52 protein-coding genes, 2 pseudogenes and 3 riboswitches (1 of these 57 running past the window's edge) are annotated in these 53,785 nt (G+C 63.4%); of the genes and pseudogenes, 19 read left to right on the forward strand and 35 right to left on the reverse strand.

The window, feature by feature from the left end:
* Window positions 1–689, forward strand: partial view of a sensor domain-containing diguanylate cyclase gene (locus BLO50_RS08390; protein ID WP_090250940.1) — the 3' end only. It extends 850 nt beyond the left edge of the window; only the last 689 of its 1,539 coding nucleotides appear in the window; its start codon lies beyond the left edge, outside the window; it ends in the stop codon at window positions 687–689.
* A 48-nt stretch (window positions 690–737) separates the two neighbouring features.
* Entirely contained in the window at window positions 738–1,139 is a 402-nt protein-coding gene (locus BLO50_RS08395; RefSeq protein ID WP_090250942.1) for a DUF3301 domain-containing protein, read from the forward strand.
* A gap of 6 nt (window positions 1,140–1,145) precedes the next feature.
* Here the strand turns inward: BLO50_RS08395 and BLO50_RS08400 are convergent, their stop codons facing one another.
* Both BLO50_RS08400 and BLO50_RS08405 read right to left on the reverse strand, forming a co-directional pair.
* Entirely contained in the window at window positions 1,146–1,505 is a 360-nt protein-coding gene (locus BLO50_RS08400) for a DUF7079 family protein (protein WP_090250945.1), read from the reverse strand.
* Between the two features lie 5 nt (window positions 1,506–1,510).
* Window positions 1,511–2,389: an alpha/beta fold hydrolase gene (locus BLO50_RS08405; protein ID WP_090250948.1), complete on the reverse strand. Its 879-nt coding sequence runs from the start codon at window positions 2,387–2,389 to the stop codon at window positions 1,511–1,513.
* 114 nt (window positions 2,390–2,503) lie between these two features.
* Here BLO50_RS08405 and BLO50_RS08410 point away from each other — a divergent pair, with 114 nt between their 5' ends.
* Window positions 2,504–2,863 carry a hypothetical protein gene (locus BLO50_RS08410; protein ID WP_090250950.1) on the forward strand — a complete coding sequence of 120 codons (360 nt, stop codon included), beginning with the start codon at window positions 2,504–2,506 and terminating at the stop codon, window positions 2,861–2,863.
* On the opposite strand, the gene BLO50_RS08415 is transcribed toward BLO50_RS08410, so the two are convergent.
* Window positions 2,783–3,820 (reverse strand): CobW family GTP-binding protein, encoded by a 1,038-nt coding sequence (locus BLO50_RS08415; protein WP_090250953.1) that lies wholly within the window; start codon window positions 3,818–3,820, stop codon window positions 2,783–2,785. The two genes, BLO50_RS08410 and BLO50_RS08415, sit on opposite strands and share 81 nt — an antisense overlap.
* Before the next feature lie 107 nt (window positions 3,821–3,927).
* Between BLO50_RS08415 and BLO50_RS08420 the strand changes: the two genes are divergently transcribed.
* The gene (locus BLO50_RS08420; RefSeq protein WP_090250956.1) at window positions 3,928–4,281 is read left to right on the forward strand and encodes an NADH:ubiquinone oxidoreductase; all 354 of its coding nucleotides are present in this window, start codon (window positions 3,928–3,930) and stop codon (window positions 4,279–4,281) included.
* Between the two features lie 133 nt (window positions 4,282–4,414).
* Here the strand turns inward: BLO50_RS08420 and BLO50_RS08425 are convergent, their stop codons facing one another.
* From BLO50_RS08425 to dksA, 3 genes and pseudogenes are all read right to left on the reverse strand, one after another.
* A complete protein-coding gene (locus tag BLO50_RS08425) occupies window positions 4,415–4,975 on the reverse strand; it encodes a DUF1826 domain-containing protein (protein WP_090250958.1) in 561 nt (186 codons plus the stop codon).
* Entirely contained in the window at window positions 4,975–6,180 is a 1,206-nt protein-coding gene (gene zigA / locus BLO50_RS08430; protein WP_090250961.1) for a zinc metallochaperone GTPase ZigA, read from the reverse strand. The genes BLO50_RS08425 and zigA overlap by 1 nt, the downstream gene beginning before the upstream one ends.
* Before the next feature lie 14 nt (window positions 6,181–6,194).
* A pseudogene (dksA, locus tag BLO50_RS08435) lies at window positions 6,195–6,619 on the reverse strand (RNA polymerase-binding protein DksA).
* A gap of 75 nt (window positions 6,620–6,694) precedes the next feature.
* On the opposite strand from dksA, the gene folE2 reads away from it, so the two are divergent.
* The 3 genes from folE2 to BLO50_RS08450 all read left to right on the forward strand — a co-directional run bounded on the left by folE2 (window position 6,695) and on the right by BLO50_RS08450 (window position 8,375).
* Window positions 6,695–7,585 (forward strand): GTP cyclohydrolase FolE2, encoded by an 891-nt coding sequence (folE2, locus tag BLO50_RS08440; RefSeq protein ID WP_090250963.1) that lies wholly within the window; start codon window positions 6,695–6,697, stop codon window positions 7,583–7,585.
* A gap of 62 nt (window positions 7,586–7,647) precedes the next feature.
* Entirely contained in the window at window positions 7,648–8,142 is a 495-nt protein-coding gene (locus BLO50_RS08445) for a GNAT family N-acetyltransferase (protein ID WP_090250966.1), read from the forward strand.
* On the forward strand, window positions 8,139–8,375 hold the full coding sequence (locus tag BLO50_RS08450) for a hypothetical protein (protein ID WP_090250968.1): 237 nt from the start codon (window positions 8,139–8,141) through the stop codon (window positions 8,373–8,375). The genes BLO50_RS08445 and BLO50_RS08450 overlap by 4 nt, the downstream gene beginning before the upstream one ends.
* 129 nt (window positions 8,376–8,504) lie before the next feature.
* Here the strand turns inward: BLO50_RS08450 and BLO50_RS08455 are convergent, their stop codons facing one another.
* Both BLO50_RS08455 and BLO50_RS08460 read right to left on the reverse strand, forming a co-directional pair.
* The gene (locus tag BLO50_RS08455; RefSeq protein ID WP_090250970.1) at window positions 8,505–10,433 is read right to left on the reverse strand and encodes a DUF2207 domain-containing protein; all 1,929 of its coding nucleotides are present in this window, start codon (window positions 10,431–10,433) and stop codon (window positions 8,505–8,507) included.
* Window position 10,434: 1 nt separating this feature from the next.
* A complete protein-coding gene (locus BLO50_RS08460) occupies window positions 10,435–11,001 on the reverse strand; it encodes a LemA family protein (RefSeq protein ID WP_090250973.1) in 567 nt (188 codons plus the stop codon).
* A gap of 164 nt (window positions 11,002–11,165) precedes the next feature.
* Here BLO50_RS08460 and BLO50_RS08465 point away from each other — a divergent pair, with 164 nt between their 5' ends.
* From BLO50_RS08465 to BLO50_RS22030, 3 genes and pseudogenes are all read left to right on the forward strand, one after another.
* A complete protein-coding gene (locus tag BLO50_RS08465; RefSeq protein ID WP_090250976.1) occupies window positions 11,166–13,040 on the forward strand; it encodes a DUF294 nucleotidyltransferase-like domain-containing protein in 1,875 nt (624 codons plus the stop codon).
* The gene (locus tag BLO50_RS08470) at window positions 13,037–13,747 is read left to right on the forward strand and encodes a 3'-5' exonuclease (protein ID WP_090250979.1); all 711 of its coding nucleotides are present in this window, start codon (window positions 13,037–13,039) and stop codon (window positions 13,745–13,747) included. The genes BLO50_RS08465 and BLO50_RS08470 overlap by 4 nt, the downstream gene beginning before the upstream one ends.
* A gap of 109 nt (window positions 13,748–13,856) precedes the next feature.
* Window positions 13,857–13,997: pseudogene (locus BLO50_RS22030) on the forward strand (DUF6434 domain-containing protein); the annotation flags it as partial.
* Between the two features lie 174 nt (window positions 13,998–14,171).
* Here the strand turns inward: BLO50_RS22030 and BLO50_RS08480 are convergent.
* On the reverse strand, window positions 14,172–15,839 hold the full coding sequence (locus BLO50_RS08480) for a BCCT family transporter (RefSeq protein WP_090250981.1): 1,668 nt from the start codon (window positions 15,837–15,839) through the stop codon (window positions 14,172–14,174).
* Window positions 15,840–16,114: 275 nt separating this feature from the next.
* Between BLO50_RS08480 and BLO50_RS08485 the strand changes: the two genes are divergently transcribed.
* The gene (locus BLO50_RS08485; RefSeq protein ID WP_090250984.1) at window positions 16,115–16,861 is read left to right on the forward strand and encodes a substrate-binding periplasmic protein; all 747 of its coding nucleotides are present in this window, start codon (window positions 16,115–16,117) and stop codon (window positions 16,859–16,861) included.
* Between the two features lie 14 nt (window positions 16,862–16,875).
* On the opposite strand, the gene BLO50_RS08490 is transcribed toward BLO50_RS08485, so the two are convergent.
* The 7 genes from BLO50_RS08490 to BLO50_RS08520 form a co-directional block, all read right to left on the reverse strand.
* Window positions 16,876–17,391, reverse strand: a complete 516-nt coding sequence (locus tag BLO50_RS08490) for a DUF3617 domain-containing protein (RefSeq protein ID WP_090250986.1) — start codon at window positions 17,389–17,391, stop codon at window positions 16,876–16,878.
* 46 nt (window positions 17,392–17,437) lie between these two features.
* Window positions 17,438–17,938 carry a GNAT family N-acetyltransferase gene (locus tag BLO50_RS08495; protein WP_090250989.1) on the reverse strand — a complete coding sequence of 167 codons (501 nt, stop codon included), beginning with the start codon at window positions 17,936–17,938 and terminating at the stop codon, window positions 17,438–17,440.
* Between the two features lie 131 nt (window positions 17,939–18,069).
* Window positions 18,070–18,492, reverse strand: coding sequence for a DUF1850 domain-containing protein (locus BLO50_RS08500; RefSeq protein WP_090250993.1), 423 nt, complete (start codon window positions 18,490–18,492; stop codon window positions 18,070–18,072).
* Window positions 18,489–20,516 (reverse strand): TRAP transporter permease, encoded by a 2,028-nt coding sequence (locus BLO50_RS08505; RefSeq protein WP_090250996.1) that lies wholly within the window; start codon window positions 20,514–20,516, stop codon window positions 18,489–18,491. The genes BLO50_RS08500 and BLO50_RS08505 overlap by 4 nt, the downstream gene beginning before the upstream one ends.
* A 156-nt stretch (window positions 20,517–20,672) precedes the next feature.
* On the reverse strand, window positions 20,673–21,626 hold the full coding sequence (locus BLO50_RS08510; RefSeq protein WP_090250998.1) for a TAXI family TRAP transporter solute-binding subunit: 954 nt from the start codon (window positions 21,624–21,626) through the stop codon (window positions 20,673–20,675).
* A gap of 401 nt (window positions 21,627–22,027) precedes the next feature.
* Window positions 22,028–23,380, reverse strand: a complete 1,353-nt coding sequence (locus tag BLO50_RS08515; protein ID WP_090251000.1) for a sigma-54-dependent transcriptional regulator — start codon at window positions 23,378–23,380, stop codon at window positions 22,028–22,030.
* 60 nt (window positions 23,381–23,440) lie between these two features.
* The gene (locus BLO50_RS08520) at window positions 23,441–25,195 is read right to left on the reverse strand and encodes a sensor histidine kinase (protein WP_090251004.1); all 1,755 of its coding nucleotides are present in this window, start codon (window positions 25,193–25,195) and stop codon (window positions 23,441–23,443) included.
* 142 nt (window positions 25,196–25,337) lie between these two features.
* Here BLO50_RS08520 and BLO50_RS08525 point away from each other — a divergent pair, with 142 nt between their 5' ends.
* Window positions 25,338–26,165: an AraC family transcriptional regulator gene (locus BLO50_RS08525; protein ID WP_244152852.1), complete on the forward strand. Its 828-nt coding sequence runs from the start codon at window positions 25,338–25,340 to the stop codon at window positions 26,163–26,165.
* Here BLO50_RS08525 and BLO50_RS08530 read toward each other — a convergent pair whose 3' ends face one another.
* The 11 genes from BLO50_RS08530 to cbiE form a co-directional block, all read right to left on the reverse strand.
* Window positions 26,166–26,753: a LysE family translocator gene (locus BLO50_RS08530; protein ID WP_090251009.1), complete on the reverse strand. Its 588-nt coding sequence runs from the start codon at window positions 26,751–26,753 to the stop codon at window positions 26,166–26,168. It lies immediately after the preceding gene.
* 106 nt (window positions 26,754–26,859) lie between these two features.
* The gene (locus BLO50_RS08535) at window positions 26,860–27,654 is read right to left on the reverse strand and encodes an HvfC/BufC N-terminal domain-containing protein (RefSeq protein WP_090251012.1); all 795 of its coding nucleotides are present in this window, start codon (window positions 27,652–27,654) and stop codon (window positions 26,860–26,862) included.
* The gene (gene bufB, locus BLO50_RS08540; protein WP_090251014.1) at window positions 27,654–28,490 is read right to left on the reverse strand and encodes an MNIO family bufferin maturase; all 837 of its coding nucleotides are present in this window, start codon (window positions 28,488–28,490) and stop codon (window positions 27,654–27,656) included. Before bufB ends, BLO50_RS08535 begins: the two co-directional genes overlap by 1 nt.
* A 56-nt stretch (window positions 28,491–28,546) precedes the next feature.
* Window positions 28,547–28,804 carry a BufA2 family periplasmic bufferin-type metallophore gene (gene bufA2, locus BLO50_RS08545; RefSeq protein ID WP_090251017.1) on the reverse strand — a complete coding sequence of 86 codons (258 nt, stop codon included), beginning with the start codon at window positions 28,802–28,804 and terminating at the stop codon, window positions 28,547–28,549.
* Window positions 28,805–28,921: 117 nt separating this feature from the next.
* Window positions 28,922–29,941 (reverse strand): FecCD family ABC transporter permease, encoded by a 1,020-nt coding sequence (locus tag BLO50_RS08550; RefSeq protein WP_090251020.1) that lies wholly within the window; start codon window positions 29,939–29,941, stop codon window positions 28,922–28,924.
* Window positions 29,938–30,891, reverse strand: a complete 954-nt coding sequence (locus BLO50_RS08555) for an ABC transporter substrate-binding protein (RefSeq protein ID WP_090251022.1) — start codon at window positions 30,889–30,891, stop codon at window positions 29,938–29,940. The genes BLO50_RS08550 and BLO50_RS08555 overlap by 4 nt, the downstream gene beginning before the upstream one ends.
* Window positions 30,888–31,658, reverse strand: a complete 771-nt coding sequence (locus BLO50_RS08560) for an ABC transporter ATP-binding protein (RefSeq protein WP_090251025.1) — start codon at window positions 31,656–31,658, stop codon at window positions 30,888–30,890. Before BLO50_RS08560 ends, BLO50_RS08555 begins: the two co-directional genes overlap by 4 nt.
* Window positions 31,658–33,766, reverse strand: a complete 2,109-nt coding sequence (locus tag BLO50_RS08565; RefSeq protein WP_090251028.1) for a TonB-dependent receptor — start codon at window positions 33,764–33,766, stop codon at window positions 31,658–31,660. The genes BLO50_RS08560 and BLO50_RS08565 overlap by 1 nt, the downstream gene beginning before the upstream one ends.
* 174 nt (window positions 33,767–33,940) lie before the next feature.
* Window positions 33,941–34,145, reverse strand: a riboswitch (cobalamin riboswitch).
* Between the two features lie 62 nt (window positions 34,146–34,207).
* Complete coding sequence (locus tag BLO50_RS08570; protein WP_090251030.1) at window positions 34,208–34,924, reverse strand: (2Fe-2S) ferredoxin domain-containing protein; 717 nt, start codon at window positions 34,922–34,924, stop codon at window positions 34,208–34,210.
* 78 nt (window positions 34,925–35,002) lie between these two features.
* On the reverse strand, window positions 35,003–35,722 hold the full coding sequence (locus tag BLO50_RS08575) for a cobalt-precorrin-6A reductase (RefSeq protein WP_090251033.1): 720 nt from the start codon (window positions 35,720–35,722) through the stop codon (window positions 35,003–35,005).
* Entirely contained in the window at window positions 35,719–36,921 is a 1,203-nt protein-coding gene (gene cbiE, locus BLO50_RS08580; protein WP_090251035.1) for a precorrin-6y C5,15-methyltransferase (decarboxylating) subunit CbiE, read from the reverse strand. Before cbiE ends, BLO50_RS08575 begins: the two co-directional genes overlap by 4 nt.
* Window positions 36,922–36,979: 58 nt before the next feature.
* A riboswitch (cobalamin riboswitch) is annotated at window positions 36,980–37,180 on the forward strand.
* Between the two features lie 238 nt (window positions 37,181–37,418).
* Here cbiE and cobG point away from each other — a divergent pair.
* From cobG to BLO50_RS08605, 5 genes are all read left to right on the forward strand, one after another.
* Window positions 37,419–38,774: a precorrin-3B synthase gene (cobG, locus tag BLO50_RS08585; RefSeq protein WP_090251363.1), complete on the forward strand. Its 1,356-nt coding sequence runs from the start codon at window positions 37,419–37,421 to the stop codon at window positions 38,772–38,774.
* Window positions 38,767–39,393 (forward strand): precorrin-8X methylmutase, encoded by a 627-nt coding sequence (locus BLO50_RS08590; RefSeq protein ID WP_090251038.1) that lies wholly within the window; start codon window positions 38,767–38,769, stop codon window positions 39,391–39,393. The genes cobG and BLO50_RS08590 overlap by 8 nt, the downstream gene beginning before the upstream one ends.
* A complete protein-coding gene (locus BLO50_RS08595) occupies window positions 39,390–40,142 on the forward strand; it encodes a precorrin-2 C(20)-methyltransferase (protein WP_090251041.1) in 753 nt (250 codons plus the stop codon). Before BLO50_RS08590 ends, BLO50_RS08595 begins: the two co-directional genes overlap by 4 nt.
* A gap of 36 nt (window positions 40,143–40,178) precedes the next feature.
* A complete protein-coding gene (gene cobJ, locus BLO50_RS08600) occupies window positions 40,179–41,840 on the forward strand; it encodes a precorrin-3B C(17)-methyltransferase (protein ID WP_090251044.1) in 1,662 nt (553 codons plus the stop codon).
* Window positions 41,841–41,992: 152 nt separating this feature from the next.
* A complete protein-coding gene (locus tag BLO50_RS08605) occupies window positions 41,993–42,436 on the forward strand; it encodes a DUF2846 domain-containing protein (protein ID WP_090251047.1) in 444 nt (147 codons plus the stop codon).
* A 126-nt stretch (window positions 42,437–42,562) separates the two neighbouring features.
* Here the strand turns inward: BLO50_RS08605 and cobF are convergent, their stop codons facing one another.
* The 5 genes from cobF to cobW all read right to left on the reverse strand — a co-directional run bounded on the left by cobF (window position 42,563) and on the right by cobW (window position 49,967).
* The gene (cobF, locus tag BLO50_RS08610) at window positions 42,563–43,327 is read right to left on the reverse strand and encodes a precorrin-6A synthase (deacetylating) (RefSeq protein ID WP_090251048.1); all 765 of its coding nucleotides are present in this window, start codon (window positions 43,325–43,327) and stop codon (window positions 42,563–42,565) included.
* Complete coding sequence (locus tag BLO50_RS08615) at window positions 43,324–44,010, reverse strand: vWA domain-containing protein (protein ID WP_090251051.1); 687 nt, start codon at window positions 44,008–44,010, stop codon at window positions 43,324–43,326. The genes cobF and BLO50_RS08615 overlap by 4 nt, the downstream gene beginning before the upstream one ends.
* 2 nt (window positions 44,011–44,012) lie before the next feature.
* Window positions 44,013–45,026: a magnesium chelatase ATPase subunit I gene (locus tag BLO50_RS08620; RefSeq protein WP_090251053.1), complete on the reverse strand. Its 1,014-nt coding sequence runs from the start codon at window positions 45,024–45,026 to the stop codon at window positions 44,013–44,015.
* Window positions 45,027–45,170: 144 nt separating this feature from the next.
* Window positions 45,171–48,905: a cobaltochelatase subunit CobN gene (gene cobN, locus BLO50_RS08625; protein WP_090251055.1), complete on the reverse strand. Its 3,735-nt coding sequence runs from the start codon at window positions 48,903–48,905 to the stop codon at window positions 45,171–45,173.
* A gap of 6 nt (window positions 48,906–48,911) precedes the next feature.
* A complete protein-coding gene (gene cobW, locus BLO50_RS08630) occupies window positions 48,912–49,967 on the reverse strand; it encodes a cobalamin biosynthesis protein CobW (protein WP_090251059.1) in 1,056 nt (351 codons plus the stop codon).
* A gap of 99 nt (window positions 49,968–50,066) precedes the next feature.
* Window positions 50,067–50,263: riboswitch (cobalamin riboswitch) on the reverse strand.
* Here cobW and BLO50_RS08635 point away from each other — a divergent pair.
* Together BLO50_RS08635 and cobM are read left to right on the forward strand one after the other, a co-directional pair.
* The gene (locus BLO50_RS08635; RefSeq protein ID WP_244152853.1) at window positions 50,230–50,793 is read left to right on the forward strand and encodes a cobalamin biosynthesis protein; all 564 of its coding nucleotides are present in this window, start codon (window positions 50,230–50,232) and stop codon (window positions 50,791–50,793) included. Its footprint overlaps the riboswitch before it by 34 nt.
* A complete protein-coding gene (cobM, locus tag BLO50_RS08640) occupies window positions 50,790–51,545 on the forward strand; it encodes a precorrin-4 C(11)-methyltransferase (protein ID WP_090251061.1) in 756 nt (251 codons plus the stop codon). Before BLO50_RS08635 ends, cobM begins: the two co-directional genes overlap by 4 nt.
* Window positions 51,546–51,566: 21 nt before the next feature.
* On the opposite strand, the gene BLO50_RS08645 is transcribed toward cobM, so the two are convergent.
* The 3 genes from BLO50_RS08645 to BLO50_RS08660 all read right to left on the reverse strand — a co-directional run.
* A complete protein-coding gene (locus BLO50_RS08645; RefSeq protein WP_090251064.1) occupies window positions 51,567–52,328 on the reverse strand; it encodes a YoaK family protein in 762 nt (253 codons plus the stop codon).
* 25 nt (window positions 52,329–52,353) lie between these two features.
* Window positions 52,354–52,602 carry a hypothetical protein gene (locus BLO50_RS08650; RefSeq protein ID WP_090251066.1) on the reverse strand — a complete coding sequence of 83 codons (249 nt, stop codon included), beginning with the start codon at window positions 52,600–52,602 and terminating at the stop codon, window positions 52,354–52,356.
* Between the two features lie 715 nt (window positions 52,603–53,317).
* A partial coding sequence (locus BLO50_RS08660) for an IS3 family transposase (RefSeq protein ID WP_143003811.1) occupies window positions 53,318–53,785 on the reverse strand: 468 nt, incomplete at its 5' end.

The raw sequence follows: 53,785 nt of genomic DNA on the forward strand, positions 1-53,785 counted from the left end.
ACAGCAGCAGCCAACAGCCGCTCAGCGAACTGCTGCAACAGGCCGATGGCCGCCCCCACGACCTGCTTGCTCAACGTGCGGACGGCCAGCCATTCGCCGCCGAGCTGAGCATCGCGCGCCTGGCCGAAGCGCAGCAGCAGGTCGCCGAGATCCGCGATGTCAGCCAGCGCAAGGCCCTGGAAGAACAGCTGCGCCAACTCGCCACCACCGACCCGCTGACCAGCGCCCTGAACCGCCGCGCCTTCCAGCAACGTGCCGAACACGAGCTGAGCCGTAATCAACGCCAAGGCACCCCGTTGTGCTTGGCGATGCTCGACCTCGATCACTTCAAACGGGTCAACGACCAATACGGCCACGCCGTCGGCGATCAGGTGCTGGTGGCGTTCAGCGAACTGTGCCGGCAGCAGGCGCGCAGCACCGACCTGTTCGCCCGCTTCGGCGGTGAGGAATTCGTCATCCTCCTGCCCGACAGCGACCTCAACGCTGCGCAACAGCGCCTGGAACGTCTACGCAATGCCCTGCACACACAGCCCCTCGCCACTGTCCAGGGCCCGCTGCACGCCACCGTCAGCATCGGCCTGACCTGCGCTCGTCCCGGCGACAGCCTGCAACAGCTGCTGCAACGCTCGGACACCCAGCTTTACAACGCCAAAGCGCAGGGGCGAAACCGTATCTGCGTGGATGCGTAAGCGAAAGACAGGCTCTGTTAAGCTCAGCCTCCTGCCGCCGGAGCCGCCATGATCGACCTCTTCGATGTATTTCTGCTGATGCTGTTCGCCACTGCGTGCGCCTGGCTGTGGCATGCCCATGGTCTGCGTGAGTACGCACTGGGGTTGGTGAAACAACACTGCGCCAAATCCGACATCGAGTTGCTGGATGAGAATGTCGCCCTGCGACGGCTCACCCTGTTACCCGATGCACGCGGGCGCAAGCGCCTGGCGCGGGTGTATGGCTTCGAGTTCACCGTCACCGGCGAGCAGCGGCATGTCGGCAGCATCACCCTGTTTGGCAAACAGCTGGGGCGTATCGAACTGGCGCCGCACCCTTTCCGTGAACCGCCGGCACCCAGCGCTCAGGTGATTGAGATGCAGCAGTGGCGCAGTCAGCGTCAGGATTCGGACAACAACACGCCGCATTAAGGCCGACTAGTTAAAATCCCGATCAGCCAGAAAGGCCAAGATCTGCTGCCATTCAGCGCGACAGCCGTAGGTCATCGGCCGGCGTAGCACGCGGCATTTCAACCGATGCCAACGCCCGCCCGACTGATTTCGCCGGCAACCCGCCAACAGCCATTGCGCCTCGAACCCCTCCCACACCCCGGCGACGGCCCAGTGGTTAAGCCAGACCTGCGGTGCAACCTCATACGCGTAGATCTGCTGCAATTCATCCAGGCTCAAACCACTGGCGCGCAGCCGGGTGGCGATAGATCGGAGCGCCGACTCATCCAGCTCAGTGTCCAGCCACAGCTCGGAGAGCGCCAGCCAGGCATCCTCACGGCAGCTCATCGGGCTTAATCGCGCTGCAACAAGAAATGCGTAACCCGCGCGGCGCTGTCGGTCGGGTGCTCCTGCATAAAGCAGTGTCCGCCGGGTACCACATGGGCGCTGACATGGGCGTTACTGGCGCACCAACGTGCCACCGATTTAGCGACAAAGGGGTAGCTGCGCTCGCCATAAAGAACCTGCGTCGGCGTCGTCACCTTGGCCAGTGACGGCCACAGGCGCTTGGGAAAGGAGCTGAAAATATCGGCTTCGCGACTTGGCCGGCAACGCAGCTCGGCGCCCTTGTCGCTGTCTTTCAAGGCATGCTGGATATACGCGGCAAACGCTTCTTCGGTCCAGCCACGGAACATCCCACGGCCATGCAACGCGTCATACGCAGCGGCGCGGTCTGGCCAGCTGCTGCGGCGCTTGAGCGCCTTGCTGGCCAAAGTGGTGCGCCGGCTCAGGCCCACAACATCGGACAGCGCCATAACGCCGATCATCGCTGGGCTGAACAGCACCGGATCAAGCAACACCGCACGCTGAAACAGTTGCGGTTGCTGGGCCAGGATCAGGCTGGTCAACACCCCGCCAAAGCTGTGGCCCAAGGCATAAGCCGGCGCATCGGCAAACCGCTCACGCCCGGCGTTAAAAGCTTCTACCGCCAGTTCGGCGCTGCGGTTCCAACCGTGGAAGCGGCCACCGTGATCACTCTCACCATGCCCCTGTACATCGCATAACCACAGGTCGAAATCCTCGGCCAACAGCGCCAGCAGTGGTGTGTAGACCCGCCCGCAGTAGCCGTTGCCATGCAAAAAATGCAGCACGGGCTTGCCCGAAGGCGGTGAATGCCAACCGCGCAAGGTAAAGCCGGCGCTGCTGTCGTGTGACCAGGGGTGGAGATGCATGAGCGTGCCTTGCGTGATCGTATTCAGGTGGGGATTATCCGCATCGCCAGAGGACTCGTCAGTTCTATCTGACTCCGGCATCCTGGCCGCAGACCTATCAAGGAGGACGTCAGGGTGTTTGTTTTACTGGAATCCAGCCATGCAGGCTTTATCGAGCACCTGCAAGAACAACTCAGCAGCGCCGGCATCGACTGCCATGTACTGGACATGGGACGTGCCGCAGACGGCGAACTGCACTTTGCTATTCGCCTGCCGCTTTACAGTCAGATGAGCCACGCTCGACACCTGCTGTACCGCGACAGGCTATTTGCCCTGCGCATCGACCCTGCGTTCCGCCAAGAGTGGCATGCACTGCGTGAAGCACCCAAACAGCAGGCGTTGCAGTGGGTCACCTCACCCCTGGCTTTGCGTATCAGCGCCCTGGCTGTGCTGATTCTGCTGTTCGGCAGCCTGGCCGAAATGCTCTGGCGCTAATGCACAGGCCGCGAACCCGGCCTGCAACGCCGACACCTCCTGCGCTTCGCTGAAGATCAGCTCCAGCCGCGAGTCCTTGCGCCATTCGCTGTTTTGCCAATGCAGGGCATCACCGTTGAGGGCGTTGGCGGACAGCCAGCCGGCATTGGTGTGCAGCACCAGCTTGGCGCGGCGCCAGGGCAAGCTGCTCAGCCACTCTTGTACGCGCAGCAGCTCAAACTGCTGGCTAGGGTGCCAGCGCCAACCGATGCTCCAGCCTTCGGCCTGCTGTTGCACCTGGCAGATCGGCTCGCTTGAGCTGAGCCACAGTTGCGGCAATGGCGCCGCGGCCGTGGGCAGGTTATCCGGCGTAGTGTCGCTATCGGCCTGGGCACTAAAGCCGGGCAACGCTGCGAGCGGCAATGCACCCTGACTGGTCCAGTAAATCGGGCGCGCGGGCAGCTGCGCCTGGATGCGCGCCTTGGTGGCTTCATCTAGGTCTTCGGCCTTGTTCAACAGCAGCAGCCCGGCGTGGCCAAGCGTCGCCTGCTGGCTCTCCGGCAGCGCTTCACACGCAGCCAGTGCCTGAGCGTCCAGCACCAGCAGCGGTGCCTGCACCGCCAAAACCCCAGCCCAGGGCATTTCACGCAGTTGCTCAAGCAGTACCAGAGGATGGCCGAGGCCGGATGGTTCGATCAGCAGGCGATCGGGTTTAGCCTGGCGCAGCAGACGACTGAGGCCGACCTGGAACGGTACGCCGTTAACACAACACAGGCAGCCGCCCGCCACTTCACCCAGGGCAACACCGTCGTCATCAGTGGTGAGCAGCGCGGCATCCAAACCAACCAGACCGAATTCATTGATCAGCACCGCCCAGCGTTCATCAGCCGGGCGCTGCGCCAGCAGATTACGGATCAGGCTGGTCTTGCCAGCACCTAGGGGGCCGGCAATTACGTGGGTAGGGATATTTTTCAGCATGGGCCTATGGTGCGGGTTTGCCGGCCTGGGGAGAACCCCGGTACGGGGCGCAGACTGAATAAAAGCAGCATGCTAGAGTCGCCGGCATATTTTCAGAGGGTCAATGGATGCGCGTTTTTCTGCTGCTGAGCCTGTTCACACTGTCCGGCCTGGCCTGGGGTGAAGCCTGTGTGGTGCATAGCCAGGCCGAGCGCCTGGATGTGAAGGTCTGCCAGCAGAACCGTAGCATCCCGCCCAACCTGTTCCGCACCGGTTTCTGCCAGCCGCAGCTGCAGGGGCAGAAGGTCGAGGTGGAGTTTGTCGAGCAGTGCCCGATGGGCTCCTTCGGCGTATGCCGCAATTCAACGGTGGGCGGCACGCCCTATAAGCAGGATGTGCATTATTACGGCGTGGCCAGCGACGCCACCTACCTCAAGCCCTTCTGCGAGCAGCAGAGCAAGGGTGTATGGATGGCGCGCTAACCGTCATCAAAGCGTAATCCTGTCTATGTTTTAGTGGCCTTGGGTACCTCACCCCTGCATGCCGGGTCACGCGCCGGTGTGCCTTTCTGGTGCTTAAGGCTGCTTTCTCGCAGCCTATTTTTTTGCCTGAAATTTAAGCCAGCCAGTCCAGGGTCAAGAGCAATCGCCGCTCACCGGCCGGCGGTTGCGGCGAGCGGTGGATCAAGCCGCCGCCCTCGTTGCCAATCCACTTCTCGCCCTTGGCCAGCAGCACATGGCCCGCCTCGGCGCGCTCGATCAACGCGGCATCGCTGGGTTCGGCGGCCGGGTCGCCGAGGCGACGACGCGCCATTACGCCCTCCTGCAGCCACTCACTGCCAACCCCGGCGTAGCTGGTAATCAGCCGCACCGGCACGTGGTCAACGTGAAAGCGCGGGCACATGGCCTTGTCGAGAATACGCAGGCGCAGGCCGATGCGTTTGGCATCGAACAGGCAGGCAAAAGCACTGATCAGCCAACTAACGTCCTGCAAAAAGGCCGCCTGCCCCGGCAGATCGCCCTGAGCCAGCAAAGCGCTGGCGAAATCACTGATCTGTGCCGGCAACTGGCGTTGCCAGACGGCCAAGTTGACCTCGTCACGCAGTACCTCGCCAAGCACATCAATCTGTTCGCTGCTGACCTGCTGCAGCGGATGGCGCAGCACAGGCGCGAGCATCAGGCAGCTTCCTCATGCCAGGGGCCAAACGGGTCGGGCAGCGCCTGCCAGGCATCTACGCCCAGGGCCATTTCCGCATCGGTCAGCAGGCAGGCATCCAGTTCGGCGGTTAGTTGAGCGAAGTCGATGTTCTGGCCGATAAACACCAACTCCTGACGGCAGTCGCCGGTTTGCGCCTGCCAGTTTTTCATAATCGCCTGCAGCCCTTCTTCGTCGGTCGGCCATTGCGCCTTGGGTACGAAGCGCCACCAGCGCCCGGCAAAGCCGTGACGCATCAAACCGCCCGCCTGGGACCAGCTGCCGGCCTCCTGGTATTTGCTGGCCAGCCAGAAAAAGCCCTTGCTGCGCAGCAAGCGGCCATTGGTCCATTCGCGATTAATAAAGTTGAAGAAGCGCTCGGGATGCAGCGGCTTGCGTGCACGGTAAGCCGTTGAAGCAATACCGTATTCCTCGGTTTCAGGAATGTGTTCACCGCGCAACTCTTTAAGCCAGCCCGGTGCGTGGGCGGCGCGCTCGAAGTCGAAGCGGCCGGTGTTGAGGATTTTCTCCAGCGGCACCGCGCCCATGGCCATCGGCACAATTTCGGCGTGAGTGTTGAGGCCCTTGAGAATGGCCATTAGCTCTTCGCGCTCGTGGCTGCTGATCAGGTCGATCTTGCTGATCAGTAGCACATCGGCGAATTCCACCTGCTCGATCAGCAGGTCGGTGATCGAGCGCTCGTCCTCCTCACCGAGGGTTTCGCCACGGCTGGCCAGGCTTTCGGCCTCATGGAAATCACGGAGGAAGTTCACCCCGTCGACCACCGTTACCATGCAGTCCAGGCGCGCCACATCGGCCAGGCTCTGGCCGTCCTCACCACGGAAGGTAAAGGTTTCGGCCACCGGCAGCGGTTCGCTGATCCCAGTGGATTCGATCAGTAAGTAATCGAAACGCCCATCGCGGGCCAGGCGGCCGACTTCTTCCAGCAGGTCTTCGCGCAGGGTGCAGCAAATGCAGCCGTTGCTCATTTCCACGAGTTTTTCTTCGGCACGGTTCAGGCTGACATCGCGCTGAACTTCGCTGCCATCGATGTTGATCTCGCTCATATCGTTAACGATTACCGCCACTTTCAAACCCTGACGGTTTTTCAGAATGGCGTTAAGCAGGGTGCTTTTACCGGCGCCGAGAAAGCCGGATAACACGGTTACGGGAAGGCGATTGGTCATAGTTTCAGGCTCCATCAGAATTCTGCGTGGCGCAGGTGTTTTTCGCGTTGTTCCTGACGCTCTTTGGCTTCGATGCACAGGCTCGCGGTGGGCCGTAGCAACAGGCGCTTGAGGCCGATTGGCTCACCGGTCTCCACGCACCACCCGTATTCACCACGGGCCAGCCGCTCAAGGGCTTCGTCGATTTTGTCGAGCAGTTTTTTTCCCGCTCCAGCAAGCGCAGTTGCCACTGGCGTTGCTCTTCGGCGCTGCCAATGTCAGCGGGATCGCTGCTGGTTTCGCGCTCGCGCAGGCCTTCGAACTCTTCGGCAATGCGGGTTTGCAGCTCGCCGCGCTGGGTGAGCAGCAGCGCGCGGAAGAACTGCTGCTGCGCGGTATTCATGTAGTCATCTGCCGGCTGGGCGAGCAGTTCGGCGTGGGTAAGCGGCGTTTCGGTCATCGTCAGGATTCGCTGGCTTTGTAATTTACTTGTTATAACATAACATTTAAACCCACAGCCGAGGGCTGATTTCTGATGAACGCACTGACCTTGCCGGACATAGCCACGCAAGCGCCTGCCCACGCCCTGGCCCTAGACTGGGTCGGCATGCAGGGCATCGCGCTGCCGATCAAACTGGCTGAGCAACACATCCATGCCCGCGCCGATATCGGGGTTAGCCTGGACTATGGCAATGCGCGCGGCATCCATATGTCGCGCCTATACCTGGCGCTGCATGCGCTGGAACAGCGCGAACTGAACCCGACGACGCTGCGAGAGTTAATGGGCGAGTTTCTCGACAGCCATCAGGGTTTGTCGCAGCAGGCATCGATTACCTTGCGCGGCGAGGCCTTGCTCAACCGCCCAGCACTGGTCAGCCCCCTCTCAGGTTGGAAGGCCTACCCCTTCGAAGTGCGTGCACGCCAGGATTCATGGGGGTTTCACGTGGAACTACAGGTAGAAGTGACCTATTCCTCGACCTGCCCTTGCTCCGCCGCCCTGGCGCGCCAGCTGATTCAGCAGCGCTTTGTCGAGGACTTCGCCAACCAGCCGCTGGACCACGCACAATTGCTGGCCTGGCTCGGCTCAACCCAGGGCATCGTCGCTACACCACATAGCCAACGCAGTACCGCCACTTTGCAAGTGCGCCTGCACGGCGACAGCGCGAAGTTGCCGCTGGTTGCGCTGATCGACGCCGCCGAACAAGCCCTCGGCACCGCTGTGCAGACGGCGGTAAAGCGCGCCGATGAGCAGGCCTTCGCCCTGGCCAACGGGCAAAACCTGATGTTCTGCGAAGACGCTGCCCGCCGCCTGCACAGCGCCCTGCGCGAACAACCGGCCTTCAGCGCCTTTCACCTGCGCGTGGTGCACGCGGAAAGCCTGCACGCCCACGATGCGGTTGCCGCCAGCACGTGGAACTGGCGCTGAGGCGATTTACCTGGCCCATACGCGGCGCTAACCTGCCGGGCAAACCCTTGCAGACCACTCCGATGACAACCCAGCCGTCCGCCGCATTCAACTTACGGGCCTACCAACCTCAGGATTTACCCGCCCTGGTCGCACTGTTTCAGGCATCGGTCAGCCAGTTGACCACTCAGCATTACGACGCAGCGCAGCGACAGGCCTGGTCTCCCGAGGTTGCAGACCTATCGGTCTGGCAAACACGTTTGATGTCACTTAATTTACTTATCGCCGAAGATGGCAGCTCAATGGCCGGATTTATCGGATTTAGCCTGGATGGCCATATCGACCTGCTGTACTGCGCGCCCGCTTATGCCCGCCAGGGTGTGGCCAGCGCCTTGTATGCCGCTGCCGAGCAACGCTTGCGCGCGGCGGGGGTGCGCGAGCTGTTTACCGAAGCCAGCCTAGTGGCCCAGGCATTTTTTGCCGGTCAGGGATTTTCTGTGCAGCAGGCACAGACGGTGACGCGCGGCACTGTTAACTTGCCGCGCATGCTGATGCGCAAAACTCTGGAGCTGCGATGAACACCCTGACGATTATCGTGCTAACCGCCGTGGTGCTGGCCGCCTGCTCCCTGGCACTGTGGAGCTGGTACAACCAGCGCAAACTGGAAAAACTCGATGAGCGGATCAACCGGCAGAGCGAGCTGATCGCACAACTCGACAGCGTGCTGGAAAATCCGCAGCTCAGCGAAGCCGAGCAGTTGGCGAAAAGCGAAGCCTTACTGGCCAAGCTGCAGGAAACTCGAAAGCCTTAGTGCTGCTGAGGTCATGATGTGTGGGGGGCTTTCGGCTTGGGCATCCTGCTTCGCTCTACCTCCTGCATCCATGCAGTCGTAGCCGCGATCAACGTTAGTCGCAGCTCAAGCCCCTCCCACAGAAGCTTCCTACCAACCGCCGCCTCCCCCGCCACCGCCGCCACCGCCTGACGAACCACCGCCGGATGAACCGCCCCCACCTGACGAGCTGCTCGACGGGGGCGATGAAGCCAGTGCTGTGGCGCTGCTCAGGCCGGCAGCCAAAGCGGCGCTCATGGCCAGCGGTGTGCTGAATGAACTGCGGCTGTGGTACCAGTCCGGTTGATAGCCACGCTGCGCCGGGTCGATCAGGCCATTGGCCAACGCCGTGCTGAAGCGCGCGCTCCACTTGTCCTCCACACCCAGGGCCATGGCGTAGGGCAGGTGTTTCTCGTACAGCGCAATGCTCATCGCCGGGGCATTGCCGGCAAGGGCCAGTGCGTCGCTTTCCGCCAGTTGCAGGTAGTCACGGTAGCCTTCCAGCTGATCGAGCAAACGCCGCCCTTCAACCGATGGCGCTGGCAGCAGGTAATAGAACAGCACCACCACCAGCACATACACGCAGAGCAGCAGCAAGGCCGGCAACGACGCCGCATCACTGAGCATCCACAAGCCAATCGGCACTGGCCAGACAAACATCAACCCCGCCAGACCCAGACCGATCTGCTTGCCCAAACTGGGCTGATTCCAGGCCATGTACAGCACAAACAGCGACGGCACGCCAAAGCCCATGGTGAACACCACGCCGGCCAGGCCGACAGCCACATCGTCCGCGTTACGCGCGCCGGTCAGTACCATTACCAGGCAGCCAACCAGCGCCCAGATCAGGCCCCAGGTCCAGATGCCACGGTTATTGCTGAACCAAGCCTTGCCCTGGGTGTGCAGCTGGGTTTTCAGCCCAGCCACGGCATCGGCCAGGCGCGGCTCGTAGTCGCTGCCAATCTCCAGGGCGATACCTTCCTTATTGGTGGGAAACAGGCGCTTGCGCAGGTCGCGATCACCCTCACTGAAGTCATCCCGCTCACCCGTGCCACGGGCCAGGGTAAAACCGCCGCCGCGCGGCTTGTCTTCAAGATGCAGGTGCTTGCGTATGGCCATATCGGTGAGCCACACACTGAACGCCCGCGCATCCTGATAAGCCCCTTTGAAACCGCGATGCCAGAGGTAGCCGGCCTGCACCGCGCTCATGCCTTTCGGAGCTTCGAACAGTGGAATGATCAAACCTTTTTCGGGGTCACGGCCGACTCGATCCCAGGCACGCAGATAAAAAATCACCAGTCCGACCAGCAGCAGCGCGCCCAGGCACAGGCCAAGGTTATCCAGCAGCACCGAGCCCAGGCGCTGCGTTAGACCCGGCCGCGCCACCAGGCCGGCTGGCCAATCCACGGCGACCGTCAGGCCGTGGTAGGCCGGCAAGGCTTGGGTAGTGGTCAAGCGCAGATAATCGTCCCGCTGTTCGAGCACCTCATAGGCCTTGCCCTGATCACCGCTGGCCCCGGTATAGGCGGCCACATCCCCCATCCGCGCACCCGGCGGCAGTTTGACCTCGACCGAGGCCTGGAGAATCGGAAAGACCCACTGATTACCGGTGACGTTCCAGTACAGCTCATCGGTATTGAGGTGGTGCAACAGCTGGCGCTCAACCCGGTAACGCAGTTCGTACTGATAGCGCCCCGGCTGCAGCAGCTGGTTGGCCGAGCCTAGGTAATAGCGCACCCAGGTGCCGTTCTGCTCGACCCGCGCCCGCTCCGCCTGACCATCGCGGCTCACCGCAAGCAAGGTGATCGGGCTGCTCTGTAACAGGCCGAAGGGCAAGCTGTAGCTGACCGGCAGATCGCGGTAGATGCCGCGCTTGATCTGCTCACCCTCGGCCTGCACGGTGATCCGCTCGGTCACCAGCAGGTTGCCGTCCGCCTGCACCTGCAGGGTCACGGCAAAGTCTTCAATCACCTCGGCCGCGGCGGCCCACAGCGGCAGCAGGCACAGGCTCAACAGGGCAAAACGCAGCACTCGCAGCATGTCAAAACTCCATTTTTGGCGACTGGGCGTCACGCGGGTCATCCAGGCTGAAGTACTCCGCCTGGGTAAAGGCAAAAGGCCGCGCCACTAGGTTGCTCGGTACAGATTCCACCAGCACATTCAACTCGCGCACCGCGCCGTTGTAATAACGCCGGGCCATCTGGATATGGTTCTCGACCTCGGTGATGGTGCGTTGCAGGTCGAGAAATTGACCATCCGCCTTGAGCGCCGGGTAATCCTCGACCAGGGCAAACAGCTGACGCAGCTGAGTACCCAGATGCGCCTCCACCGTCGCCCGCTCGCCCAGCGGCGAATCGGCCAGCTGCACCGCACGCATACGTTCCTGCACCAGCGCCTGCAGGGTGCCCTGCTCGTAGCTCATGTACTGGCGCACGCACTCGACCAGTGCCGGAATCAGGCTGGCGCGGCGCTTGAGTTGCACATCAATGCCACTCCACGCTTCAGCCACCCGCGCGCGGTTGAACACCAGCCGGTTGTAGTAATAAATCGCCAAACTAGCGAGCGCCACCAGCAGCGCCAGCACCACCCAGAATCCTGCCCCTTGCATAACCACTCCTTGATAAAAGCCAGCTGAACGCCTGCGCTATCCGTTCGCCCCTCACACCCTAGCTGGCTTCGACTGCGCCTGCCGCCACACCCGGTAACGCCAGCAGGGCGGACAGCACCCAGCAATCGCCGTATCCTTGAGTGCCAGCCACTGCGAGGCACCCCATGCAGATCGAGTTACTGGAAATCCGCGATCACCTGCAGCGCTTCCCGCCCTTCGATGCGTTGCCCGATGACAGCCTCGACGCCATTGCCCGGCAGGTTGAGGTGGCGTACTTCAAGGCCGGCACAGACATCCTGCTGTATGGCGCTGCGATTCACGAACTGCACTATGTACGCAGCGGCGCGGTGGAAATCTACCGGCGTAATGGCGCGCTTTACAACCGCCTGAGCGAGGGCGATATCTTCGGCCAGGCCGGCCTGTTGCGCAGCAACAAAGTGCGCTTTCCGGCGCGGGCGATTGAAGACAGCCTGATCTACTTCATCCCCGCCACTGTGTTTGCCCAGCTCTGCGAAGAGCACGATGGCTTTGCCGAATTCGTCGAGGCCGAAGGCCAATCGCGACTCAAGTCGGCGGTGGAAAGCCAGGGCCAGGCCAGCGAGCTGATCCAGATAAAAGTGCGCAAGCTGATCTCGCGCCAACCAGTCACCGCCAGCCCGCACACCTCGGTGCAACAGGCCGCCCAGCTGATGACCGAGCAGAGCGTATCCTCACTGGTGATCGTCGACGACAGCGCGCCCGCTGCCGGCATGGTGGGCATCCTCACGGACCGCGACCTGCGCACCCGCGTGCTCGCCATGGGGTTGGACAGCACAACGCCGGTCAGTGAGGTGATGTCGCCTAATCCCATCACAATTCAAGCCGATGACAGCGTGTTCGATGCCATGTTGTCCATGCTGCGCCACAACATCCACTACCTGCCGGTGGTGCAGCGGCGCCGGCCCATCGGCATCATCAACCTCAGCGACATCATCCGCTACGAGTCGCAGAGCAGCCTGTATCTGGTCAACTCGATCTTCAACCAGCCCGATGTCGCCGGGCTGCAAAGCCTGCTGCCGGACCTGCGCGCTACCTTTATACGCATGGTCAACGACCACGCCACCGCGCACATGGTCGGCAGCGCCATGGCCGGCATTGGCCGCGCCTTTACCCAGCGCCTGCTGGAACTGGCCGAGCAGACACTCGGCCCGCCGCCGGTGCCCTACTGCTTTATGGTCGCCGGCTCCATGGCCCGCGACGAACAGTTGCTGGTGACGGATCAGGACAACGCCCTGGTGCTCGACGACCGCTTTGACCCGGCGCAGCACGACGCCTACTTCGCCGCCCTTGCCCAGTTTGTCAGCGACGGCCTGGCCGCCTGCGGTTACAGCTACTGCAAGGGCGGCATCATGGCCAGCAACGCCCAGTGGCGGCAGCCGTTGAGTGTTTGGCGCGATTACTTCCAGCAATGGATCGACAATCCCAAGCCGCAAACCCTGCTGCACAGCTGCATCTTCTTCGACCTCGACGGCGTGTATGGCGAGGTCGAACTGGTGGAAAACCTCAAAGACCTGCTCGCGCAAAAAGCCAGCAGCAACCCGGCCTTCCTCGCCGCCCTGGCGCGCAACGCCCTCAACCGCACGCCGCCGCTGGGCTTCTTCCGCACCTTTGTGATGGAAACCGACGGCCAGCAGAAACACATCATCAACCTCAAAGGCCGTGGCACCGCGCCGCTCACCGACCTGATCCGCGTGCACGCCCTGGCCTGCGGCAGCAAGGCGCAGAACTCCCTGGAACGCCTCGACGCCATCGGCAAAACCAAGCTGCTGCAGCCCGAAGCCCTCGGCCAATTGCGCTACGCCCTGGAATTTCTCAGCCTGGTGCGCGTGCGCCACCAGGCCATGGCGGCGGCCGAAGGCGCGCAGCCGAACAACTACATCGAGCCGGAAAAAGTCTCCGCCAGTGACCGCCACAACCTCAAGGAAGCCTTTCAGGTGCTCAGCAACGCGCAGAAATTCCTGCGCTTCCGCTACCCCGCGCAACCGAGCAACAAGCGGTGACGGCGCCTGCCACAGCGCTGGACTGGGCCGCGCAGTTTGCCGAACTCGCCGCCAGCGCCCGCGACCCGCGCCTGCAAGCCTTCTATCAGGCCGGCTGCGTAACCACCGACACCCCACTGGAGCAGGTGCCGCTGCTAGCCCTGGACGTGGAAACCACCGGCCTGGACGCCAACCAGCACGCCATCGTCAGCCTCGGCCTGCTGCCCTTTACCCTGCAACGCATCCGCTGCGGTGCGGCGCGCTACTGGGTGGTCAAACCGGCCAGCGAGTTGAGTGGCGAATCGGTGACCTTTCACCACATCACCCACTCCGACATCCGCCACGCGCCGCGCCTGGGGCAGATTCTCGACGAGCTGCTGACCGCCATGGCCGGCAAGGTGATGGTGGTGCACTACCGCAACATCGAGCGCAGCTTCCTCGACCAAGCGCTGCGCCAGCAGGTGGGTGAGGGTTTGCAGTTCCCGGTGATCGACACCATGCAGCTGGAGGCACGCCTGTACCCCAAACGCCAACCCGGCTGGCTGGACCGTTTGTTGGGCCGCCAGCCGGTGTCGATCCGTTTGGCCGATAGCCGCCTGCGTTACAACCTGCCGATGTACCAGGCGCACCATGCGCTGACCGATGCACTGGCGACGGCCGAGCTGCTGCAGGCGCAGGTGGCGACGCGCTATGCGTTGGATACGCCGGTGGGGGAATTGTGGAGTTGAGGCAGTGACTCAGAAACGACTTGGGCGGCGCACACCACCACGATTGATTTATAAGCCGTACACACCCTGCAAATAAACGCGCCCGCATTGACTAATTCGAGAAACCGGGATGAATAGTTTCGACTGGCACAGCGACACGATTACGGCAGAAACACCGGTCACTACGACCTATCGAAATACGCAAAATGTTCGCCGGTTTTTGACGCAAGCTTGCGGCCCTAGCTTCCAATTTAATCGCGCGTTTATGGCGTGAATAAAAGATGGGGCGCCCAAAACAATGGGCGACGTGGCGGCAGAATGGCTGCGGCGTCAGCAGCAGTAGCGAAGGGACAAACAGCACAGGTGTCCGACGCCACGCGCCCCAAACGCCGGGCATAAAAAAGCGCGCCCGAAGGCGCGCTCATGTACGGCTCAACAGCAAGGGTCAGCGCGGTTCGCTCATCAGGCCTTTGACGATGGAAATACAGCCCACCAGCAGCACGATGGTAAACGGCAATCCCGTCGACACCGCCATGGCCTGCAGGGCCACCAGGCCGCCGCCAAGCAGCAGGGCGATGGCGATAACGCCCTCGATGCTGGCCCAGAAAATCCGCTGCGGGGTCGGTGCATTGACCTTGCCGCCGGCGGTGATGGTGTCGATCACCAGCGAGCCGGAGTCCGACGAGGTGATAAAGAACACCACCACCAGGACGATGCCGATCAGCGAGGTGATGCTGGTCAGCGGCATCTCACCAAGCATGCTGAACAGCTTCAGCTCCAGGCCGGCCTCCTGCGCGCCGGTAAAACCATCAACCAGCAACTGATTGATCGCGGTGCCGCCGAACGCGGTCATCCACAGCACCGAGACCAGGGACGGCACCAGCAAGACAGCAACCAGGAACTCGCGCACGGTACGGCCACGGCTGACGCGGGCGATAAACATGCCCACGAACGGCGACCAGCTGATCCACCACGCCCAGTAGAAGGCCGTCCAGCCCTGGCTGAAGTTGGCGTCTTCCCGGCCAATCGGGTTGGCCAGCGCGGGCAGGTATTGCAGGTAGGCCAGAAGGTTGTCGAAGAAGCCGGTGAGAATCGCCAGGGTCGGCCCGGCGATAATCACAAACAGCAGCAGGGCCATGGCCAGGCCCATATTCAGCTCGGAGAGGCGCTTGACGCCCTTGTCCAACCCCGCAACCACCGAAACCAGGGCGATGATGGTGACGACGATAATCAGCAGCACCTTGCTGGTGTCGGTGGCACTGATCCCGAACAGGTATTCGACGCCTGCTGCGGCCTGTTCCGCGCCCAAACCGAGGGAGGTGACCAGACCAAACAGGGTGGCGAACACCGCGAGGATATCGATCACATGGCCCGGCCAACCCCACACCCGCTCACCAAGAATCGGGTAGAAGATCGAGCGAATCGACAGCGGCAGGCCCTTGTTGAAGGAGAACAGCGCCAGCGACAGGGCGACAATCGCGTAGATCGCCCAAGGGTGCAGGCCCCAGTGGAAGATGGTTGCGGCCATGCCCAGGCGCACGGCCTCTTCGGCATTACCGGCCGCGCCGCCCAACGGCGCCCAGTCGGTGCGCACACCATCTGCGCCAACGCTGATACCGCCCATGGCCGCACTGAAGTGCGACATCGGCTCAGAGACGCCATAGAACATCAGGCCAATGCCCATCCCGGCGGCAAACAGCATGGAGAACCAGCCGAGGTAGGTGTAATCAGGCTTTGCGTCCATGCCGCCGAGGCGCACTTTGCCCAGAGGGGAAACGATCAGGCCGAGGCAGAGCAGCACAAAGATGTTCGCGGAGCCGATAAAGAACCAGGCCATGTGGTGGGTGAGCCAGTCGCGCAAGGCGCTGAACAGCGGCTCGACCTGGGTTTGCAGGGCCAGGGTCAGCACCACGAACAGCACGGCGACGACTGCCGAGATGGTGAAAACCTTGCCGTGGATGTCCAGGTTGAACAGGAACTTGCCTTTGATGTTGTCCTGACCGATCACGTAATCGGTGTCGATCAGATTGGCGTCGCCGGTGGGTGCCGGGATGCCGTCCAGAGTTGCCGCTTCTGGTTGCGGGGTCGTGTCAGACGAAGGGTTTTGACCCATGGGGGACTCCTTTGACGTGTGGCACGCTTTACGCGCACGAGGACGGGATTGCCCTACTCGTACAGCCACCAAGCCGGCGGCTGCGGGGTATAGGGTAACAGCCATGGCACATCCGTGCAGGCGCAAGGCCAGTATTGGCGGCCATTACAGCCCGTTATGCGGGGTTATTTGGTCTTTTGAGTCAGATTTTCTGCGCACATTGCCTCCCGCTGGGCGAGGCAATTAGCTATGGTTGGCCTATGGCCTGCTCGGGGTCGTTGTTTGAGATGTCGCTGATGAGAGCATTGCTGACGCTGCTGGCTTGCCTGCCCTTTACCCTGGCTGCGCTGACGCACGCCGAGACCTTCAAGGTCGGGGTCGAGCTGCAGCCCTACCTGCCGTATTCCAACGTGCAGGACGGCCAATACCTGGGCTATGGCCGCGACTTGCTCGACGCCTTTGCGGCGCACCAGGGCCATGAATTTATCTACCAACCGCTGCCGGTACGGCGCCTGCTCAGTGACTTTCTCAACGACCGGGTAGATTTCAAATACCCGGATAACCCGCGCTGGAACGCTGATCAGAAAAAAGGCTATGCGCTGCACTACAGCCAAGCCGCTGCACCGGCGATAGACGGCGTACTGGTCAAGCCCGAGTTTCTCGGCCAGGGCTCTGCACGCTTACACCGTCTCGGCACCCAGCGCGGCTTTACCCCTTGGCCCTATCTGGATGAAATCAAGGCCGGCAAGATTCTGCTGATCCAGGCCAACCAGATCGATTCACTACTGGCCATGGCCATGAACGACCGGATCGACGGCGTTTACCTCAATCCACAAGTGATCCAGCACCAGTTCTACAACAGCGCGGAAAAAAGCCTGGTGTTCGACCCCAAACTGCCCTACCAGGATGACCACTACTTCCTGTCGAGCATCCGCCACCCCGAGGTGATCAAGCAGTTCGACGCCTTCCTCAGCAGTCAGGCCGAACTGGTACAAATGCTCAAAGACCGCCATGGCATTAGCGATCCGCTTAGCGGCCAATAACTCACCTCGACTGCTTATTGCGGCTGCAAGGTTCCGCAATCCGCCGTCACCCAGCGCGCTTGGCTTTGCATGCTGCTGCTCTGGCCGTCGAAGGTGCCGTTGACCGTTGAGGTGAACGCTTTGTCGCTGACAAAGCGTGTCTCACCTTCGCCCTGGCCGTTGGGGCAGCTGAAGCGGAATGTCCACAGCTCGTCACTACGCTCGGTGACTTCATTGCTGCAGCCGGACTCGGGGTCTTGCAGGGGGATCTGCTGGGCCTTGATCTGCGCTTCGCTCATGCAGATACGCACACCCTTATCGCCCAGCTGAACGCCCTGCTGGGCCAGCATCTGCTCCATCATTTGCCGTTGCTCGGGCGGCAGGTTTTTCATCTGCTCAAGCATCTGTTCCATCCCCGGCACCGCCTGGCCGCCGACCTGCATCGTGTTCGAGCTGATTTCCCAGAGGCCGGGCTGGATATCCAGCGCGCTGGCCAGGGCGGGCAGTAGGCAAAGGCTAAGAAACAGAGGTTTGCTAACACCGCGGTGCATGATCGACTCCTGAGATGAGTGGGCGACCCTGCAAGCGTAGACCCTCTTAGGAAGCGTTCGCCTCGACCTCTTCCCGATAGATACGCAAGCCGCGCGCCTGGTAGTTGGCTAGCGCGCTGGAGTGATCAAGGCTGCAAGTATGCACCCAAACCTTGGTGGTGCCCGGCCAGGCCCAGGCGGACTGCAGCGCGTGAGTCAGCAACGGGCCGCCAAAGCCCTGACCGAAGAAGGCCTCAGCCAGGCCGAAATAGAGAATCTCCACCGCGCCGTCCGCATCGCGCAGCAGCTCGTAGTAACCGGCAATGGCGCCCTGGTGATAGGCCACCCAGGTGCGATGATGGGGCTGTTCGATCAGTTCGCGCCACTGCGCGTCCGTCCAGCTGAGTTTGTCGGTCCACTGCCAGGGCTCGCCGACCAGCTGGTAGAGAAAGCGGTTGAGCTGAAACTGCTTGAGCTGGCATTCCACCACGCTCAGGTCAGTCGGCAGCGGCTTGGCGCGGATCTGCTCGGGGTGCTGCATGTCCAGGTAATAGGTGATGGTGCTCATAACATCCTGCTTGTCAGTCAATGTGCTGAAGCTAACCGTTACTGCAAACGAACAAAACCCCCACCGGCTGGGCCAAATGGGGGTTCTCCTCTACAACAACCAGGGCTTGTGGCCCGGGAGCGAACGCAGCCTTAGCCGTCGTCCTGGCCTGCCGCCGAGGCGGCCGGGGAGCTTTGCTCACAGCTCCAGAGTTCCAACGCCGGCTGGGTCGCTTGTGGCGGGCCGAGCCATTCACTCATCGAGTGGCAACGCTGGTTGAAACACAGTTGATAATCCCCTGCCTCGGGGGTTCGCCCCAAACGCAGTGGCTGCAAGGGTGGTAGCTGACGCTGGTAATGCCAGCTGCCCTCGCGCAGTTCGGCGCCGTCTGGAATCTCCATACCGGCCCCGGAACCTTTGACCCGCGCCTCGCCGAGGAGCAACCCCTCAGGCGTCACGCGGTAATCCTCTTCCCAACGAATCTTCTCAATCGTATGTGTCCAGGCCAGGGTAAAGCTGGGCGTGGGCACTTCTGCCCACACCGCGCCCGCCAAACCCAGGCACAGGCCGATCACGCAGTGGCCAGCTGAGCGCGACGAGCACGCCAGACATGCTGGGCGATAAACAGCGCCGCCAGAACGAAGCCGATCTCGTCACTCATCGGCGTGGCCAGAATCAGACTGACACCGGCGCCGAAGGCCAACGCGCGCTCCCACCAGCTCAGTTTGGCCTGCAGGTAGCCGGTAAATGCCGCCCCCCAGATGCCGATGGCCAGCAGCGCCTTGGCTACCACATACAGCGTGGCCAGCAGACTATCGCCCTGCAGCATCAGCGCCGGTTCGTATACCGCCATAAACGGCACCACGAAACCGGCCACGGCGATACGCACGGCCCACAGGCTGATCTTCAGGCCGCTCTCCTTGGCAATCGGTGCGGCCGCGAAACAGGCCAGCGCCACCGGCGGCGTGAGGTCGGCCATGATGCCGAAATAGAACACGAACATGTGTGACACGATCAGCGGCACGCCCAGCTCCAGCAACGCCGGCGCGGCAATCGAGCTGGTGATGATGTAGTTAGGAATGGTCGGGATGCCCATACCCAGCACCAGGCAGGTGAGCATGGTCAACACCAGCGAAAGGAACAGGTTGTCCTGACCGATGGCGAGGATGTAACCGGCAAAGGTCGAAGCCACACCGGTCAGCGAGACCACACCGATAATCACCCCCACCAGGGCGCAGGCAATGCCCACTGGCACCGCATGCCGTGCACCTTCCACCAGCGCATGCAGACAGATCACCAAGGTGTCGCGGCCGCCTTTGATAAACCAGCAGATCGCCACCAGCAACGCGACGACGCCGAACACCACACCGATACCGAGCTGGAAGAAGCCGGCGCAGAGCACGCCCAGGGCAATCCAGAAGGCAAAACGCATGACCTTGGACGACACCCGCAGGATGATCGCCGAGCCGAGAATCACGATGGCGGTCAGCGCCAGGCCGACCATGCCGGAGAACAGCGGCGTGCGCCCCGAGAACAGCAGGTAGATAAGGATGAACAGCGGAATCAGCAGGTACCAGCGCTCCTTCACCGCCGTCCAGGGGTTCGGGCACTGGTCTTTCGGCAGGCCCTGCAGGTTGGCGCGCTTGGCTTCCAGATGGACCATCCAGAACACCGAGCCGAAGTACAGCAATGCCGGAATCAGCGCGGCCTTGGCCACCTCGAAGAACGGTACGTTGATCGTCTCGGCCATGATAAAGGCCACCGCGCCCATGATCGGCGGCATGATCTGGCTGCCCATCGACGAGGTCGCTTCCACGCCGCCGGCAAACGCCGGCTTGTAGCCGAAACGCTTCATCAGCGGGATGGTGAACTGGCCGGTGGTGACCACGTTGGCCACGCCCGAACCGGTGATGGTGCCCATCAGCGCCGACGACACCACCGAGACCTTGGCCGGGCCGCCGAGTTTGTGGCCGAACAGGCCCATGGCGAAGTCGGTAAACAGCTTGATCATCCCGGCCTGTTCAAGGAACGCGCCGAACAGAATAAACAGGAAGATGTAGGTGGCCGATACATAGGTCGGCGTGCCGTACAGCCCCTCGGTGCCGAAGGCCAGCTGGTTGACCAGCTGATCGATGCCGTAGCCACGGTGCATCAGGTCGCCCGGCAGGTACTGGCCGAACAGGCCGTAGGCCAGAAACAGCGCGCAGATGATTGGCAAGGCAATGCCCATCACCCGCCGTGCGGCTTCGAACACCAGGACGATTAGCAGCAGGCCAACGACCATGTCGCTCTGGGTCAGGTCACCGGAACGTTGAATCAGATCGGCTTCGAAGTACCACTGGTAAAACGCCGTGGCCATGCCGGCCAGACCCAGTAGCCAAGCCAGCGGCTGCCAGGGCTGCTCTTTGCCACGGGCGGGAAAACAGAGAAACACCACCAACAGCAGAAAACCCACATGCACGGCACGCAGAATCTGGCTGGATACCGGGTGGAAGGCCGCGGTGATGATCTGGAAAATGGAGAACAGCAGCGCGACATAGAACAGCGCTTTCGGCCAATCGCCGGGGTTGGCGGCAAGGCCTTGATTGTGGTCACTCATGGAGCAGATGCCCTCACTACAACGTTGCCAGCACAAGAGTCGCCAACAAAACCTGCCGTGGCGCGCACGCCGGTTTTATTCGCAGCTCTAGCTCATATTCGGGAGCGGTTGGCGCTGCGCACAGCGCCAACCTACAGGGTTAACCCTTCAGCAGCCTTACAACGCGCCAGCTTCCTTGTAGAAGCGCTCGGCACCCGGATGCAGTGGGATCGGCAGGCCCTTGGCGGCGCCTTCCAGCTTGATGTCCTTGGCCGCCGAGTGGGCGTTACCCAGGCGCTCGAGGTTGTCGAACATCAGCTTGGTCATCTGATAGGCCACTTCATCGGACACGCCTTCATGGCTGACCAGAATGTTGGTGATGGCCACGGTCGGTACATCGCTATCCTGACCGTCGTAGGTGCCGGCTGGAATCGAGGCAGCCTGATAGGCGGCGTTGTCGATCTTCGCGGTGATCTCCGCCGGAATGGCGACGAAGGTGATCGGCAGGGTCGCGGCCAGGTCACGAATTGCTGCCATGCCCAGGCCCGAGGACTGCAGGGTGGCATCCAGCTGACGGTTCTTGATCAGCTCGACCGACTCGGCGTACGGCAGAAACTCAACCTTGCCCATGTCTTCATAGCTCAGGCCGGCGGCCTTGAAGATGGCGCGGGCGTTCAGCTCGGTGCCGGATTTCGGCGCGCCAACGGAGATGCGCTTGCCCTTCAGGTCAGCCAGGGTGGTAATGCCGGATTCCTTGCTGGCGACGATCTGGATGTAGTTCGGGTAGGTGCCGGCAATCGCCCGCAGCTTTTTCAGCGGCGCCTTGAAGCCGGCGTCTTCTACACCATTCCAGGCATCGGCGACCGAGTCACCGAGGGCGAAGGCCAGCTCGCCGCGACCGGCTTGCAGCAGGTTGAGGTTTTCCACCGAAGCCTTGGTGGCCTGCACCGAGGTCTTCGAGCCTTCGATGCCATTGCTGTACAGCTGCGAAAGGGCCACACCGATGGGGTAATACACACCGCTGGTGCCACCGGTGAGCACGTTGATGAACGTTGGGGCGGCGAGTACCGCGGTGCTTGCGGTAAAGGCTGCGGCAGCAGCAAACAGGCTGAAACGTTTGGTCATTCGCATGGAAGAATCTCCGTCGTTGTTATGGCTTTATGCAGAGGTTTCACTGTCAACGCTGCGCGCCACCGGGGGGCGGTGCAGCGCCGGGACTAACGCAATAGCGAAAAGGAGCAGAGGCTCACGCGCGGCCTGAGCCGAGCGCACAAGAGGTGGGCAATGGATGCCGAGCGCGACAGGCGCGCAGACGATGCGGGGCAGTACATGGGGTTCACCTCTTGTCTTTCTTATAGAGGCCGAGGCAATCGAGTGCCCGGCTGACAAGAGCTATAGCAGATGCCGTGCCAGTGAGAGAAAAGCCCCTTCTAGAGCCTTTACTCCAATCAGCACTGTCAGCCTGGCGGCTGTAGTAAGCGGAAATCCGCCAATGAAAAAACTCAGATAAGCGAAATTCCGCCGACTAGTTCTCACTCGTCATCAGCACTGCCGGCCGGCCGATAGCTGCTGCGCTGCAAGCCGTGGCGCTGCATTTTCTCGTTAAGGGTGCGGCGTGGCAGCTGCAGCAGCGCCATCACCTCGGCGATGTTGCCCTGGCAGTGCTGCAGGGCGCGGTGCAGACATTGCGCCTCGAAGGCCTCCATCTGCTCGGCCAGCGACTGTTGCGGCAGGCCATCGTCGCCCTCCACACCGCCACTCAAGCCCAGGGCATGGCGTTCGGCGGCGTTGATCAGCTCGCGCACGTTGCCCGGCCAGTCGTGCCCGAGCAGCCGGGTCAGCTCGCTGGGCGGCAGGCTCGGTGTCTCACGGCCATGGCGTTGCGCAGCCTGGTTGGCGAAGTGTTCGAACAGCAGCGGAATGTCTTCACGGCGTTCACGCAGCGGCGGAATCCGCAGGGTGGCGACATTCAGCCGGTAGTAGAGGTCTTCACGGAAACGCCCAGCCTTGACCTCATCGAGCAGGTCCGGCTTGACCGCGCTGATCACCCGCAAATCGACCTGGATGCTGCGGTTGGAGCCGAGGCGCTCCAGGGTTTTCTCCTGCAGCACGCGCAGCAGCTTGACCTGCTGGGCCAACGGTAGGCTTTCCACCTCATCGAGAAACAGCGTGCCGCCGTCGGCATGTTCGATGCGACCGATGCGCTTGCCCTGGGCGCCGGTAAAGGCGCCGCTTTCATGGCCGAACAGCTCGCTCTCGAACAGGTGCTCGGGAATCGCCGCGCAGTTCAGCGCGACAAACGGCTTGCCGGCGCGGTTGCTGAAATCATGCAGACAACGGGCAACCCGCTCCTTGCCGCTGCCGGTGTCACCGCGCAGAAGGATATTTACCGAGGTGCCGGCCAGCTCAAGGATCTGCCGGCGCAGGGTTTCCATCGGCCGCGAGACGCCGAGCAGCTGCGCCTCGATATGGTCCTTGAGGGCGAACTGCTGACGCAGCTGGCGGTTCTCACAAACTAGGCGGCGCTTGTCCAACGCGCGGCGTACGCTGTCGAGCAGGCGTTCGGGGGTAAAGGGTTTTTCGATAAAGTCATAGGCGCCCTGGCGCAGCGCCTGCACCGCCATCGGCACATCGCCGTGCCCGGTGATCAGAATCACCGGCAGATCGCGGTCGCGCTCCAGCACGCTGTCGAGCAGCTGCAGGCCATCGGTGCCGGGCATGCGCACATCGCTGATGATGATGCCGGGGTAGTCACGGTCGACCAGCGCCAGCGCGGCCTGCGCCGTGGCGCAGCTGTGCACGCGAAAGCCGGACAGTTCCAGCCACTGCTGCACAGCCTCGCGGATGGCCGCTTCATCGTCGACGACTATTACGTGCCCGGTCATATCACCTCCTGATCAATCGGCGGCAGTGTAGCGCGGATAAAATCCGGGAAATAACCCGCACTACGCATTCGGCGCTGCCGGCAAGCGCAGGGTAAACACCGCGCCCTGCTCGCCATTGGCCGCCTCCAGGCTGCCGCCCAGCTCACGGATGATGCCGTAGGACACCGCCAAACCGAGGCCCAATCCGGCGCCCACCGGTTTGGTGGTAAAGAACGGCTCGAACACATGCCCCAGCGCCTCGCTGGCGATCCCGCCGCCGCTGTCGGCGATGCTCAGCAGACACTGCTCGGCCTGACGCTCGATACGAATCTGCAACTGCCGCACGGTGCTGTCCGCCATGGCATCCAGGGCATTGTTCAGCAGATTGAGCAGCACCTGCTCCAGGCGAATCGCATCACCCAACACCCGCGCTTCGCTGTCGATCTCGCTGAGCAGCTGCACCTGTTCGCTGCGCAGGCGCGGCGCCAACAGCTGCAAGGCTTGCTCCAGCACATCGCTCAACCGCAGACGCTCGCTCAGCCCCGCCGGGCTTTTGCGGGCAAAGGTTTTCAGGTGACCGGTGAGCCCGGCGATGCGTTGCAGCAGGCCATCGATACGCTGCAGCCCTTCGCGCACGTCGTCCTGACGACCGCTATCGAGCAACAGGCGCAAGCTGCCCAGCTGCATCTGCATGGCCGTCAGCGGCTGGTTGATTTCATGGGCCATGGCGGCGGACATCTGCCCCAGCGCCGCCATCTTCGCCGCATGCACCAGGCCTTCCTGGGCCTCGCGCAATTCGGCGGTGCGCAGCGCCACTTCACGTTCCAGGCGCTCACGAATGCCAGCCTGCAGACGCTGAGTCTTGCGCCGCTGGGCCAGGTAGAGCAGCAGAAAGGCCAGGGTCATCCACACCCCGGCGGCGGCCAGACGATAGCTGCGCACGCTGTCGACCAGGGTTTTCGGCTCGTGCAGCAGGTGCAGGGTCCAGCCTTCATCGCCCAGGGCCTGGCGTTGCCAGAGATAATCACGCGGGCCGTCCGGACCCTCGACCCGGCGCCACTGGCTGTCGTTGTCGATCTGCCGGCGCAGCGTGCTGGCCAGCGGCTGCAGCGCCTGTTCGGCGTATTTGCGCACCTCCACCAGCTCGGCGCGGGCCTGCTCGCTCAAACTGTCGAGGGCGAGAAAACGCCAGGCCGGACGGTTACTGAGGATCGCCACCGAGTAGCTGTCGGCCACCAGCAGCACGCCGGGCTGGCTAGCCCATTCACGCTGCAGCTCTTCCAGCTCCAGCTTGACCACCAGCACGCCGAGCACCGTGCCGTTGTCGTCGCGCACCGCATGGGAGAGGAAATAACCAGGGATGCCGGTGGTCACGCCCACCGCAAAATAGCGCCCAGAGGACTGACGCACGGCATCCTGAAAATACGGGCGGAAGGCGTAGTTGTTGCCGACAAAACTGCTCCAGTCGCGCCAGTTACTGGCCACCAGGGTTTCGCCTTTATCGTTGAGCAGATACAGCACGTTTGAACCGGCGGCCGTGTTGAGCTGCTCCAACCGTTCATTGAGTTTGCTGCGCAGCAAGCTGTCATCCGGCGCGCGCAGCAGCGACTTGATATCGCTGTCCAGCGCGAGCACCTCGGGCACCGAGCGGAAGCGTTCGACCAGGGTGTGGATCGACTGCGCATACAGCTGCAACTGCCCGCGCGCCTCCACGCTGCGCTCCTGCCAGGCGCGCTGCTCGGCATAACGCCCGGCCAGCCAGATGCTCGCCAGCAAGCCGAGCAGAATCAGCAGGACGATCAGGGCAACGCGGTAACGCAGTAGAAAGGCAGACATGCGCGGCTCGCAGCAAGGCGGAGCCGGCATGGTAAGACAAAGCATCGCGCCGTGCAGAGCGCAGCGGCTCGACTGTTTGAACAAGCGCCGGCGGCCGCTATAGTCAGCGCTGGCTATACGGCGATTACGCCAGGGACGCATGATGAGCACTGAGCAACAGGCCACTACCCCACGCTTCTGGCGCGACCCGGCGCTGCCCTTCGTGGAAACGCGCGAAGCCCTCGATGGCCGTTTGTTGTGCTACGCCAAGCATTCCCATGAGTGTTTTTCGATCGGCACCATCACCCGGGGCCGCAGCACCTACTTCAATGAAAAGGCGCGCGAGCAGGTCGCGGCCGGCACGCTGGTGCTGATGAGCCCGGGTGACGTGCATGCCTGCAACCCCGTGGATGGGCAGCCCTGGTCGTATCGCATGTTCTATATCGACAGCGCCTGGCTGGGCGAGCTGCAACACCAGCTGGGGTTCGGCCACAACCCGCAACTGCAGCCCTTCTCCGCTATCCTCAGCCGCGACCCTGAGCTGTTCAACGGCCTCAACCAGCTGTACGACCTGCTCAATGCCGCGTCGGTCGATCAGCTGCGCAAAGAGTGCGCCCTGATCGACTATTTCAGCACCCTGCAACAGCGCCTGGCACCCGCGCCGGCCCCCGCACGCGAGGACAACCCGCGCATCCGTCTGGCCGCAGAATTTATCCGCGCGCACTGCACCCAAACGCTCAAGCTGGAAGACATCTGCAGCGCCGCCGAGCTGTCGCCCTCCTACCTGATTCGCAGTTTCCGCCAGCACTACGGCATGACCCCACATGCCTACCTGCTCAACTGCCGTGTGCAAGTGGCCCAGGCCGGGCTGAAACGCGGCGAGTCGATTGCCGAGGTGGCGCTGGACGCCGGCTTTGCCGACCAGGCGCACTTGCAGCGCACCTTCAAACAGCTGCTCGCCGCCACCCCCGGGCAATACCGCCGCGCCTGATCAGACCAGCAGGTAAAGCGCCGACAGCACCAGCAGCAAGGCCAGGCCGCGATTGAACCGGCGCAGGTACAGCGGATTCTCCAGGTACTGGCGCAGATAAACCCCGGCCAGCGCCCAGCAACTGATCGACAGATAACAAATCACGAAATACAGCGCCGCGAACTGCCCCACCCGCCACAGATCGCCATCCGCCGCATAGGCGCCCATGCCTGCCATCGAGGCCAGCCAGGCCTTGGGGTTGAGCCACTGCATCAGCGCGCCCTTGAACAGCGACGGGCGCTGCTGTGCATCGTTGCCGCTGAATTGCCCGTCAGACCGGGCCAGGCCGTAGGCCATGTACAGCAGAAAGGCGACGCCAAACCAGGCCACCCCGTGCGTCAGCGCCGGCCACTGCTGCAACAGCTGCTGCAAGCCCAGGCCCATGGCCAGCAACAGCGCGGTAAAGCCGAACGTCGCCCCCGTGACATGGCGCATGCTGCTGCGCAGCCCATGGGTCGCGCCGGCACTAAGCGCCAGCAGGTTGACCGGGCCGGGAGAGATCGAAGCAGCGAGGGCAAAACCCGCCATGGAGTAAAACAGCGTATTCATTACACACCTGTCAGCACAACCAAAGGAGGTGCCAGGCTGACAGGCCCACCGCGCAGGGTATTGAAGGAAAATGCCCTGTCAGGGCATGCCCGACAGGGCAGAACAATCAGCGCGAGAGGTGATCCGCCCGCTGCAACAGCCCGTCCGTTAGCCACTGGCGCAACCAGCTCACCGCCTGCGCCGGCGCCTGTTCACCCAGGTGTGCCAGCTCGCCGCACAGCTCAGCGAAGCTCCAGCCTTGCACGGCCATGCCCTGCAATGCCGCCGCTTCATCGGCCGCCAGGCAGCGGTAGCGGGTAATCAGCTGATCACGCCAGACCACACAGGTCTCTGTCGCAACCAGTGGCTGGCTGCCAGGGAAGTCACCCTGCTCCTTGCACGCACGCCAGATCGCCAGGCTGTTATGCCGGCACGCCAGCCACTGCACGCTCGGTAACAAACGCACCTGCAGGGTCGGCCAGTCTTCAGCCGGCAGTTCGGCCATCTGCGCCAGGCTCAGGGGCGCGGCGTCGACGGCATCAAAAGCCAAAGTAAACGCCCATTCCAGCCGCGCCAGTTCGCTGAGCGGCGCGGCCTGTGCGGGAATCAGGTAGCCGTCGATAAAGTCCGCCAGCTGTGCGCCTAACCAGCGCAGGCTGAAATGCTGCGAGGGGTGCGCGTCGAGATAGGCCAGGGCCAAGGCATCGAACTCCTCGTCGCCCAGCCAGCTATGCACCGCCGGATAGTCACCGCGCAAGCCTTCCAGCAAGCGCGCGCGATAGGCGTTGTGGTAAATCGCCAGGCCCTGTTCGGCACTCAGCGCCGCGCTGCCCAACAAGCTGGCCTGCAGCGCCGGGTTGGGCTGGGCATCGGGGCCCTGCAGGTAGGCCTGCACCTGCGCCTGCCAGTCACTCAGGCGCATTACGCTGTGCCTTGCAGTGCTTGGGCGGCAAACCGGCGCGCCGTGTTCAGCTCGTCGAGCAGCACATCCAGATCGGGAAAATGATCGTCACGCTCCAGCAGCGTGGACACCGGGCCGAGGTGCTGCAAGGTGCGTTGATAAAGCTGCCAGACCGGATCGCTGACTGGCTGATCATGGGTGTCGATCAGGTAGCTGCCGTAATCGCTGTGGCCGGCCAGGTGCAGCTGACGAATGCGCTGCTTGGGCAGACTGCTGATAAAAGTCCAGGCATCAAAGCCATGGTTGCGTGCACTGACGTAGACATTGTTGACGTCCAGCAACAGCTCGCAACCACTCAACTCGCTGAGCGCGGCGAGAAACTGCCATTCGCTGAACTGATCATCGGCGCAGCGCAGGTAACTGGAGACGTTTTCCAGCACCAGCGGCCGCTCGATCACGTCCTGCACCTGGCGCACCCGCGCGGCCACATGCTGCAGGCTCTCCTCGGTATAAGGCAGCGGCAGCAGGTCGTGCAGTTGATGGGCATTGCCCCGGCTCCAGCACAGGTGATCGGAGATCCACGCCGGCTGCACGCGCGCGGCCAGGTGTTTGAGCTGACGCAGGTAGTCGCGGTCCAGCTCATGCGGGCCGCCAATTGACAGCGACACGCCATGCATCACCAGCGGGTACTGCTCGCCGATGGCATCGAGAAAGTAGAGGGCCTTGCCGCCCGCTACCAGATAATTTTCCGAGACGATCTCGAACCAGTCGATGGCCGGCCGTTGTTCGAGAATGGCTTGGTAATAGGTGCTGCGCAGGCCCAGGCCGAAACCCAGATTGCCGCGTTGGGCATTCATTGCTGGCTCCTTGCTAGGTGATGCGGGGCAACCGCACGGCGGCCGCCCCGGCTCACTTACTCGCCGACAGTACCGCCTGCCGCATCGCACTCGGCCTGGGTCATGGCCTTGAAGCCGTGGCCTTTGCAGACAGCCTGGCCTTTGCAGCTGTTTTCGGCGGTCTTGCAGTCATTCTGGCCTTTGCAGGACGTGACGCCGTAGCAGTGCACCTTGGCTTCTTCAGCAGCGACGACAGTGCCGGACATGCCGGCGAACATGGCAGCAGCAGCGAAAGCGATAGCAGCACCAGTAGCAGCGGTAGATTTCATGTTCATGTGCGTATCCTCGGGTGATCTGGGTGAGCCGGACGAAAAGGGGTTTGTGTGCCGGCATTCAACTAGAGCGACGAGACCAACAGGCGTTACAGCAGCGCTGAAAAAAACTTTAGCGATTCAGCGCCGACGCAGTAAAAGCACGAAAAACACCCCGCCAATCGCCGCCGTGGCGATGCCGATGGGCAGGTCCTGCGGGGCCAGCAGGGTGCGTGCGGCGACATCCACCCAGACCAGAAACAGCGCGCCAAGCAAGGCACTGACCGGCAGCAGGCGACGATGCTCGGCGCCCACCAGAAAGCGCGCGACATGCGGCAGGATCAGCCCGACAAACCCGATGGCACCACTGAGCGACACCAGCACCCCGGTCAGCAGCGAGGCGCAGACAAACACCAGCAAACGCACCCGGCGCGGTTCCAGACCGAGGCTGACTGCACTGTGTTCACCGGCCATCAGCGCATTCAACGCCCGCGCCAAACCGAGCAACAGCAGCAGGGCCAGCATCAAACACAGCGCCGGCAGCCAGAGCAGTTCCCAGCGCGCCAGACCAAGGCCGCCGAGCATCCAGAAGATCACCGAACTGGCGGCATGGTGATCGCCGAGAAACAGCAGCAGGTTGCTCGCCGCCATCATCACAAACGACACCGCCACCCCGGCCAGCAACAGGCGATCACTCTCCAACCGGCCGCCGCGACTGGCAATCGCCAGCACTAGCAGCATGCTCACCAGCGCGCCGACAAAGGCCGCCAGCGGCAGGCTGAGCAGGCCGATAAATTCCCCCAGGTACAGCACCACAATCACCGCACCGAGTGCCGCGCCAGAACTCACCCCGAGCAGATGTGGATCGGCCAACGGATTGCGCGTCACCGCCTGCAGCGCCGTGCCGACCAGCGCCAGCCCGGCCCCCACCAGCGCACCGAGCACCACCCGTGGCGCACGGATCAGCCAGACGATGCTGTCCTGGGCGCTGCTCAACGCCTGCGCCGGCTGCAAGTCAAACAGGCGCTGGCCAAGAATCTCCAGCACGCGCGGCAAGGGCACCGGCGCAGCGCCAAAGCCCAATGACGCGGCGCAGGACAAGGCCAACGCCAAGGCCAGCACCAGCAGCAACAGGCGGTAGGCGCGCGGGCTGCGAATCATTGGTCGAACGCCTGCGGGTGCAGCGCGGCGGCCAGGGTTTCGATGGCGGCGGCGTTATCCAGGCTCGGCGTCACCGCCAGGTACGGCAGCACCACAAAGCGCTGTTCACGAATCGCCGTCAGCCCCTGCAAGGCAGGGTGCTGCAGCAGAAAGTCACGCTTCTGCGCCGCGCTGCGCTCGCCGTAATCGACGATCAGGATCACCTCGGGGTCGCTGCTGATCACCGCTTCCCAGCCAACGCGCACCCAGCTCGCGGCCAGCTCATCCATCACATTGCGCCCGCCAGCGGCTTCGATCAGCGCCTGTGGCATGGCCAGGCGGCCGGCGGTAAAGGGGCTTTCCTCGCCGCTGTCGTAGAGAAATACCCGTGGCGCCGGACCGCTGTCGGCCAGGCGTGCACGCACCGCCGCCACCCGTTGCTGCATGCCCTGCACCAGCGCCTCGGCGCGCGGCTGCACGGCGAAGATGCGGCCAAGGTTGTGCAGGTCGGTGTAGACATCCTCCAGGCTGGCCACCCGGCGTGGCATGACGTGGGCGCAGGACTCGCTCAGCTCGTACACCGGGATGCCGAAACGCGCCAGGCTGGCCGGGGTGACTTCGCCGCCGACGCGCATGCCGTAGTTCCAGCCGGCGAAGAAGAAATCCGCCTCGGCGTTGAGCAGGTTTTCCAGTGACGGGTGCCGCGCCGCCAGCTCGGGCAAGTCGGCCAGCTGCGCCATCAGCTCGGGGTTCGGGGTTTTCCAGGCGCTGATGCCGCTGTAACCGACCATCCTTGATTTCAGCCCGAGGGCCAGGAGCATGCCGGTCAAGTTGATGTCCTGGCTCACCGCGCGCTGCGGCGGCTGCGCGATGGTCAGCTGACGGTCGCAGCTGGTCACAGTCACGGCCTTGGCGGACAGGACGACGCCCAAGAGCGGTAGGCACAGGGCGTAATGCAGAAAACGCTTCATGGATTGATCCAGGTAATACGCGGATGCCCCGCGAGGGGATGACGGTCGACCAGCGCCTGCACGCCATACACCTCGGCCAGCAGTGCTTCGGTCAGCACTTCGGTTGGGGTACCGCTGGCCACCACGCGGCCGTGGTCGAGCACATACAGGCGGTCGCAGAAAGCCGCTGCCAGGTTGAGGTCATGGAAGCTGGCCAGGGTCGCCAGGCCGAGGGTTTTGATCAGCCGCAACAGCTCCAGCTGGTAGCGCGGGTCGAGGTGGTTGGTCGGCTCGTCGAGGATCAGCAGCGTCGGTTGCTGCACCAGGGCGCGGGCCAGCAGCACGCGTTGCTTTTCCCCGCCGGAGAGATGAGCGAACGCCTGACGCTTGTGCGCGCTCAGGCCGACCCGTGCCAGTGCCTGCTCGACCAGAGTAACATCGGCCTGATCATCGCCATCAAACAGGCCCTTGTGCGGCGTGCGGCCCATGGCGGCGACTTCGGCCACGGTGAGGCCGAAGTCCTGGGGAAACTCCTGCAGCACCACCGCCACCCGCTGCGCGCACCAGCGCGGCGAACTGCTCCACAGCGCTTCGCCGTCCAGCTCAACACGGCCCTGATCGGGCCGCTGAAAGCGGTAGGCGCAGCGCAGCAAGCTGGTCTTGCCGCTGCCATTGGGGCCGAGCAAGCCGACCAGCTGGCCGTCGCCCACCACCAGTTCAATGCCGTCGAGCAAGGCCTGATCGCCATTGGGCGACCAGGCCAAGTCGCTTATCTGCAAGCGCGCCATCAGAAACGGTAATCGGCAGTGACGAACACCGAACGCGGCGCGCCCAGGTACCACTGCTGGCCATCGCTGCTGCCGGTGGTGGCGTACTGGCGGTCGAACAGGTTGTTCAGCTCCAGCCCCAGGCGCACGTCCGCCTGCACCTGCCAGCCGATAGTGGCATCAACCACGGTGTAGCTCGGCAGCGTCACGCTGTTCGCTGTGTCGGCATAGCGCGCATCGACATAACGCGCGCCGATCCCGGCCTGCACCTGCTCGCTCAGCGCCTTGCTCAACCACAGGTTGGCGGTGCGCCGTGGCACGTTGGTCGGCCGGTTGCCGCTGCGGTCACCACCGGCCTCGCGGAAGTCGTCGTACTCGGCGCGTACCCACGCGGCGTTGGCCGACACCTGCCAGCCCTGCCCCAGCGCCAGCTCCAGGGTGGCTTCCAGGCCGTCGGAAGACTGCTGGCCGATCTGCTCGGTCGGCGCGGTCGGGGTGGCGCGGCTGAGCAGCTTCTCCTTGACGATATGGTAAGCGGCCAACGTCCATTCGCCCTGGCCATTCCAGAACGCCTGCTTAAGGCCGATTTCGGTCTGCTTGGCCTCGCTGAGGTCGAACTGTTGCTGGCTCGGATTAAGCGTCAGCAAGTTGCTCACGCCCTCGGTGCTGGTGGCGTACTGGCCGTACAGCGACAGCTCGGACGTGATCTCGAAGACCAAGCCGGCGCGCCAGTTGTCGCCGCTCAGGCTGCGGTCCGTACGCGAGTCATCGACCAGGTTGCTGCGGTCGATATGTACCTGATCGCGGCGCAGGCCAGTGACCAGCGACAGACGTTCGGTCAGCTGGGTACGGTTCTCGGCGAACAGCGAGAACTGCCGCGCCAGGTTGCGCTCGCGCGGGCCATAGCCGAGCGGGTCGGTGCTCTGGTACTGGCCGCCGCTGCCGGCGAGCGGCACTGTATCAGTGAAGCTGCTGCCGAAATCATGCTGGCGGGCGAAGTGGATGCGGTTGTAGTCCACGCCCACCACGGTGCGGCTGTCCAGACCGAACAGGGCGTGCTCCAGGGTGAAGGTCTGGCGATCGCCGACCTGCTCCTGGGTGTGCTTGATCTCGTAGAAGTCGCTGCGTTTGACCTGATCACCCGGCTGCCAGCGGTAGGACTCGGCATTGCGCCAGTAGCGCTGGGTTTTGATGTAGTACAGCTGGTTGCTGGCGGTCAGTGCGTCGTTGATGCGCCAGTCGCTGACCAGTCGAGTGATCTGGTCGTTGTAACGAACTTCTGCGTTATCGACGTTGTAATTGCGCTCGCGCAGGCTCTCGCGGTACTGGCCGGCGACTAGCGGTGTGCCCAGGTAACGCTGCGGGTCCTGATCGCCCTGATCATGGGACAGGGTGAAACTCAGCGCATCGCTGGCATCCCAGCGCAGGGCCGCGCTTAGCGCCTGGCTCTGCGACTCGCCGTCATCGACCCAGCCATTGCTGGCCTGCTGATTGAGGTTGAGCCGGTAGCTCAGTGCATCGCTGAGCGAGCCACCGCTGTCCAGCGCGGCCTGGCGGCGGTCATCGCTGCCGTAGCCGAGGCGCAGCTGGTTGCTGATGGCGCCGCTAAACGGCTTTTTCGGCACCACGTTGATCACCGCGCCGGTCGCGCCTTCGCCGTAGAGCACCGAGGCCGGGCCGCGCAGCACGTCGACGCGCTCCACCGACCAGGTGTCGACCGGGAAGGTCACGGTGCCGGCCCCGACATACTGACGGGTGCCGTCGTACAGCTGCATGGTCGCGCTGTGCCCGGTAAAGCCGCGCGCCGACAGTGCGGTGCCGCCATTGCCGGGGCTGCCAATGCTGCTGATGCCGGGGGTGCGGGTGACCGCGTCCTGCACGCTGAGGTTGTTGCGCCCGCGCACCTGCGCGCCGCTCAGGCTGCTGGTACTGGCAGGGGTTTGCAAGGCCGTCAGGCCCAGGCGCGAACCGCTGCTGCTGGGCGTATGCAGATCGCTTGCGCCCTCCGCAGCAGCCTTGGCCTGCACGGTCGTGGCCGGCAGATTGACTGGAGATTCGCCCGCCACAGCCGTACCGGCCAGGCACAGGGCAAGGGAAACAGAGAGTTGAGACAGGGGATAGCGCGCCATGATGCTTCCATCGCAAAAGGGATAGGCACGGCAATCCCGATGGAAACGCGCAACAGCAAAACACGGGCGCGCAGGCACCCACGATCGGCGTCAACGCCCGCCCACCGCGGGTTGCCAAACAGTTGGGAGTTGCCGCTGCATCACGGGCAGCGCACAACATCCCTAAGAACCTATTCAGGCTCTTAGAATCAGGCCGGTCTCCGGGCTTACGAGGGTCATGAAGCCATCGCCTTCCCATGCAGAAACTGCACAGTGGCATCGTGATGACGTCGCTCGCTTACCGTTGCGGGGGCAGCGTCGGACTAGCCCAAAGGGCGCACCGACTTCCCGTTTAACCTCACGCACGGCGGCGTGAGACACCTGAAACGGCGCGGATATGACCATTCAGGCCAATCCGCGTCAAGTTTTTAGCTGTTGCCGAATGGCTCTACAGCGGTCTTCTCAGCCCTTATCAATGCGCAGCTCGGGCACTGCGCGGCCGGCCACCAGGCGCTCATCGACCAGGCGGATCAGCTCGGCTTCATCGCGCACGCGGAACCACTCACCGGCCGGGTAAAGGCTGGCCGTCGGGCCCAGATCACAGGGAAACTGGCACTGCGTACGGGTGATATGCACCCCGCCTTCACACTCCAGTTTGCCGGCGGCCTTGAGGCGCTGACGCAGGGTTTTCCACAGGTCCAGCGCACCGCGACGGGTACAGCGCGGGCCGTTGCACAGCAGCAGGCGCTGGGCGTGCGGCGGAATCTGCGACCAAGCGTGATGCCCCGGCACGGCGGCCACCCCCACACAGGGCAGGTGCAGCTCGGGGCGCTCGATCAGTGCGCAGGCGGCTTCCACCGGCAAGCCCTCGGCCTGGCCAATCGCACTGGCGACAAACAGCTGATCGGGATTGGCCTGCTGGCACAGTTCGCTGCGCAGCCAATCGAGGTGCGGGCTGCTACTCTGCGGCTCGAGGTCGATCACCAGCAGCGGCCGCTCACCTTCCGCCACGCGCTGCCAGAGCGGCGCATAACCCTCACTGGTATCGACGATATCGGCCAGCGCTGCTTCCCCGCGCAGCTCAGCCAGGCGACGGCGGAACAGCTCAGCAAACGCGCCCTCGGCCAGGTCGGGGCCGACAAACAGAATGCGGGCGTAAGGGGAAACGGGCGTGGTCATGGCGGCCTCCAAAGCGGGGCGGCAGTCTAACAGGGGATTTTTTGCCTTGGGGGGCAACCGCTCGGCGGCCAACTCGCCCTACAACTGCAGCGCCTCGGTCAGCGCTTCGAGGCTAACAAACTCGCGGTCCACACTCGGCAAGAGCGGCCGGCGCAGCAGCAATACCGGCAAACCCAATTCCCGCGCCACCTGCAACTTCGGCTCGGTGGACTGGCTGCCGCTGTTTTTGCTGATCAGCACATCGGTGCCCAGGCGGGCGAATAGCGCGCGCTCCTCGTCCAGCGCGAACGGCCCGCGCGCACCGATAATCTCCGCACGCAGTACGCCTTGCTGGGCCGTTAGGCAGCGCACGGTCCAGTGCTGGTGCGGGGGAATCTCGTGCAGATGTTCCAACGGTTCGCGGCCCAGGGTAAACAGCGGGCGCTGGAAGCCCTGCAGCGCAGCAACCAGCTCGGCCCAATCGTCCACTTCACGCCAGTCATCGCCCTCTCCGGCTTGCCAGCCGGGACGACGCAGCGCCCAGCAGGCAATCCCGCTCAACTCGGCGGCGCGGGCGGCATTGGCGCTGATCTGTGCGGCATAGGGGTGGGTCAGATCCAACAGCAGTTCGATGCACTGCTCGCGGATAAACTCCGCCAATCCTTCGGCCCCGCCAAAGCCGCCAACGCGCACCTGGCAGGGCAAGTCATCAGGTACCCGGCCCAGCCCGGCCAGGCTATAGATCGCTTCAGTACTCAGGCGACGCGCCAGACGCAGCGCCTCGGTGGTGCCGCCCAACAGCAGAATGCGCGGGCTCACGGCTTGCGCACCTCCAGCAGGGTGATCGGCAAGGCGCTGCGCCAGGTGTCGAAACCGCCCAGCGGCTGCGCCTGGGCCACGCAGATACGGGTCAGCTCGCCACCCACCTGTTCGCGCCAGGCCACCAGCGCCGCTTCGCTTTGCAGGGTCACGGCATTGGCCACCAGACGACCGCCTGGTTTCAGACTGGCCCAGCACTGCTCCAGCACGCCGGGGATGGTCACCCCGCCGCCGATAAAGATCGCATCCGGCGCCGCCAATCCGGCCAAGGCTTCGGGCGCGCGGCCGGCGACCAGTTGCAGACCTGGCACGCCCAGGGCATCGCGGTTGTGCTGAATATGCGCCTGACGGCCGGCATCGGCCTCGATGGCCAGCGCACGGCAGCTGGGGTGCGCGCGCATCCACTCAATGCCGATGGAGCCGCAGCCGGCGCCGACATCCCAGAGCAGTTCACCGGGTTGCGGCGCGAGCCGCGCCAGGGTGATGGCGCGCACGTCGCGCTTGGTCAGCTGGCCATCGTGCTGATAGGCGTCATCCGGCAAACCCGGCGTCAGCGGCAGCAGACGTGCATCGGCGCCCGCCACGCAGTCGATGGCCAGCAGATTGAGATCGGCAGCGCGCGGCACGGCCCAGTCGCTGGCCAGACCATCGATGCGCCGTTCCTGATCGCCGCCCAAATGTTCCAAAACGGTCAAACGGCTGGGACCAAAACCGCGTTCACGCAGCAGCTCGGCCACCGCCGCCGGACTGTCACCGTCATTACTCAACAGCAGCAGCCGCGCGCCGGGGAAAATCTGCGCCTGAAGCGCCGCCAACGGCCGCGCCACCAGCGACAGCACCGTCACGTCCTGCAGTGGCCAACCCAGGCGAGCAGCAGCCAGTGAGACGGATGAGGGCGCAGAGAACACCCGCAATTCATCCGCCGGCAGCTGACGCGCCAGGCTCGCGCCCACGCCATAGAACAGCGGGTCGCCGCTGGCCAGCACGCACACCGGCATCCCGCGCCGCGCCATTACCGGCTCCAGGCTAAAGGGGCTCGGCCAGCGTTCGTGCTGCCCTGGCAGATTGCTGGGCAACAGCGCCAGCTGCCGTGGGCTGCCAACAATCCACTGCGCCTCGCCCAGCGCCCGACGCGCCGCCTCACCCAGGCCGGCGTAACCGTCTTCACCAATGCCCACCAGGGTTAACCAGGCTGTCATACCCACTCCTCTGCCCCCGCCCGACAAGCTAGGGTGTCAGCGCATCAAACAAAGCGGGCATAATACAGCCTTCGTCGGTGCCCACCGCCATGGTGCGAGGGGCCTAAGAGGGAATCCGGAGCGATCTGCTGATCGTGACCGAGCTGCCCCCGCAACTGTAAACAGCGAGTCTGCCGCCACTGCGCCACTGGGAAACTGGGAAGGCCGCGCCAGATGATGACCTGTCAGCCAGGAGACCTGCCGACGACGCTAGTCGCGAGTGCCAACATCGGGCGGGGTGTACCGATGCCATGAAATCCCCTGTGGGCGGGTTTCGCTGGTTCGGTCGCCGCGTCGTAGAACCTGTTTTCGATCTAGCGAGCTAGAGCCCTACAAGGCAAAAACAGGCGAGGAAGCGGAGTGTACGAGCTGTACATGAGCATTCCGAGCCTGGTTTTAACGCAGTAGGGCCGACGCGCAGCAGATCGTAGACAGGTTCGTTGTTACTGGTGAACTTGTTGCGCGACCGTCTAACCTCCGCCGATCTGCCTGCCCCACGCCCCGAAAAACCGGGATCGGCGTGCCCCGGCCTGCTGCGTATCGTTCCGGCGCTGGACGGCGGCATCTGCCGGGTCAAGCTGGCCGGCGGCGTACTCAGCAGCCAACAGGCACGCGCCATCGCCGAGGCGGCCGAGCGCTGCGCCAGCGGTATGCTGGAGCTGACCAACCGCAGCAATCTGCAGATTCGTGGCGTATTGCCCGGCCAACAGGCCGAGCTGATCGAGCGCCTGCTGGCTGCCGGCCTTGGCCCGAGCAACCCGGCCGCCGACGATGTGCGCAACCTGCTGCTCAGCCCCGCCGCCGGCCTCGACCCGCAGGCCTTGCTCGACACCCGCCCACTGGCCGCCGCGCTGCTCGACCTGCTGCAAACCACCCCGGCGCTGCATGGGCTGTCGGCCAAGTTCGCCGTGCAGCTGGACGGCGGCGAAGCCCTGGCGATGCTCGAACACCCCCACGATATCTGGCTCAGCGCCCTGCCCGGCTCGCCAGCCAGACTGACGTTTGGCCTGGCTGGCTGCCCGACTGACACGCCGCTGGGCGTGGTCGACGTTGAGCAAGCCGTGCCGCTGGTGGAACAGCTACTCAGGCTGTTCCTCGATCTGGCTGGCAGCGAACACAGCCGTATGCGCCAGCTGCTGAGCGTGATTCCCGCCAGCCAGCTGCTGCAACAGCTGCAAACGCGCCTGCCCTTTGCCGTGCAGGCGCCACCGACCGATTGGCAACACAAACCAGTCAGCCCACGCGCGCCGATGGGCATTTATCCACAGCAGCAAAACGCCCTTTGCATGGTTGCCGCCGCTTCACGTCTGGGCCGAATCGACGCCGCACAACTCAACGCCCTGGCCGATCTGGCTGAGCACTACGGCGATGCCAGCCTGCGCCTGACGCCCTGGCAGGGTCTGCTGCTGCCGAATATCCCTGAGCACTCGGCAGACAACCTGCTGCATAAACTGGCCGTACTGGACCTGCTGATAGATGCGCAGGAACCACTTAGCAATCTGATCGCCTGCACCGGCTCAGCCGCCTGCGCCAAGGGCCTGGCCGACAGCAAAGCCGACGCCTTGCTGCTCGCCAAGCGCCTGCGCGCCAGCACAGCGCGGCCGCAGGTGCATCTCAGCGCCTGCCCACGCTCCTGCGCCGCCGCGCATACCGCGCCCTTTACCCTGCTGGCCAGCAGCGCCGGGCATTACCAGCTTTATCAACGCATGCCAGAGGCAGCCGGTTTCGGTCAACTGCAGGCCAGCGCCATGACTATCGACGAGGCCGGTGACTGGTTCGCCGCCCACTGCGCAACAGGAAACAGCAATGCTTGAGTACATCCGCGACGGCCAGGAAATCTACCGCCAGTCCTTCGCCACCATCCGCGCCGAGGCTGACCTGTCGGCGATTCCGGCCGATCTGGAAAAGCTCGCCGTGCGGGTTATCCACGCCTGCGGCATGGTCGATGTGGTGCAGGACCTGCGCTTCTCCCCTGGCGCCGGCGCTGCCGGCCGCGCCGCATTGGCCAAGGGCGCAGCGATTCTCTGCGATGCGCGGATGGTCGCCGAAGGCATCACCCGCCCGCGCCTGGCCGCCAACAACCCGGTGATCTGCACCCTGCATAACGACGGCGTGATTGAGCAGGCCCGCGCACTGGGCAATACCCGTTCGGCAGTCGCATTGGAACATTGGCGCGAGCACCTGGAAGGCAGCGTGGTGGTGATCGGCAACGCCCCCACCGCGCTGTTTTACCTGCTGGAAATGCTCGACGCCGGCGCACCGAAACCGGCGCTGATTATCGGCATGCCGGTGGGCTTTATCGGCGCGGCGGAATCCAAGGACGCCCTCGCCGCCGACAGCCGTGGCGTGCCCTATGTGATCGTGCGCGGCCGCCGTGGCGGTAGCGCTATGGCGGTGGCAGCGGTCAACGCCCTGGCCACGGAGGTGGAGTGATGACTGTGCAAAAAGGCCGCCTCCTCGGCATCGGCGTCGGCCCCGGCGACCCGGAGCTGATCACCCTCAAAGCCCTGCGTTTGCTGCAGTCGGCAGCGGTGGTCGGCTACTTTGTGGCCAAGGCTAAAGCCAACAAAGGCCATGGCGGCAACGCCTTCGGCATTATCGAACAGCACCTGACGGACGCCCAGCAGCGCCTGCCGCTGGTGTACCCGGTGACCACGGAAAAACTCGCCGCGCCGCTCAGCTATGAAGATGTGATCAGCGATTTCTACGACACCTGCGCGGTGCAGATCGCCGCCCAGCTCGACGCCGGCCACGACGTGGCAGTGATCTGTGAAGGCGACCCGTTCTTCTACGGCTCCTACATGTACCTGCACGACCGTTTGGCCGGCCAGTACGACGTAGAAGTGGTGCCCGGCGTGTGCTCCATGCTCGGCTGCGCCTCGGTGCTCGGCACCCCGCTGGTGTACCGCAACCAATCGCTAAGCGTGCTCTCCGGCGTGCTCCCCGAAGACGAACTCAAGCAGCGCCTGCACAGCGCCGAAGCCGCCGTGATCATGAAACTCGGGCGCAACTTCGAGAAAGTCCGCCGCGTGCTGCAGGAGCTGGGCATCGACCAGCGTGCCCACTACGTCGAACGCGCGACCATGGGCAACCAACGCATCGTGCCGCTGGATGAGGTGGAACCGATGTCCTCGCCGTACTTCTCGATGATCGTCATCCCCGGCGAGAAATGGCGCGGTTGATCCGCCCACCGCGCCCCGCCCACTATGGAACACCTTATGACCGCCGCTCCCGCCATCATCATCCTCGGCCCCTCCGCCCTGCCCTGCGCGCGCCGCATTCAGGCGCTGTATCCACAGGCCAAAATCCACGGACTGGGCAGCCGAGTGACGGGCGTTGAGCGCAGCTATGAGGACTTCGGCGATAACCTGCGCACGCTCTACCGCGCCGGTACGCCGCTGATCGCCCTGTGCGCCGCCGGTATCGTGATTCGCAGCCTGGCCGCCGTGCTCGGCGAGAAAGACAGCGAACCTCCAGTGCTGGCCGTGGCCGAAGATGGCAGCGCGGTGGTGCCGCTGCTTGGCGGCCTGGGCGGGGTCAACCGCATGGCGCGCGAGCTTGCCGCGCACCTTGAGGTCAGCGCGGCGATCACCACCAGCGGCGAACTGCGTTTCGGCACCTGCCTGCTGGAGCCACCAGTAGGCTATGTGCTGGCCGATCTGGAACAGGGCAAAGGCTTTGTCAGCGACCTGCTCGGCGGCCAGGCCGTGCGTATCGAAGGCGACGCGCCCTGGCTGGCTCAGGCCAAACTGCCGGTGGATAAACAGGCCAACCGGGTTATCCACATTAGCCCGCACAGCCGCGCGGCCAATGCCGATGAACTGCTGATCCACCCGCAGCAAGTAGCCGTGTGGGTCGAACAGGCCAACGCCGATTTGCTTAGCGAGCTGCAGCAGGCGCTGCAAACCAGCAACCTGGCCGCACAAAGCCTGGCCTGCCTGCTGGCCGCGCCAGAGCTGATGGCCAACGCCGACCTGCACCACGCCGCTGCACAACTCAAACTGCCGCTGCGCTTTATCGACGACGCCCAGCAGCTGCCACCGCTGCATAGCCAGCACGCCAACCTGCGCCTGCTGCTAGCCGCTGCGCCGATCGATGCCAACCAGCTCGGCCGCCCCCGTGGTCGCCTGACGGTGATCGGCCTCGGCCCCGGTGCCGCCGAATTTATGGTGCCCGCCGCGCGCCAGGCTTTGGATGAAGCTCAGGATCTGCTCGGCTACGAAACCTATATCAAGATGGCCGGCCCACTGCGCCCGGAGCAGGTGCGTCACTGCACCGATAACCGTGAAGAAATGCAGCGCGCCCGCCATGCCTTTGCACTGGCCGCCAGCGGTCGGCGCGTGGTGGTGGTGTCGTCCGGCGACCCCGGCGTGTTCGCCATGGCCGCCGCCGTGCTGGAAGCCCTGCATGAATCCACCGACGCCGAATGGCAGCGGGTCGACTTGCAGGTATTCCCCGGCGTTTCCGCTGCGCTGGCCACCGCCGCCAAAGCCGGCGCGCCGCTGGGCCATGACTTCTGCCTGATATCCCTGTCGGACAACCTCAAGCCCTGGGCCATTATCGAAAAACGCCTGGCCCACGCCGCCGCTGCCGACCTGGTGATGGCCTTCTACAACCCCATTTCCAAAGCCCGCCCCTGGCAGCTCGGTAGCGCGCTGGATATCGTCCGCCAGCAACGCACACCAGACACCCTGGTGGTCCTCGGCCGTGATATCGGCCGCCCCGGCGAAACCCTGCGCACCCTAACCTTGGGCGAACTCACCCCAGAAATGGTCGATATGCGCACCCTGGTAATCATCGGCTCCAGCCAAACCTGCCGCTTCCCGCGCGCCGAAGGTGGGGAGTGGGTGTATACGCCGAGAAGTTATCCACAGGAGTGAAACTCCGGGTGCGCCCATGGGTGCCAAACGCTTAAACAGATGCCCTTAACTGACATCGCAAACAATGATGGCTATCTGACATAATCGCGCCGCCAAGGCCTATAGCCCTGGTTGTCTAAAGCTATTCACTCTGAACCTGAAAAGGATTTCCCATGCAAAACCGCTTCAAGCTGTTTATCGCCGCACTCGGCATTGCCGTTCTTTCCGGTTGCGCTTCCGTGCCGATGGACACCCCTTCGGCAGACGCCGCACTGAAGTCCTTCCCCGCACCGCCTGCTGATCAAGCCGGGCTGTATATCTATCGCGACAGCTTTGCCGGCCAAGGGCTGAAGAAGACCGTTAAGGTCGATGGAGAAGTAATCGGCGAAACAGCCAACCGCACTTACTTCTACCGCCTCGTCACCCCCGGTAACCGCGTTATCGCTACCGAGTCCGAGTTCAGCGACAACACCATCAACCTGATGGCCGTCGCCGGACAGAACCACTATGTGCGTCAGTCCATCAAGATGGGCGTATTCGTGGGTGGCGCCAAGCTGGAAGTGATCCCGGAAGCAACCGCCCAAGCGCACCTGCAGAAGTGTGAGCTAGCGAAGTAACCGCTGCTGCCCAGTGCCTGGAGACCCGCATGGTGAGTGCAGCTCATCAACCATACAGGTCACTCGCCTGGGCATTTAACAGTGGGCAAGCCTTGGCGTGCCCAGCGTTAAATGCCCCAAACATCCTTAGCGCTCATCCCTGCGCAGCAGGTAGCTATCCATAATCCAGCCATGCTGCTCGCGCAGTTCGGCGCGGCGGGTGCGGATGGTGTCGGCGACCTCACTTAGCGGGCCGGCGATCAGCACTTCATCCGGGGTGCCGATATAGGCGCCCCAGTAGATCTGCATGGCCTGATCGACAAAGCGTTGGTAGGTGTCCTGGGCGTCGAGCATCACCAGCACGCTGTCCAAGCCATCGGGAAAGCCGGCTTCGGCCAGGCGCCGCGCCGGGGTGATCTGGAAGGCCTGGCCGATGCTGTTAAAGCAGACCTTATGCTTGGCCGCCAGGGCTTGCAGGCTGGTGATGCCGGGGATCACTTCGTACTCAATCTGCTCGCTGCTGTTGCTGACTATCTGTTCGACGATGCGCAGGGTGCTGTCGTACAGCGCCGGGTCGCCCCAGACCAGAAAGGCGCCGGTTTCGCCATCGCGCATCTGCTCGCGAATCATGCCTTCGAACACCTGCTGTTTGTCCTGATTCAGGTCGACCACGCTGCCGCGATAGTCCGGCACATCGCGCACCCGCTCCGGGCAATCGGCGCTGGCAAAACGGTAGTCGCGGCCCTGGATAAAGCGCTCGCAGATGGTCTTGCGCAGGCCGATCAGGCTGTCCTTTGTGCTGCCTTTGTCCATCAAAAAGAACACGTCCGTGCGGTTCAGCGCGTTGATCGCCTGCACAGTCAGGTAGTCCGGGTCGCCGGCACCGATGCCGATTATCAACAGGGTTTTCATAAAGCGCTCTCCAGGCTGCCGGCTAACAGCGGCAGCGAATCGATATGTCGGTAGTCGGCACCCAGCTCAGTGGCCAATTGGCGCGCGCGGCCGAGGCGGATCGGTGCACTTTCGATATCCACCAGCAGCGCCGGGCAGGCGCTCGGGGCTAACGCCGGCCAATCGCGCAAGCGGCCATCGGTGATGATCAACAAACGCTGACGCTCGGCCGGGTGCAACCGCTGACGCCGCGCCTGCCAGTCGGCGCCCTGCTGCAACGCATCAAATAGCGGCGTGCCGCCGCCCGCGCCCAACTCGGCCAACCACTGCTGCAAGGCCTGGGAGGCTTTCTGCCCCTGCCAAAGCCATTGCGCCTGGCGGCCGGTGGCGTGCAGCACGGCCAGGCGCGCACGTTGCCGGCGGGCCTGCTCGAACACTTCACTAAGCAGACCTTTGGCCTTGCTCAGTGCACCATGGCGGCGAGTCGAGGCCGAGGCGTCGACAATCACCAACCACAGCTCCGCAGGCTTGCTGCTGCGCGGTTGCAACACGAGATCCTGTCGAGTACGCGGACGGCCTTTAAGCAGGCTCGCCGGCCAGTCGATACGACCCGTTACACCACTGCGACTGGCACCGTTGCGACCATTGCCGAGTGTGCCGGGAGCGGCCCGGGCATCCGCGCCTGGGGCTGTGCGCGGGCGGATGCCTAGGGCTTTTTTGTCCAGCGCGGCGGTTCACGCCGGACGCCAAGGCTCTGTGCCTGAGCGGGTAATTCACCCCACTGGCCTTCGCCTTGCGGCTGCTCGCTGGGCTTATCGTTGCTGGGCTGAGATTGCGACTGAGGTTGTGGCGGTTGTGCGGCATGCGGCGGGTTATGTCGGCGACGGTGACGCAAGACGAAGTCTTCCACCGCATCGATATCCACAGATTCAATGTGTTCGGCACCGCGCCAGGCGGCATGCGCACGGGCGGCGCGCAGCCAGACCAAATCGGCGCGCAGACCATCGACGGCGGCGGCGAAACAGCGCTGGCTGATCTGCTCCAGTGCGGCGTCATCCAGCAGAATTGCCGCCAGTCGCACACGGGCACTCTGGCAACGCTCGCGCAGTTCATCCTGCTGCGCTTGCCAGCGCTCAAGAAACGCCTGCGGGTCGGCATCGAAGGCCAACCGGCGACGGACAATCTCGGCGCGCTGGGCCGGTTGCGGCTGGGCGTCCAGGGCTAGGTTAAGGCCGAAGCGGTCGAGCAGTTGCGGGCGTAGCTCGCCCTCCTCGCCGTTCATGGTGCCGATCAGTACAAAGCGCGCGGCATGCCGGTGGGAAATGCCGTCGCGCTCGATATGGTTGACCCCGCTGGCGGCGGCATCCAGCAGCAGGTCGACCAGATGATCGGGCAGCAGATTGACCTCATCGACATACAACACGCCGCCATTGGCCTTGGCTAGCAGACCGGGGGAAAACTGCGCACGGCCCTCGCCCAGCGCGGCGTCTAGATCGAGGGTGCCGACGATGCGCTCCTCACTCGCACCTAGCGGCAGGGTGACAAAGGTGCCGCTGGCAAGCAGATCAGCCAGGCCACGGGCCAGGGTCGACTTGGCCATACCGCGTGGGCCTTCGATCAGCACGCCGCCGATGGCCGGATCAATGGCCGCCAGGCACAGCGCCAGTTTCAGGTCATCGGCGGCGACCACGGCAGCAAGGGGGAAGTGGCTATCGGTCATGGCTATATCCTGCGGATGCGGGTTGCTTTAGCTCCCTCTCCCGCTTGCGGGAGAGGGTTGGGGAGAGGGCAAAACGACTTACCCTCTCCCCCAGCCCCTCTCCCATAAATGGGCGAGGGGAGAATAAACAGCGCGGCACCTGCATCAGCTTTCCTCGCTATCAATCAGCAGGTTTTCCAGGGCTTCGCGGTATTCTCCGGGGTGCTGCCAGAGGCCGCGCTGCTGGGCTTCGAGCAGGCGTTCGAGGATGTCCTGCAAGGCGCCGGGGTTGTGTTGCTGGATAAAGTCGCGGGTGTTTTTGTCAAGCAAATAGGCATCGGCGAGCAGTGCGTACTGGTGGTCATCAACCAGTTCGCTGGTGGCGTCGAAGGCGAACAAATAGTCGATGGTTGCCGCCAGCTCGAACGCGCCCTTGTAGCCGTGGCGCTTCATGCCGTCGATCCACTTGGGGTTGGCAGCGCGGGCGCGCACCACGCGGTTGAGTTCTTCCTTCAGGGTGCGGATACGCGGGGTATCGGGCTGGCTGTTGTCGCCGTGGTAGCTGGCCACCTTGGCGCCGCGCAGGGTTTCCACCGCCGCGAGCATGCCGCCCTGGAACTGGTAGTAGTCGTTGGAATCGAGAATGTCGTGCTCGCGGTTGTCCTGGTTGTGCAACACCGCCTGCATCTGCTCCAGGCGCTCGGCGAACTGCGCGCGCGCCGGGGTGCCTTCGCTGTGGCTGCCGTAGGCGTAGCCGCCCCAGTTCAGGTAGACCTCGGCGAGGTCCTCGCGGGTTTGCCACAGGCGTTCTTCGATGGCGTTCTGCACGCCCGCGCCATAGGCCCCAGGCTTGGAGCCGAACACCCGCCAGCCGGCCTGTTTAAGCGCCTCGGCTTCGTCCAGTCCGCTGTCCTGCAGGGTCAGGGATTCACGCCAGACCCGCGCCGACAGCGGATTCATATCTTCCGGCTCATCGAGATCAACCACCGCCTGCACGGCGTCATCGAACAGACGTATCAGGTTGCTAAAGGCATCGCGGAAGAAGCCGGACACGCGCAGGGTCACGTCTACCCGTGGGCGACCGAGTTGCTCAATCGGCAGCACCTCGAAACGCTCAACGCGCTGACTGCCGGCCTGCCACACCGGGCGTACGCCCATCAGCGCCAGGGCCTGGGCCATATCGTCGCCGCCGGTACGCATGGTCGCGGTGCCCCACATCGACAGGCCGAGCTGACGCAGGTGATCGCCGTGGTCCTGCAGATGCCGCTCCAGCAGACGATCCGCCGCCTGCACGCCGATACGCCAGGCGGTCGGCGTGGGCAGGTTGCGCACATCGACGCTATAGAAATTGCGCCCGGTGGGCAGCACATCGAGCCGGCCGCGACTCGGCGCGCCACTCGGCCCGGCGGGGACAAAACGCCCGCTTAGCGCCGCGAGCAGGCCGTGCATTTCGACCGGGCCGCAGGCATCCAGCAGCGGCGCGATCTGCTCACGCAAACGCTGCAGTACCTGGGTGCTTTCCGCACCAACGGATTCAAAATCCGCCGCGCTAATCAACTGCAAGGCCAGCAGTTCCAAGCGCTCACGGGTATCGCCAGCGCTGCGCCAGCTGTCATCGCTCAGGCTCTGTAACACCGCAGGGCGCGGGCCCAGCCAGGGTGCAGCCATATCGCAGTCGAGGGGATCGAAGTCTAGCTCCAGATCGCGGGCCAGGGCGCGCAGCAAGCTGGCATTGCCGCCCTGACCATCGCCACGGGGAATGCGCAGCAGCGCCAGCAAGGTGTCGCGGCGCAGGCTGCCGGCCGGTGATTCGCCGAATACGTGCAGGCCATCGCGGATCTGCGATTCCTTTAAATCACACAAGTAGGCATCCAGCTGCGGCAGCCAGCTATTGGGGTCTGCATTCAGTTGCAGGCCCAATTCGCGGTCGAGGCTAGCCTCGCGCACCTTGAGCAGAATCTCGCCACGCAGCTCGGCGGCGCGGCGCAGGTCGAGCTGGCTGGCCTCGTAATATTCGTCGGCCAGGCGCTCCAGATCGCGCAGCGGGCCGTAGCTTTCCGCGCGGGTCAGCGGTGGCATCAGATGGTCGATAATCACCGCCTGGGTACGCCGTTTGGCCTGCGCGCCCTCGCCTGGATCGTTGACGATAAACGGGTAGATATTCGGCAGCGGGCCGAGAATCGCGCTCGGCCAGCACTGCTCGGACAGGCCGACGCTCTTGCCCGGCAGCCATTCCAGATTGCCGTGCTTGCCGACATGGATCACCGCGTCACAAGCAAAGGCCCGGCGCAGCCAGCAGTAGAACGCCAGGTAGCCGTGCGGCGGCACCAGATCGGGATCGTGATACACCGCTGCCGCGTCCAGCTGATAACCGCGCGCCGGCTGGATGCCGACAAAGGTCAAACCAAAACGCAGGCCGGCGATCATCAGCCGCCCACCACGGAACATAGGATCGCTCTGCGGTTCGCCCCAACGTTCGCGCACCGCCTGCTGATTGGCTTGCGGCAAGCTGTGGAAAAACGCCAGGTACTCATCCAGTGCCAGGCTCTGGGCGCAGGGCCGCGCATCAAGGCTGTCCAGATCATTGGTAACGCCGCCAAGCAGCTGATGAATCAGCGCGGTGCCGCTGTCGGGCAAGCCTTCCACCGGATAGCCCTGCTGTTGCAGCGCCTTGAGGATATTCAGCGCAGCCGCCGGGGTATCCAGGCCAACGCCATTGCCGATACGCCCGTCGCGCGTCGGGTAGTTGGCGAGGATCAGGGCAATGCGCTTATCGGCGTTGTGTTTGCGCGCCAGCTCAATCCAGTTGCGCGCCAGCTCGGCGACAAAATCCATCCCCGGCAGATGGGGCTGGTAACAGACCACATCGCTCTGGCTGCGCTCGCTGCGCCAGGCCAAGCCCTTGAAGCTGATCGGCTGGGTAATCAGACGGCCGTCAAGCTCGGGCAGCACAATATGCATGGCCAGGTCGCGCGACCCTAGGCCCTGAGCATTGGCCAGCCACTGTGCATGGTTATCCAACGAACAAATGGCTTGCAGCACCGGGATATCGCGGCGAAAAGGCCGTGCGCTCGGCGCTTCCGGGTTGGACAGGGCAAAGGCCGTGGTGTTGATGATCAGGCGGGCATCGGCTTGGTCCAGCCAGTCCTCGACCTGGGCCAGGCAGGCCGCTTCCTTAAGGCTGGCCACGGCAATCGGCAGCGGATTAAGGCCCTGGGCCTGTAAGCGCTCACAGAACACATCGATAAAGCCGGTGTTCGCCGCCTGCACCTGGGTGCGGTAGAACAACAGCGCCGCCACCGGTGCACCAACCTGCCAGCTGGCTTGCCAATCGGCCAGGCTCGGGTTAGCCAGTTGCGGGTGATACAGGCCCACGCGTGGCAGGGGCTGCGGGTCGCCCCAGGCGTAGTCACGCTGCAGCCACTGGCTGGCGATGCAGTTAAATAGCTGCAACGCGTTAGCCGCACCGCCCTGGCGCAGGAACTGCCAAAGCCGCTCGGCCTCGGCCACAGGCACGTTGCTCAGGGCCATCAGCTCCGGATCGGGGTTGTCGCAGCCCGGCACCATAATCACCCGCGCGCCGCGCTCGGCCAGTTCGACCAGGCGCTCGATGCCGTAGCGCCAATAGCTGACGCCGCCGTGCACGGAAATCAGGATGACCTTGGCGTACTGCAACACCTGCTCGACGTAAAGATCCACCGAGGCGTGGTTGCTCAGCTGCGCCGGACTGGCCAGGCGCAGACTCGGGTAATCCGCCGGCAACTGCCGCGCCACCTCCGCCAACAGCGACAGCTGCGAATCGCCGGTGCACAGAATCACCAGCTCGGCCGGGGTCTGGCCGAGGTCGGCGATGCTGTCGACCGGCACTTGGCTGCCGGGTTGGGTGCGCAGCAGGTGCATGCGCGCTTAGCCTGCCAGCGCGGCGTTTAGCTCGGCTTCGATAGCGGCTTGATCGAGGCTCTGGCCGATCACAATCAAACGGGTGATACGCGCCTCGTCGGCCTGCCAGGCGCGGTCGAAGTGTTTGTCAAAACGCTGACCGACGCCTTGCAGCAGCAGGCGCATCGGTTTGCCGGGAATCGCCACGAAGCCCTTGATGCGCAGAATGCCGTGGGTGCTGACGGCGCTTTTCAAGGCTTGCAGCAGACGGGCTTCCTCGGCTTCGGGCAATTCGATGGCGAAGGAGTCGAACTCGTCGTGATCGTGCTCTTCATGGCCTTCCAGATCATGGTGGGTCTTGCGCGCATCGATATGCAGCTCGGTCTCGCAGTTCAGGCCCAGCAGCACGTCCAGCGGCAGCTCGCCGCCATGGGCTTCGATGATTTTCACCGCCGGCGGCAGCTCCTCGGCCACTTCCGCACGCACCGCAGCCAGGGCGGTGGCGTCGAGCAGGTCGGCCTTGTTGAGGATCACCAGGTCAGCGCTGGCCAGTTGGTCGGCGAACAGCTCATGCAGCGGCGATTCGTGGTCCAGGTTCGGGTCAAGCTGGCGCTGTGCATCGACCTGTTCAGGGAAGGCGGCGAAGGTGCCGGCGGCCACGGCCGGGCTGTCGACCACGGTGATTACCGCGTCCACCGTGCAGGCGTTGCGAATTTCCGGCCAGTTAAAGGCCTGTACCAGTGGCTTGGGCAGGGCCAGGCCGGAGGTTTCAATCAGGATATGGTCCAGTTCGCCGCGCCGTGCCACCAGCTCGCGCATCACCGGAAAAAACTCTTCCTGCACGGTGCAGCACAGACAGCCGTTGGCCAGTTCGAAGATGCGCCCGTTAGCTTCTTCTTCGCTGCAACCGATGGAGCACTGCTTGAGGATTTCGCCGTCGATACCCAGCTCGCCGAACTCGTTGACGATCACCGCGATGCGCCGCCCGTCGGCGTGGCCGAGCATATGCCGCAGCAGGGTGGTTTTGCCGGCGCCGAGAAAGCCGGTAACGATGGTGACGGGAAGTTTGGCGAGGGTTGGCATGGTGAGTCCTGCGTAACGTCGAAAGAAAGACGAGCAGGAGGCGGCACAGACATGACAGCCACGGGGCGTCAGCCAACACCACCGGATCACCCCGCCCGGTTGTCGAAAGCGTGACGAGGCAGGTCTCCTGGCTCACGGTCTGCGCCTTGCGCGACCCTTCACCTTCCCGCCTGGCGGCAGTGGTGTATCGAAGGGCTTTGGACCGTTTACAGTTGCGGGGGCAGCCAAGGCATCAACCTTGTTCCCTCTTAGCTTCATGGGCATGCCCACGAAGAACCTCGAACGCGACAAGGCTACGCAGGCCACAGCGGCCGGTCAATCGCGGTTGACCGGTGCCGGCCGCCATGTTGAGCTACGCCGCCGCACACACCGAGCGCCGCAGATGATTCCCAGACACACCCCTCGCCACCCCGCTGCCGCCGTTCAGGTAGTCGCCGGGCTGGGCTGCCGCAGCGGCTGCAATGTGGAGGACGTGCTCAGCCTGCTGCTGCACAGCCTGCAGACGCATGGCCTGACTGTGGATAACCTGGCCGGACTGGCCAGCATCGCGCATAAACAAAGCGAGCCGGGCCTGCTGGCATTGGCCGAACGCCTTGGTCTGCAGCTGAACTGCTTTAGTGCGGAAGAACTGCAGCCCTATCAGCACCGTGTGCAAGGCTCGCCGCTTACCCTGGCCGCAACCGGCAGCCCGGCAGTCGCCGAACCCTGCGCCCTGGCCCTGGCCGAACGCATGGACGGCAATGCTGCCCGCCAGCTCGGCGAGAAAACCCGTAACGCCAGCGCCACCTGCGCGCTGGCGTTGATTGCACCCAAGGATGTGTCATGACCGTCTACTTTATCGGCGCCGGCCCTGGCGACCCCGAGCTGATCACCGTCAAAGGCCAGCGCCTGCTGCGCAGCTGCCCGGTGATTCTCTACGCTGGCTCGCTGGTGCCCGAGGCTGTGCTCGAAGGCCACAGCGCCGAGCAGGTGATCAACACCGCCGAGCTGCATCTGGATGAAATCATCGAGCTGATCCGCCAGGCCGATGACAAAGGCCAGGATGTGGCCCGCGTGCACTCCGGCGACCCGTCGCTATACGGCGCGATTGGCGAACAGATCCGTCACCTGCGCCGGCTGGGCATCGCCTTCGAGATCATCCCTGGGGTGACGGCCACTGCGGCGTGCGCTGCCCTGCTGGAAAGCGAACTGACTCTGCCCGAGGTGTCACAGACGCTGATCCTCACCCGCTATGCGAGCAAGTCGAACATGCCCGAGGGCGAGGCATTGGGCGACTTGGCGCGCCACGGTGCGACCATGGCCATCCACCTGGGCGTGGTGCACCTGAGCAAGATCGTTACTGAGTTGCTGCCGCATTACGGCGCGGACTGCCCGATTGCCGTGGTCCATCGCGCCAGCTGGCCGGATCAGGATTGGGTCAGCGGCACCCTGGCCACCATCGAAGAACAGGTGCGCGCTAAGGGCTTTCGCCGCACCGCGCTGATCCTCGTCGGCCGCGTGCTGCACGCCGAACAGTTCGCCGACTCGGCGCTTTACAACGCCGAGCATCGCCACCTGTTCAGGTCGGCAGAAGACTAAGCAGCAGGCAGTCGGCCAGGCTTATCGACGCAATACGCGCCGTGTGAGCAGCAGCAGATCATCCAGCGCCGGCACACTGGCCAATAACACCAGCAGCAAGGCCAGCGGCACGGTGGCGATATAACCCAGGTGGTTAAAGCCCAGTGCGCCGATCACCCCGCCGAGGAAGAAGTACAGCGCCAACAGGCTGAGCACCCGCAGACGTTGGCGGTCAGCCATCACCCGAGCGATATCAGGGCCGCGCGTGCGATTCCAATAGAACAGCTTGCCTAGCTCGATACCGATGTCGGTGATGATTCCGGTGATGTGGGTGGTGCGGATTTCCGCCCTGGAGAGTTTGGTAATCAGCGCGTTCTGCAGGCCCATGATGAAACACAGCAGCATCACCGTCAGCGGCACGAACAGGCCGGTAATCCGCGCCAGCGATGCGCCAAGAAAGCCAAAACACAGCAACAGCGCAGCCTCGAGCAGCAACGGCAGGGCGTATTCGCTATGCAACTGGCGGCGCCGCGAGTAATTGATCATCACCGTCGAGCAGGCTGCACCCAGTAGAAATGACAGCACACCGCCGAGACCACTCCACACCAGGCCATAGGCACCCAGAGCAATGTTGTCCGCCATGGCCGAGACGATGCCGGTCATATGCGAGGTGTATTGCTGCACGGCAAGAAAACCGCCGGCATTGATCGCCCCTGCAACGAAAGCCAGGGCAAAACCCAGATGCCGATTGGCTACGACACTGCGCGTCCGTCCGGTCAGGCTTCTCGCATAGCGAATAGGCATAAGTGCCTCGGGTGAACGGCAGGGCTTAGAGATGAATCTCCGCGCCCTTGATGCCGAGTAGGCGCAACTCTTCGATCAGACCATTGAGATCGGCGAAGGACTCCACCTGCTCCTGGTCATCGACCAGAAAGAAGCTGGTGCCCGCGCCTTTCTTCAACAGCACGATCCATTCCCGGGTATTGGACGGGTTGACGATGATATGGGTATCAAAGAGCACGCCCTGAGCCTGCTTGCTCTTTATATCTTCACGTGTGGGATGAAAATAAAGTTTCATCCAATTTAAAGCTTCGTTATCAAGCTTCAAAAATTCTATAAAATACTTATAAACCAATTAGATAGAAATCAATCTGCTGAAGGCCTAGGGCGGGGTTGTACCGAGATGGAAATCAGTATGGGACGTTAAAGTATCATCCAATTTGCGGCAAGGCCGTTCGCCATGGCCTAAAATATGGAAATAAAGTTTCATCCTTTTGCCGGAAACACAGTGGTGACGGGGCTTGTAGAGGGAGGCCATTTTTGGCCTCCCTCTACACTTGCCAGCTCTAGTTTCTCAGGGCAACGAAACGGACTAGCTAGCGCAATCTAGCTCCACTATTCGGCCTGCCTCATCCAGATATGCTGGTGGAATCGCAGACTAGGGATAGCAGGATGAGGGGGTAGCCCATCTCTGCGGGTAAGGGTGAGCGTTGCGAAGGAGAGCAGCTCCGCGGCGACGTTCACTCCCTCTGGGCACCAATCGATCTTCTGGAGGAAGCTCAATCACTCCGTTGTTGCTTGCTTCCCTGGATTGAACGCTGGCCAGCGGTCTCCTAGACCACGGACAAGATATCTATTTGTTCGATCCGCTTGGGCCTGAGAAGACTCGTAGTAGTCAGCTTGCTTGTAGGCTATCAGCTCGCTCGCGTATAGCCGGTTAAGCACGGCCGGGATTTGATGCTTCGGCACCCCTGCTTTGGAGGCAATCGTTGTGTTGAATCGCCCCGGATTTCTTAGACACTTTCCAGGCTCAGTAAATGTCGCTTCTCAAACTCTACCGGTGACAGCTGGTTGTTGAAACCGTGTCGGCGTTTTGGGTTGTAAAACATCTCGATGTAGTCGAACACATCAGCGCGTGCGTCTTGCCTGGTGCTATAGATTTTTCGCCTGATCCGCTCCCGCTTTAGCAACTGGAAGAAGCTTTCTGCCACCGCGTTGTCGTGGCAGTTACCGCGTCGGCTCATGCTTCCAAGCAAGTTGTTGGCTTTTAGGAAACTCTGCCAGTCACCACTGCTGAACTGACTACCCTGGTCTGAGTGAATCATCACCTCCTGCTTGGGCTTACGCCGCCAAACGGCCATCAGCAATGCATCAATAGCCAGATCGCTGGTCATCTGCGGCTTCATCGACCAGCCAATTACCTGCCGTGAAAACAGATCGAGCACCACCGCCAAAAATAACCAACCCTCATAGGTGCGGAT

Source organism: Pseudomonas peli (genome assembly GCF_900099645.1).
In the GTDB taxonomy this organism is placed as follows: Bacteria; Pseudomonadota; Gammaproteobacteria; order Pseudomonadales; family Pseudomonadaceae; genus Aquipseudomonas; species Aquipseudomonas peli.

Bases quoted from the DNA above. Each gene is read 5' to 3' on its own strand.
- cobN (WP_090251055.1), bottom strand. From the start codon at position 48,905: ATGCACCTGCTGCGCACCCAACCCGGCAGCCAAGTGCCGGTCGACAGC.
- bufB (WP_090251014.1), bottom strand. From the start codon at position 28,490: ATGAATGCCCAACGCGGCAATCTGGGTTTCGGCCTGGGCCTGCGCAGC.
- BLO50_RS08560 (WP_090251025.1), bottom strand. From the start codon at position 31,658: ATGGCGCGCTTGCAGATAAGCGACTTGGCCTGGTCGCCCAATGGCGAT.
- zigA (WP_090250961.1), bottom strand. From the start codon at position 6,180: ATGACCAATCGCCTTCCCGTAACCGTGTTATCCGGCTTTCTCGGCGCC.
- BLO50_RS08590 (WP_090251038.1), top strand. From the start codon at position 38,767: ATGCTTGAGTACATCCGCGACGGCCAGGAAATCTACCGCCAGTCCTTC.
- BLO50_RS08465 (WP_090250976.1), top strand. From the start codon at position 11,166: ATGCAGATCGAGTTACTGGAAATCCGCGATCACCTGCAGCGCTTCCCG.
- BLO50_RS08565 (WP_090251028.1), bottom strand. From the start codon at position 33,766: ATGGCGCGCTATCCCCTGTCTCAACTCTCTGTTTCCCTTGCCCTGTGC.
- cbiE (WP_090251035.1), bottom strand. From the start codon at position 36,921: ATGACAGCCTGGTTAACCCTGGTGGGCATTGGTGAAGACGGTTACGCC.
- BLO50_RS08425 (WP_090250958.1), bottom strand. From the start codon at position 4,975: ATGCTCGCGCCTGTGCTGCGCCATCCGCTGCAGCAGGTCAGCAGCGAA.
- BLO50_RS08605 (WP_090251047.1), top strand. From the start codon at position 41,993: ATGCAAAACCGCTTCAAGCTGTTTATCGCCGCACTCGGCATTGCCGTT.
- BLO50_RS08460 (WP_090250973.1), bottom strand. From the start codon at position 11,001: ATGCAAGGGGCAGGATTCTGGGTGGTGCTGGCGCTGCTGGTGGCGCTC.
- BLO50_RS08555 (WP_090251022.1), bottom strand. From the start codon at position 30,891: ATGAAGCGTTTTCTGCATTACGCCCTGTGCCTACCGCTCTTGGGCGTC.
- BLO50_RS08490 (WP_090250986.1), bottom strand. From the start codon at position 17,391: ATGCACCGCGGTGTTAGCAAACCTCTGTTTCTTAGCCTTTGCCTACTG.
- BLO50_RS08520 (WP_090251004.1), bottom strand. From the start codon at position 25,195: ATGTCTGCCTTTCTACTGCGTTACCGCGTTGCCCTGATCGTCCTGCTG.
- BLO50_RS08570 (WP_090251030.1), bottom strand. From the start codon at position 34,924: ATGACCACGCCCGTTTCCCCTTACGCCCGCATTCTGTTTGTCGGCCCC.
- BLO50_RS08420 (WP_090250956.1), top strand. From the start codon at position 3,928: ATGCGCGTTTTTCTGCTGCTGAGCCTGTTCACACTGTCCGGCCTGGCC.
- BLO50_RS08550 (WP_090251020.1), bottom strand. From the start codon at position 29,941: ATGATTCGCAGCCCGCGCGCCTACCGCCTGTTGCTGCTGGTGCTGGCC.
- folE2 (WP_090250963.1), top strand. From the start codon at position 6,695: ATGAACGCACTGACCTTGCCGGACATAGCCACGCAAGCGCCTGCCCAC.
- BLO50_RS08645 (WP_090251064.1), bottom strand. From the start codon at position 52,328: ATGCCTATTCGCTATGCGAGAAGCCTGACCGGACGGACGCGCAGTGTC.
- BLO50_RS08395 (WP_090250942.1), top strand. From the start codon at position 738: ATGATCGACCTCTTCGATGTATTTCTGCTGATGCTGTTCGCCACTGCG.
- BLO50_RS08620 (WP_090251053.1), bottom strand. From the start codon at position 45,026: ATGACCGATAGCCACTTCCCCCTTGCTGCCGTGGTCGCCGCCGATGAC.
- BLO50_RS08530 (WP_090251009.1), bottom strand. From the start codon at position 26,753: ATGAATACGCTGTTTTACTCCATGGCGGGTTTTGCCCTCGCTGCTTCG.
- BLO50_RS08450 (WP_090250968.1), top strand. From the start codon at position 8,139: ATGAACACCCTGACGATTATCGTGCTAACCGCCGTGGTGCTGGCCGCC.
- BLO50_RS08485 (WP_090250984.1), top strand. From the start codon at position 16,115: ATGAGAGCATTGCTGACGCTGCTGGCTTGCCTGCCCTTTACCCTGGCT.
- BLO50_RS08445 (WP_090250966.1), top strand. From the start codon at position 7,648: ATGACAACCCAGCCGTCCGCCGCATTCAACTTACGGGCCTACCAACCT.
- cobJ (WP_090251044.1), top strand. From the start codon at position 40,179: ATGACCGCCGCTCCCGCCATCATCATCCTCGGCCCCTCCGCCCTGCCC.
- BLO50_RS08515 (WP_090251000.1), bottom strand. From the start codon at position 23,380: ATGACCGGGCACGTAATAGTCGTCGACGATGAAGCGGCCATCCGCGAG.
- BLO50_RS08480 (WP_090250981.1), bottom strand. From the start codon at position 15,839: ATGGGTCAAAACCCTTCGTCTGACACGACCCCGCAACCAGAAGCGGCA.
- BLO50_RS08505 (WP_090250996.1), bottom strand. From the start codon at position 20,516: ATGAGTGACCACAATCAAGGCCTTGCCGCCAACCCCGGCGATTGGCCG.
- BLO50_RS08400 (WP_090250945.1), bottom strand. From the start codon at position 1,505: ATGAGCTGCCGTGAGGATGCCTGGCTGGCGCTCTCCGAGCTGTGGCTG.
- BLO50_RS08525 (WP_244152852.1), top strand. From the start codon at position 25,338: ATGAGCACTGAGCAACAGGCCACTACCCCACGCTTCTGGCGCGACCCG.
- BLO50_RS08650 (WP_090251066.1), bottom strand. From the start codon at position 52,602: ATGAAACTTTATTTTCATCCCACACGTGAAGATATAAAGAGCAAGCAG.
- BLO50_RS08405 (WP_090250948.1), bottom strand. From the start codon at position 2,389: ATGCATCTCCACCCCTGGTCACACGACAGCAGCGCCGGCTTTACCTTG.
- cobM (WP_090251061.1), top strand. From the start codon at position 50,790: ATGACCGTCTACTTTATCGGCGCCGGCCCTGGCGACCCCGAGCTGATC.
- BLO50_RS08415 (WP_090250953.1), bottom strand. From the start codon at position 3,820: ATGCTGAAAAATATCCCTACCCACGTAATTGCCGGCCCCCTAGGTGCT.
- BLO50_RS08510 (WP_090250998.1), bottom strand. From the start codon at position 21,626: ATGCGAATGACCAAACGTTTCAGCCTGTTTGCTGCTGCCGCAGCCTTT.
- cobF (WP_090251048.1), bottom strand. From the start codon at position 43,327: ATGAAAACCCTGTTGATAATCGGCATCGGTGCCGGCGACCCGGACTAC.
- BLO50_RS08495 (WP_090250989.1), bottom strand. From the start codon at position 17,938: ATGAGCACCATCACCTATTACCTGGACATGCAGCACCCCGAGCAGATC.
- bufA2 (WP_090251017.1), bottom strand. From the start codon at position 28,804: ATGAACATGAAATCTACCGCTGCTACTGGTGCTGCTATCGCTTTCGCT.
- BLO50_RS08635 (WP_244152853.1), top strand. From the start codon at position 50,230: ATGCCCACGAAGAACCTCGAACGCGACAAGGCTACGCAGGCCACAGCG.
- BLO50_RS08535 (WP_090251012.1), bottom strand. From the start codon at position 27,654: ATGCGCCTGAGTGACTGGCAGGCGCAGGTGCAGGCCTACCTGCAGGGC.
- BLO50_RS08455 (WP_090250970.1), bottom strand. From the start codon at position 10,433: ATGCTGCGAGTGCTGCGTTTTGCCCTGTTGAGCCTGTGCCTGCTGCCG.
- cobW (WP_090251059.1), bottom strand. From the start codon at position 49,967: ATGCCAACCCTCGCCAAACTTCCCGTCACCATCGTTACCGGCTTTCTC.